The sequence below is a fragment of the Salmonella sp. NW645 genome, assembly GCF_051703725.1.
In the GTDB taxonomy this organism is placed as follows: Bacteria; Pseudomonadota; Gammaproteobacteria; order Enterobacterales; family Enterobacteriaceae; genus Salmonella; species Salmonella enterica.
The window spans coordinates 346,807-402,659 of sequence record NZ_JAMMKR010000001.1 but is presented as its reverse complement, the minus strand read 5'-3'; the positions used below and the strand labels follow the sequence as shown (position 1 = coordinate 402,659).

The 55,853-nt window shown below is 50.2% G+C and carries 60 protein-coding genes, 8 pseudogenes and 1 riboswitch (2 of these 69 only partly in view); of the genes and pseudogenes, 37 read left to right on the top strand and 31 right to left on the bottom strand.

Annotated features, from left to right (window positions below):
* The 5 genes and pseudogenes from NA389_RS02040 to NA389_RS02020 all read left to right on the top strand — a co-directional run.
* Positions 1-186, top strand: the 3' portion of a protein-coding gene (locus NA389_RS02040) for a DUF1441 family protein (protein ID WP_000348550.1). Its footprint begins 306 nt before the window's first position; only the last 186 of its 492 coding nucleotides appear in the window; its start codon lies beyond the left edge, outside the window; it ends in the stop codon at positions 184-186.
* Positions 173-740, top strand: a pseudogene (locus NA389_RS02035) (phage terminase large subunit family protein); the annotation flags it as partial. The gene NA389_RS02040 and the pseudogene NA389_RS02035, both read left to right, overlap by 14 nt.
* Positions 739-1,998 (top strand): annotated as a pseudogene (locus NA389_RS02030) (phage tail protein); the annotation flags it as partial. The pseudogenes NA389_RS02035 and NA389_RS02030, both read left to right, overlap by 2 nt.
* Positions 1,997-2,368, top strand: a pseudogene (locus tag NA389_RS02025) (macro domain-containing protein); the annotation flags it as partial. The pseudogenes NA389_RS02030 and NA389_RS02025, both read left to right, overlap by 2 nt.
* Positions 2,358-2,942 (top strand): tail fiber assembly protein, encoded by a 585-nt coding sequence (locus NA389_RS02020; protein ID WP_000143159.1) that lies wholly within the window; start codon positions 2,358-2,360, stop codon positions 2,940-2,942. The pseudogene NA389_RS02025 and the gene NA389_RS02020, both read left to right, overlap by 11 nt.
* A 96-nt stretch (positions 2,943-3,038) precedes the next feature.
* Here NA389_RS02020 and NA389_RS02015 read toward each other — a convergent pair whose 3' ends face one another.
* Positions 3,039-3,239 carry a PagK family vesicle-borne virulence factor gene (locus NA389_RS02015; RefSeq protein WP_031603924.1) on the bottom strand — a complete coding sequence of 67 codons (201 nt, stop codon included), beginning with the start codon at positions 3,237-3,239 and terminating at the stop codon, positions 3,039-3,041.
* A gap of 377 nt (positions 3,240-3,616) precedes the next feature.
* Positions 3,617-3,818 (bottom strand): annotated as a pseudogene (locus NA389_RS02010) (IS3 family transposase); the annotation flags it as partial.
* Between NA389_RS02010 and NA389_RS02005 the strand changes: the two are divergent.
* Positions 3,809-3,934: a hypothetical protein gene (locus NA389_RS02005; RefSeq protein ID WP_000457876.1), complete on the top strand. Its 126-nt coding sequence runs from the start codon at positions 3,809-3,811 to the stop codon at positions 3,932-3,934. The pseudogene NA389_RS02010 and the gene NA389_RS02005 overlap by 10 nt on opposite strands.
* Positions 3,935-4,447: 513 nt before the next feature.
* Here the strand turns inward: NA389_RS02005 and NA389_RS02000 are convergent.
* Positions 4,448-4,594 carry a hypothetical protein gene (locus NA389_RS02000; RefSeq protein WP_001537204.1) on the bottom strand — a complete coding sequence of 49 codons (147 nt, stop codon included), beginning with the start codon at positions 4,592-4,594 and terminating at the stop codon, positions 4,448-4,450.
* A 14-nt stretch (positions 4,595-4,608) separates the two neighbouring features.
* On the opposite strand from NA389_RS02000, the pseudogene NA389_RS01995 reads away from it, so the two are divergent.
* Positions 4,609-4,755 (top strand): annotated as a pseudogene (locus NA389_RS01995) (helix-turn-helix domain-containing protein); the annotation flags it as partial.
* Positions 4,756-5,081: 326 nt separating this feature from the next.
* Here NA389_RS01995 and NA389_RS01990 read toward each other — a convergent pair.
* The 4 genes and pseudogenes from NA389_RS01990 to NA389_RS01975 form a co-directional block, all read right to left on the bottom strand.
* Entirely contained in the window at positions 5,082-5,696 is a 615-nt protein-coding gene (locus NA389_RS01990; RefSeq protein WP_000848066.1) for a disulfide bond formation protein B, read from the bottom strand.
* A gap of 9 nt (positions 5,697-5,705) precedes the next feature.
* Positions 5,706-5,864, bottom strand: a complete 159-nt coding sequence (locus NA389_RS01985) for a DUF5993 family protein (RefSeq protein WP_000480735.1) — start codon at positions 5,862-5,864, stop codon at positions 5,706-5,708.
* Positions 5,865-5,996: 132 nt separating this feature from the next.
* Positions 5,997-6,911, bottom strand: coding sequence for a DMT family transporter (locus tag NA389_RS01980; RefSeq protein WP_001233453.1), 915 nt, complete (start codon positions 6,909-6,911; stop codon positions 5,997-5,999).
* Positions 6,912-7,703: 792 nt separating this feature from the next.
* Positions 7,704-8,270: pseudogene (locus tag NA389_RS01975) on the bottom strand (fimbrial protein); the annotation flags it as partial.
* Between NA389_RS01975 and NA389_RS01970 the strand changes: the two are divergent.
* Together NA389_RS01970 and NA389_RS01965 are read left to right on the top strand one after the other, a co-directional pair.
* Positions 8,257-8,422 (top strand): annotated as a pseudogene (locus NA389_RS01970) (DUF4113 domain-containing protein); the annotation flags it as partial. The pseudogenes NA389_RS01975 and NA389_RS01970 sit on opposite strands and share 14 nt — an antisense overlap.
* Before the next feature lie 9 nt (positions 8,423-8,431).
* A pseudogene (locus NA389_RS01965) lies at positions 8,432-8,960 on the top strand (transposase); the annotation flags it as partial.
* Positions 8,961-9,105: 145 nt separating this feature from the next.
* Here NA389_RS01965 and NA389_RS01960 read toward each other — a convergent pair.
* Both NA389_RS01960 and NA389_RS01955 read right to left on the bottom strand, forming a co-directional pair.
* Complete coding sequence (locus tag NA389_RS01960) at positions 9,106-9,246, bottom strand: hypothetical protein (protein ID WP_001576018.1); 141 nt, start codon at positions 9,244-9,246, stop codon at positions 9,106-9,108.
* A 168-nt stretch (positions 9,247-9,414) separates the two neighbouring features.
* Entirely contained in the window at positions 9,415-9,681 is a 267-nt protein-coding gene (locus NA389_RS01955) for a hypothetical protein (RefSeq protein WP_077905974.1), read from the bottom strand.
* Between the two features lie 369 nt (positions 9,682-10,050).
* Here NA389_RS01955 and NA389_RS01950 point away from each other — a divergent pair, with 369 nt between their 5' ends.
* A complete protein-coding gene (locus NA389_RS01950) occupies positions 10,051-10,470 on the top strand; it encodes a GNAT family N-acetyltransferase (RefSeq protein WP_000354400.1) in 420 nt (139 codons plus the stop codon).
* Positions 10,471-10,857: 387 nt separating this feature from the next.
* On the opposite strand, the gene NA389_RS01945 is transcribed toward NA389_RS01950, so the two are convergent.
* The gene (locus tag NA389_RS01945; RefSeq protein WP_000102093.1) at positions 10,858-11,334 is read right to left on the bottom strand and encodes a hypothetical protein; all 477 of its coding nucleotides are present in this window, start codon (positions 11,332-11,334) and stop codon (positions 10,858-10,860) included.
* A gap of 327 nt (positions 11,335-11,661) precedes the next feature.
* Positions 11,662-12,057, bottom strand: coding sequence for a DUF1398 domain-containing protein (locus tag NA389_RS01940; RefSeq protein WP_000422888.1), 396 nt, complete (start codon positions 12,055-12,057; stop codon positions 11,662-11,664).
* A 683-nt stretch (positions 12,058-12,740) separates the two neighbouring features.
* On the opposite strand from NA389_RS01940, the gene sopE2 reads away from it, so the two are divergent.
* From sopE2 to pphA, 3 genes are all read left to right on the top strand, one after another.
* Positions 12,741-13,463 carry an SPI-1 type III secretion system guanine nucleotide exchange factor SopE2 gene (sopE2, locus tag NA389_RS01935; RefSeq protein ID WP_000182069.1) on the top strand — a complete coding sequence of 241 codons (723 nt, stop codon included), beginning with the start codon at positions 12,741-12,743 and terminating at the stop codon, positions 13,461-13,463.
* Positions 13,464-13,747: 284 nt separating this feature from the next.
* Positions 13,748-13,912, top strand: coding sequence for a hypothetical protein (locus NA389_RS01930; RefSeq protein WP_001134850.1), 165 nt, complete (start codon positions 13,748-13,750; stop codon positions 13,910-13,912).
* 224 nt (positions 13,913-14,136) lie between these two features.
* A complete protein-coding gene (gene pphA / locus NA389_RS01925; RefSeq protein WP_000986166.1) occupies positions 14,137-14,787 on the top strand; it encodes a protein-serine/threonine phosphatase in 651 nt (216 codons plus the stop codon).
* 18 nt (positions 14,788-14,805) lie between these two features.
* Here the strand turns inward: pphA and NA389_RS01920 are convergent, their stop codons facing one another.
* From NA389_RS01920 to yebS, 5 genes are all read right to left on the bottom strand, one after another.
* Positions 14,806-14,997, bottom strand: a complete 192-nt coding sequence (locus NA389_RS01920; protein ID WP_000457838.1) for a YebW family protein — start codon at positions 14,995-14,997, stop codon at positions 14,806-14,808.
* Positions 14,998-15,107: 110 nt separating this feature from the next.
* Positions 15,108-15,344, bottom strand: a complete 237-nt coding sequence (locus NA389_RS01915) for a YebV family protein (protein ID WP_024131167.1) — start codon at positions 15,342-15,344, stop codon at positions 15,108-15,110.
* Positions 15,345-15,461: 117 nt separating this feature from the next.
* A complete protein-coding gene (rsmF, locus tag NA389_RS01910) occupies positions 15,462-16,901 on the bottom strand; it encodes a 16S rRNA (cytosine(1407)-C(5))-methyltransferase RsmF (RefSeq protein ID WP_024134656.1) in 1,440 nt (479 codons plus the stop codon).
* 77 nt (positions 16,902-16,978) lie between these two features.
* Positions 16,979-19,612 (bottom strand): PqiB family protein, encoded by a 2,634-nt coding sequence (locus NA389_RS01905; protein ID WP_001542507.1) that lies wholly within the window; start codon positions 19,610-19,612, stop codon positions 16,979-16,981.
* Entirely contained in the window at positions 19,581-20,864 is a 1,284-nt protein-coding gene (gene yebS, locus NA389_RS01900; RefSeq protein WP_001207296.1) for a membrane integrity lipid transport subunit YebS, read from the bottom strand. Before yebS ends, NA389_RS01905 begins: the two co-directional genes overlap by 32 nt.
* A 128-nt stretch (positions 20,865-20,992) precedes the next feature.
* Here yebS and NA389_RS01895 point away from each other — a divergent pair, with 128 nt between their 5' ends.
* The 4 genes from NA389_RS01895 (at position 20,993) to htpX (ending at position 25,416) form a co-directional block, all read left to right on the top strand.
* Positions 20,993-21,490 (top strand): GAF domain-containing protein, encoded by a 498-nt coding sequence (locus NA389_RS01895; RefSeq protein ID WP_001518229.1) that lies wholly within the window; start codon positions 20,993-20,995, stop codon positions 21,488-21,490.
* A 97-nt stretch (positions 21,491-21,587) separates the two neighbouring features.
* Positions 21,588-22,274 (top strand): RNA chaperone ProQ, encoded by a 687-nt coding sequence (proQ, locus tag NA389_RS01890; RefSeq protein WP_000431402.1) that lies wholly within the window; start codon positions 21,588-21,590, stop codon positions 22,272-22,274.
* A 19-nt stretch (positions 22,275-22,293) separates the two neighbouring features.
* The gene (gene prc / locus NA389_RS01885; protein WP_001091242.1) at positions 22,294-24,342 is read left to right on the top strand and encodes a carboxy terminal-processing peptidase; all 2,049 of its coding nucleotides are present in this window, start codon (positions 22,294-22,296) and stop codon (positions 24,340-24,342) included.
* 192 nt (positions 24,343-24,534) lie between these two features.
* Positions 24,535-25,416: a protease HtpX gene (gene htpX / locus NA389_RS01880; protein WP_000984498.1), complete on the top strand. Its 882-nt coding sequence runs from the start codon at positions 24,535-24,537 to the stop codon at positions 25,414-25,416.
* 47 nt (positions 25,417-25,463) lie between these two features.
* Here htpX and NA389_RS01875 read toward each other — a convergent pair whose 3' ends face one another.
* Entirely contained in the window at positions 25,464-26,837 is a 1,374-nt protein-coding gene (locus tag NA389_RS01875) for an MFS transporter (RefSeq protein ID WP_000416142.1), read from the bottom strand.
* Between the two features lie 175 nt (positions 26,838-27,012).
* Between NA389_RS01875 and kdgR the strand changes: the two genes are divergently transcribed.
* Complete coding sequence (kdgR, locus tag NA389_RS01870) at positions 27,013-27,804, top strand: DNA-binding transcriptional regulator KdgR (protein WP_001262195.1); 792 nt, start codon at positions 27,013-27,015, stop codon at positions 27,802-27,804.
* Positions 27,805-28,015: 211 nt separating this feature from the next.
* Here the strand turns inward: kdgR and yobH are convergent, their stop codons facing one another.
* Positions 28,016-28,255, bottom strand: coding sequence for an invasion protein YobH (gene yobH / locus NA389_RS01865; protein WP_001236780.1), 240 nt, complete (start codon positions 28,253-28,255; stop codon positions 28,016-28,018).
* Positions 28,256-28,412: 157 nt separating this feature from the next.
* Here yobH and mgrB point away from each other — a divergent pair, with 157 nt between their 5' ends.
* The 6 genes from mgrB (at position 28,413) to rlmA (ending at position 32,768) form a co-directional block, all read left to right on the top strand.
* Positions 28,413-28,556: a PhoP/PhoQ regulator MgrB gene (mgrB, locus tag NA389_RS01860; protein ID WP_000714547.1), complete on the top strand. Its 144-nt coding sequence runs from the start codon at positions 28,413-28,415 to the stop codon at positions 28,554-28,556.
* 70 nt (positions 28,557-28,626) lie between these two features.
* Entirely contained in the window at positions 28,627-28,914 is a 288-nt protein-coding gene (locus NA389_RS01855; RefSeq protein WP_001667129.1) for a YebO family protein, read from the top strand.
* Between the two features lie 648 nt (positions 28,915-29,562).
* Positions 29,563-29,706 carry a DUF2627 domain-containing protein gene (locus NA389_RS01850; protein WP_001537930.1) on the top strand — a complete coding sequence of 48 codons (144 nt, stop codon included), beginning with the start codon at positions 29,563-29,565 and terminating at the stop codon, positions 29,704-29,706.
* Positions 29,707-29,718: 12 nt separating this feature from the next.
* A complete protein-coding gene (cspE, locus tag NA389_RS01845; RefSeq protein WP_001062678.1) occupies positions 29,719-29,928 on the top strand; it encodes a transcription antiterminator/RNA stability regulator CspE in 210 nt (69 codons plus the stop codon).
* A 219-nt stretch (positions 29,929-30,147) separates the two neighbouring features.
* The gene (gene ftsI, locus NA389_RS01840; RefSeq protein ID WP_000730322.1) at positions 30,148-31,893 is read left to right on the top strand and encodes a peptidoglycan glycosyltransferase FtsI; all 1,746 of its coding nucleotides are present in this window, start codon (positions 30,148-30,150) and stop codon (positions 31,891-31,893) included.
* Positions 31,894-31,958: 65 nt separating this feature from the next.
* Entirely contained in the window at positions 31,959-32,768 is an 810-nt protein-coding gene (rlmA, locus tag NA389_RS01835; protein ID WP_000010936.1) for a 23S rRNA (guanine(745)-N(1))-methyltransferase, read from the top strand.
* Here the strand turns inward: rlmA and mntP are convergent.
* From mntP to manX, 5 genes are all read right to left on the bottom strand, one after another.
* On the bottom strand, positions 32,765-33,331 hold the full coding sequence (mntP, locus tag NA389_RS01830) for a manganese efflux pump MntP (protein WP_001518359.1): 567 nt from the start codon (positions 33,329-33,331) through the stop codon (positions 32,765-32,767). The genes rlmA and mntP overlap by 4 nt on opposite strands.
* 111 nt (positions 33,332-33,442) lie before the next feature.
* Positions 33,443-33,544: riboswitch (yybP-ykoY riboswitch) on the bottom strand.
* 196 nt (positions 33,545-33,740) lie between these two features.
* A complete protein-coding gene (locus NA389_RS01825) occupies positions 33,741-34,199 on the bottom strand; it encodes a DUF986 family protein (protein ID WP_000156280.1) in 459 nt (152 codons plus the stop codon).
* Positions 34,200-34,257: 58 nt separating this feature from the next.
* Entirely contained in the window at positions 34,258-35,109 is an 852-nt protein-coding gene (locus NA389_RS01820) for a PTS mannose transporter subunit IID (protein ID WP_001518647.1), read from the bottom strand.
* 12 nt (positions 35,110-35,121) lie between these two features.
* On the bottom strand, positions 35,122-35,922 hold the full coding sequence (gene manY, locus NA389_RS01815; protein ID WP_000406918.1) for a PTS mannose transporter subunit IIC: 801 nt from the start codon (positions 35,920-35,922) through the stop codon (positions 35,122-35,124).
* A gap of 52 nt (positions 35,923-35,974) precedes the next feature.
* Positions 35,975-36,943: a PTS mannose transporter subunit IIAB gene (gene manX / locus NA389_RS01810; RefSeq protein WP_000150523.1), complete on the bottom strand. Its 969-nt coding sequence runs from the start codon at positions 36,941-36,943 to the stop codon at positions 35,975-35,977.
* A gap of 152 nt (positions 36,944-37,095) precedes the next feature.
* Here manX and NA389_RS01805 point away from each other — a divergent pair, with 152 nt between their 5' ends.
* Positions 37,096-37,428 carry a protein YoaL gene (locus NA389_RS01805; RefSeq protein ID WP_011233029.1) on the top strand — a complete coding sequence of 111 codons (333 nt, stop codon included), beginning with the start codon at positions 37,096-37,098 and terminating at the stop codon, positions 37,426-37,428.
* Entirely contained in the window at positions 37,416-38,975 is a 1,560-nt protein-coding gene (yoaE, locus tag NA389_RS01800; RefSeq protein WP_000421820.1) for a CNNM family cation transport protein YoaE, read from the top strand. The genes NA389_RS01805 and yoaE overlap by 13 nt, the downstream gene beginning before the upstream one ends.
* Before the next feature lie 21 nt (positions 38,976-38,996).
* Here the strand turns inward: yoaE and NA389_RS01795 are convergent, their stop codons facing one another.
* The 4 genes from NA389_RS01795 to pabB all read right to left on the bottom strand — a co-directional run bounded on the left by NA389_RS01795 (position 38,997) and on the right by pabB (position 44,310).
* Positions 38,997-40,598, bottom strand: a complete 1,602-nt coding sequence (locus NA389_RS01795; protein ID WP_001192517.1) for an EAL domain-containing protein — start codon at positions 40,596-40,598, stop codon at positions 38,997-38,999.
* 137 nt (positions 40,599-40,735) lie between these two features.
* The gene (gene sdaA, locus NA389_RS01790; protein ID WP_000624273.1) at positions 40,736-42,100 is read right to left on the bottom strand and encodes an L-serine ammonia-lyase; all 1,365 of its coding nucleotides are present in this window, start codon (positions 42,098-42,100) and stop codon (positions 40,736-40,738) included.
* 263 nt (positions 42,101-42,363) lie between these two features.
* Complete coding sequence (locus tag NA389_RS01785) at positions 42,364-42,942, bottom strand: CoA pyrophosphatase (RefSeq protein ID WP_000381544.1); 579 nt, start codon at positions 42,940-42,942, stop codon at positions 42,364-42,366.
* A gap of 3 nt (positions 42,943-42,945) precedes the next feature.
* Positions 42,946-44,310 (bottom strand): aminodeoxychorismate synthase component 1, encoded by a 1,365-nt coding sequence (pabB, locus tag NA389_RS01780; RefSeq protein WP_000978447.1) that lies wholly within the window; start codon positions 44,308-44,310, stop codon positions 42,946-42,948.
* An 80-nt stretch (positions 44,311-44,390) separates the two neighbouring features.
* Between pabB and NA389_RS01775 the strand changes: the two genes are divergently transcribed.
* The gene (locus NA389_RS01775) at positions 44,391-44,570 is read left to right on the top strand and encodes a YoaH family protein (protein ID WP_000457328.1); all 180 of its coding nucleotides are present in this window, start codon (positions 44,391-44,393) and stop codon (positions 44,568-44,570) included.
* 5 nt (positions 44,571-44,575) lie between these two features.
* Here the strand turns inward: NA389_RS01775 and NA389_RS01770 are convergent, their stop codons facing one another.
* On the bottom strand, positions 44,576-44,920 hold the full coding sequence (locus NA389_RS01770; RefSeq protein WP_000029550.1) for a RidA family protein: 345 nt from the start codon (positions 44,918-44,920) through the stop codon (positions 44,576-44,578).
* A 130-nt stretch (positions 44,921-45,050) separates the two neighbouring features.
* Between NA389_RS01770 and NA389_RS01765 the strand changes: the two genes are divergently transcribed.
* From NA389_RS01765 to rnd, 5 genes are all read left to right on the top strand, one after another.
* The gene (locus tag NA389_RS01765; protein ID WP_000128796.1) at positions 45,051-46,961 is read left to right on the top strand and encodes an ATP-dependent DNA helicase; all 1,911 of its coding nucleotides are present in this window, start codon (positions 45,051-45,053) and stop codon (positions 46,959-46,961) included.
* A 57-nt stretch (positions 46,962-47,018) separates the two neighbouring features.
* Positions 47,019-47,714 (top strand): tRNA (adenosine(37)-N6)-threonylcarbamoyltransferase complex dimerization subunit type 1 TsaB, encoded by a 696-nt coding sequence (gene tsaB, locus NA389_RS01760; protein ID WP_001221017.1) that lies wholly within the window; start codon positions 47,019-47,021, stop codon positions 47,712-47,714.
* Between the two features lie 71 nt (positions 47,715-47,785).
* Positions 47,786-48,367 carry a Slp family lipoprotein gene (locus NA389_RS01755; protein WP_000290594.1) on the top strand — a complete coding sequence of 194 codons (582 nt, stop codon included), beginning with the start codon at positions 47,786-47,788 and terminating at the stop codon, positions 48,365-48,367.
* A gap of 204 nt (positions 48,368-48,571) precedes the next feature.
* Positions 48,572-50,257, top strand: coding sequence for a long-chain-fatty-acid--CoA ligase FadD (fadD, locus tag NA389_RS01750; RefSeq protein ID WP_000758418.1), 1,686 nt, complete (start codon positions 48,572-48,574; stop codon positions 50,255-50,257).
* Positions 50,258-50,329: 72 nt separating this feature from the next.
* Entirely contained in the window at positions 50,330-51,457 is a 1,128-nt protein-coding gene (gene rnd / locus NA389_RS01745; RefSeq protein WP_001109124.1) for a ribonuclease D, read from the top strand.
* A gap of 121 nt (positions 51,458-51,578) precedes the next feature.
* Here the strand turns inward: rnd and minE are convergent, their stop codons facing one another.
* From minE to minC, 3 genes are read right to left on the bottom strand one after another with little or no spacing between them, the layout of a single operon-like run.
* Complete coding sequence (gene minE, locus NA389_RS01740) at positions 51,579-51,845, bottom strand: cell division topological specificity factor MinE (RefSeq protein ID WP_001185666.1); 267 nt, start codon at positions 51,843-51,845, stop codon at positions 51,579-51,581.
* 3 nt (positions 51,846-51,848) lie between these two features.
* Positions 51,849-52,661: a septum site-determining protein MinD gene (gene minD / locus NA389_RS01735; RefSeq protein ID WP_000101047.1), complete on the bottom strand. Its 813-nt coding sequence runs from the start codon at positions 52,659-52,661 to the stop codon at positions 51,849-51,851.
* 23 nt (positions 52,662-52,684) lie between these two features.
* The gene (gene minC / locus NA389_RS01730; protein WP_000072527.1) at positions 52,685-53,392 is read right to left on the bottom strand and encodes a septum site-determining protein MinC; all 708 of its coding nucleotides are present in this window, start codon (positions 53,390-53,392) and stop codon (positions 52,685-52,687) included.
* A gap of 125 nt (positions 53,393-53,517) precedes the next feature.
* Here minC and NA389_RS01725 point away from each other — a divergent pair, with 125 nt between their 5' ends.
* The 5 genes from NA389_RS01725 to NA389_RS01705 form a co-directional block, all read left to right on the top strand.
* A complete protein-coding gene (locus NA389_RS01725) occupies positions 53,518-53,811 on the top strand; it encodes a YcgL domain-containing protein (RefSeq protein WP_001667230.1) in 294 nt (97 codons plus the stop codon).
* Positions 53,812-53,860: 49 nt separating this feature from the next.
* On the top strand, positions 53,861-54,520 hold the full coding sequence (locus NA389_RS01720) for a fumarylacetoacetate hydrolase family protein (RefSeq protein WP_001519895.1): 660 nt from the start codon (positions 53,861-53,863) through the stop codon (positions 54,518-54,520).
* A 92-nt stretch (positions 54,521-54,612) separates the two neighbouring features.
* Positions 54,613-55,059: a YcgN family cysteine cluster protein gene (locus NA389_RS01715; RefSeq protein WP_001285703.1), complete on the top strand. Its 447-nt coding sequence runs from the start codon at positions 54,613-54,615 to the stop codon at positions 55,057-55,059.
* Between the two features lie 351 nt (positions 55,060-55,410).
* Entirely contained in the window at positions 55,411-55,548 is a 138-nt protein-coding gene (locus NA389_RS01710) for a hypothetical protein (RefSeq protein ID WP_001519337.1), read from the top strand.
* Positions 55,549-55,740: 192 nt separating this feature from the next.
* Positions 55,741-55,853: the 5' portion of a GnsA/GnsB family addiction module toxin gene (locus tag NA389_RS01705; RefSeq protein WP_001083582.1), read on the top strand. 61 nt of this gene lie beyond the right edge of the window; 113 of the gene's 174 nt are visible here — the first part of the coding sequence; its start codon is at positions 55,741-55,743; its stop codon lies off the right edge, out of view.

Below are 55,853 nucleotides of genomic sequence, written 5' to 3'. Positions count from 1 at the left end.
GTCCGTCAACAAATGGCGGCGATAGTCAAGGCCATTACGCAGGTACTTGAAGTCTGGCCGGATAAACTGGAAAAGGATAAGGGATGGTCTGCGGATCAGCTAAACGAGGCCCAGGATGTGATGGATGAGGTCAGAATACTGTTAGTTAAGGCAATACAGGAGACCGCAGACGATGACGGGGAATAAATATGGCTCTGCAGCGGCAGTACGCCGGGAGGTTGCTGAATATCTCAGGCCTCCACGCAGAATGCCGGTAGCGGAAGGAATAAAACAATTTATGTTTGTTCCCCGCGGTGCCAATACGGCGGTTCCTTGGGATGACACGTTAGCGTCTCAGTCCTTCCCGAAATGACAACAACGTCCACGATAAAATGTTTCGTGATGGTTCATTCCTGAAAATTGGCTGGCCGTCCATAATCGTTTTTTCTTCGTCGGATTACAAGCGGGTGGCGCTGACCGACTATGACCGTTTCCCTGAAGATATCGATGGCGAGGGAGATGGTTTTTCCCTGGCATCCAAACGTACCACCACCTTTATGTCTGCGGGGATGACACTGGCAGAGAGTTCGCCTGGTCGGGAAATCACCGATGTGAAATGGCGGCGTTCTTCGCCGCACGAAGCCCCGCCCACGACAGGCATTCTTTCTCTTTATAACCGGGGCGATCGCCGTCGGTGGTACTGGCCCTGTCCACACTGCGGCGACTGGTTCCAGCCCGCGATGGAAAACATGGTGGGGTATGGGTGAGGTACAGACCAAAGCCTCGCTGGACAGTCCGGCACTGACCGGCACGCCAACGGCACCAACGCCGGAAACCACAGCTGCAGGTATTGAAATTGCCACGGCAGCGTTTGTGGCTGCGAAAGTGGCGCAGTTGGTTGGTTCTGCGCCGGAAGCGCTGGACACCCTGCAGGAACTGGCTGACGCGTTGGGAAACGATCCGAACTTTGCCACCACGGTACTGAATAAACTGGCGGGCAAGCAGCCGCTGGACGAAACCCTGACGGCGCTGTCAGGAAAAAGCGCTGATGGTCTTATCGAATATGTTGGTTTACGGGAAACGATAAATCACGCCGCCGATGCGTTACAAAAATCACAGAATGGTGGCGATATTCCGGAAAAGCCGCTGTTTGTACAAAATATCGGAGCGCTCCCTGCATCAGGTACGGCTGTTGCAGCGAACAGACTGGCATCACGCGGCGCGCTTCCGGCACTGACTGGTACGACAAGAGGCAGTGATAGCGGCCTGATAATGGGCGAGGTTTACAATAACGGTTATCCAACGCAATACGGGAATATTTTGTGTCTGACCGGAATCGGTGATGGAGAAATATTAATCGGATGGCGTGGGGTTAATGGTGCTCCTGCGTCTGCATATATTCGCAGCCATCGAGATACCGCCGACGCTGAGTGGTCAGAATGGGCGATGTTCTACACCTCACTAAATCCGCCACCGGATTCGTATCCAGTAGGTGTGGCGATAGCATGGACGTCTGATGCTACTCCGGCAGGTTACGCTCTGATGCAGGGGCAATTGTTTGATAAATCTGTTTACCCGTTACTGGCTATAGCGTATCCGTCCGGCATTATCCCTGACATGCGAGGCTGGACAATCAAAGGTAAACCCACCAGTGGGCGAGCTGTACTTTCTCAGGAGATGGACGGCAACAAATCGCACTCGCACACCGCGCGGGCGCAGGATACCGACTTAGGGACAAAAACTACCTCATCCTTTGATTGTGGCACGAAATCGACCAATACAATGGGCAACCATACTCACCAGTTCGGAGGCTATATCAACTCATACCGGGGGGATTCAAATCACACTTCATTTCAGCCTGGAGGTGGTGCGTGGACACAGGCCGCTGGCGACCATGCGCATACAGTTTATATCGGAGGACACGAGCACACCATGTATATCGGTCCACACGGACACGTCGTTATTGTGGACGCAGACGGTAATGCGGAAACCACAGTTAAAAACATTGCATTTAACTATAATGGGGGCCGGATGTGGTCAGGTCCCCCCGGACAGCGTCGCCCGGCAAATGAAGCTGGCGTGGGAAAGTTTCAGTAATCCACCCAAAGTAATCAACTGGCAATACGCCAGCGCCCGCCAGAATGCTGTATTCAGCACAACGGCATACTGTCCGTCAAAGACGCTTTGTCCGAACGCCAGAACGGAATATATCGGTTTTGGTGATTATAGAACGTATTGCAAAAAATCAGGTAACACCTGCATCAGTCCCCGTCATCAGGTTGATGATATTTATATTGGTTCGCATAACCATGCTGTTTCCCTTAGCCCCAATTTTCATGGTAAGCACCTGAAACCAGAGTATTTATCCGGAGTAAAAAATGACGTTTAAAATGAGCGATACCCCGCAGACAATTAAAATTTTTAATCTTCGTTCAGATACAAACGAATTTATTGGTGCAGGTGATGCATATATCCCGCCGCACACGGGATTATCGGCAAATTGTACTGATATAGCCCCTCCTGATATTCCCTCCAGTTATATTGCGGTATTTGACTCTGAAATCCAAACGTGGAGTCTGCATGAAGACCACCGCGGTGAGACAGTTTACGACACAACAACCGGCAATCAGGTTTATATCTCCGATCTTGGTCCGCTACCTGAAAACGTCACATCAGTTTCACCAGGTGGTGGATACAAAAAATGGGATAGTAAGGCTCAGGTCTGGGTGAATGATGAAGCTGCGGAGGCCGCAGCCAGACTTCGTGAAGCTGAAGGAACGAAAAACAGACGCCTGCAAATAGCGTCTGAAAAAATCGCGCCGTTACAGGATGCAGTGGATCTGGACGGAGCAACCGATAAAGAAAAAGCTTCTCTTCTGGCATGGAGAAAGTACCGGGTACAGGTAAACCGTGTTGATACTTTAAAGCCTGTCTGGCCGGAGAAACCAGCCAGTAGTTTATAATTTGTCAGGAAAACTCAGGCCTTATTTATAGCAAATATGAAGAAGGCCTGTCTGTCATAACTGATATGGTTACTGGCTAGTATATTAAATTTATACTCAATAACCTCTACACATTTTAAACCAATCTTCAGGGAAGGGTATGTCAGTAGGCCAAAGATTACACCACTTTTTAGGCATTGGCTTAATTGTTTCTTCTTTTTTATGATCTTGAGAGTCTGCCGCTATTGTAAGAGCAGGATATAGTGAAGATGGTAATATTAAAACCATTGCTAAAAATACGCTCTTAACGTGTTTCATAATATGTTACCTGTTAAATTGTGGCACACTATCCTTACGGTTACAGCATCCTTTACTATAGATATTAAACGTTATTCATTACCATCAGGTGAGTAAATAAAAACCATTTATAAAATATTTAACTTAAATAAAAATGATAAGCACTATTATATTTTATTTTCAATGTAAATTAATTCATGTGAAAGTGATTTCATGTGCTTTTCAAATCATGGCTGGCTCGCCCCCCCGGAGGAACAGGCCAGTTAACATTATCAGGAGTGTTTGTTATATCAATCAACTTCACTTCATTCTTGTAAGCCAGCCACACTAACAGTTTTGATCCTGTCCGCGTATTGTGGACACAGCCTTAAGCGAGGTTCTGGTTTTCAAATTGTTCCGGACTGAGATCGCCGCAGACCCTGACGGCGCAGGCTGGACGCTATCGTTTTTACATTGTACCTCAGGCCCCAGGTTCACTTCCTCAGCAAGCCGGGGCGCACCGTAGCGCTGTTTTGCCTGGCTGAAGGCCTCTCTTACGACATTGTCGCAGTCCTGCCGGAACTGCTGGTGGGTATTAACGACTGTGCGCCTTGTTTGCCAATGCTGATTCCGAACTCATTCTGACGCCGATCATCATTGCCGTGTTGCTCGCGCCTGGTTTCAGCAAAAGCACCACGCTGGCTATACTGCATTTCTTTTTCCGCAGGGAGAAGTGAGTAAATGAGTATGGAAATGGAGCTTTCCCTATAATGGCGGCTGAAGCTAATCATGTGTCATGTATTGCAAATGTCAAAGTGATAAATAAAGTTTCAACAGTCTGTGTTTTTTGTGAAAACGACTCGCTATGGTGCTAACCCTATATGAGGGACTGATTGAACATCAGATATATCCCGGCTTATTTAATACTGCTTACTATGAGGGTAATAATATGTTTTCTCTTATTAAATCACGTAAAGTTTTATTCATAACAACTCTTCTGCTGTTGTCGTCTGCTGCCCAGCCAGCGTTCGCCCTGGGGTGCATAGGGGACGGTGGTAGCACTGCAGACTGTGCAAAGGTTTGTTCCCTGGCGGCAGGTGTAGGCCCCCTTGGTTTTCTCATTTGCTTTTAATGTCTGAGAAGTGGTTATCCTGAGCCTTTCCTGTTCATGTAGTGAAGGCCCATTCAGAACATCATATTTAAACTATCGTAATGGAACAAAGAGTTACTTTAAAGAGCTCTTTGTTCCTTTAACCTTGATGAAGATGGTCAACGTCTGGTTTTACAATTCCGATACAGGCAGGATAGCTGCTATGTTTGTTATCCATCTGGAAGGTTATCTGGCTGATAGCATCAAGCGCCAGTTGTGGCCATTGCTTCAGTACCCAGTGTGCCACTACAGTGCCACTACATTGGTGGCCGTAGGCCAAAACTGACGCCGGAGCAATGGGCGCAGGCAGGGTGCCTTATTAGGGCAGGAGTACCGCGACAGCAGGTAGCGATTATTTATGATGCGGGGCTGTCGACGCTGTACAGAAAATTCCCTGTGTTAGGGTAATGCAGTATTTCCACGGTGCGTGCCACCCAAATATGTGCTGTGGATGCTTTATAGGGTGTGCCATTTTTGTGTCAAACATGGTGAAGCATCATTCTATTTCTAACATCATGTGCCATTGAGTTGAGCAATGGGAATGCGGAAATGTGTATTTGAAACAGTTAGTTAAATGTGATTCTACTAATTCGTAATGCGAAGGTTGTAAGTTTGATTCCTGTTATTGCAACATTTCAATGTTACTGTAACTTCCGTGTTAGCCCATAACCATTCCAATTTCTACAAGACAGGTGCTTGCTATATATTTACCAATCAGTCATTTTAAAAGTGCGTCATAACCGGAGAACTGTCCTCGTCAGGAGGCCTGTTTTCAGAAAGGCAATATCCTGTTTCGACAGTAGCTTATATGTGACCGGGTTAGCAGCACATTCCCCTCCGCCACATTCCAGTACAGTTGAAATAAGGTTGGCAGTAATCAGTAACAGAAATACCCAACCGACAATACTGAACAGGTCCGGATTAATATTCAATGAACGAAATGCAACATTCATGCTACTGATTGCCAGAACTACCGCAACAGCAATAATAATGAGAATTGACGTAATCAGAGTCCAGGTATAAAAGTGTAATCCAAAAAATGCAGAACCATATCCTGTGTCACCGGGCATGATATGCAAACATATTTGCCGGGATGCCATAACTCCGGTCAGGATACTGCCAATAATTACCATCCCGTAATGTATACCTCGTAGACCAAAGCAGAGGTTAAATAAAAAGCCAAAACCGGCGATGATGAGGCCAGCCCGCTGTAATAAGCAAATTGGACAAGGCAGCTCATGCCTAACGAGTTGATAATAAAAGGCTACAACCAGAGCAACGCATATCCCAAGGAGTCCCATCTGATTAATCAGATGAACAAATGTTGTTGGATGATGATGCGTTTTCATACACACTCCTTAAAATGACAAAGTCAGCGAATTGGTCATATGATGGATGAATGATAAAATAGTGACGATGAGTAAAACGGCCCACAGAATGTAGCTGACTTTATCCTTTCTGTTTATGGCTCCCATTGCCACGCTCAGTGCAAGCAAGAATGGCAGAAACATGAACATAAAAAACTCCTTTATTACATTGCTTGTTAATATAATCGCTGTGTATTACCGGGTCTGTATTCCAGCTTATCCACCCCGCATTAGCTGGAGCTCAGTAAGGCATCAGGAATTATTTGCGTTATTATAAATCGATTATTTCTGTGATGAATTATCCCGGCATCTGCTGGTTACAGGGATATTTCTGGCGACAAGAGTAAGAAATATCCCGATAGCTAATGGTATAATAAGCAGCATTGAGTGTGTTGAAATAGCATATCCATAAATATAGTCTTCCAGACTTACCGCAATCAGCGGAAAGATAAGAAATACAAGCGAAGCCTGGAAGGCATTAGCCTTTTGCTGAAGCGCAAAGTAGCACAGGATACCAAAAACTCCAGCAAAAGCCCCGAGATACAGGGTAGCTAATATTGAGTGTACTGAGAAGGTTGATACTTGTGGTCTTTCAAAAAACCATCCTGTCGCAGAAAGTATCAACCCAGCTAAAAGGCACGGGAGTGCATTAAATGTGATAACAGAGACAGTACAACTTCTTTTCTTACATTGTGTATATATTATGGCATGGATTAACACAGCAGAAATAAGTGCAGTGATACCCTGCCAGTGACTCTCTGTACTTGTATTCGTTTCTTCAAGAAGTATCCCCGTCAATGCAGTGATTGCGATAGTTAAGCCCGCGATCTGCATTAGTTTCGCTTTTTCATTTAGAAACAAAACCGATGCTATCAAAACGGCCACAGGCATATTCGCAAAGATAATGGCGGCAAGCCCAGAGTTGACATAGGTTTCACCATAAATCATTAGTGAGAAAGGAATAGAAAAATAAAAGATGCAAATCACAAACTGGAATAATCGTTGTCCGGGAGGAAACAACAGTGTTTTTTTTCTTAACCATGCAATGATGATTAAAAAAGGTGCTGCAAACATAAACCTCATTCCGGTTGCAAACACTGGAGGGATCGTTTCAACGGCAATTCGCATAGCCAACCATGTAGTCCCCCAGGTCAGTGAAACTAGCATGAATAATATAGATATCGACACCTTGCGCATAAGATCCTCTCCGTAAAAAAATTAATTTAGCTTTTTAGCTAGAAAAAAGTAGCGTTTTCTTCACTGTGTTTTTTATATGTTTAGATAAAAATTTCTCTATCAGAAGACGCAGTTATGCTGAATGAGAAAAATAAGAAATGACTCAGGCTGTTACCACACGATTGTCCACTGCGCCAGCAAGACCTGGCAGCAGTTGTCGATTTAATGTCTATTCTTGCTGGAAGGCATAAAACGCCTTGAAGATGAAGAGCTCATCATTAGTCGGGTTCCCTTGTTGAGCCAGGACAAGTTTAACTTATCGCTTTCAACCCTTACGATGATAAATGATCTTATCCACCCATAATGGACATACGGCTAAATGAGTAAATTCTCAAGTAAGAGGCAGGATCTGTATCAACCAGTAAGAAGCCCCGGAAACAGCACCGGCGGAATTCCGTCAGGAAGCTCTGAAACTCGCTGAATGCACGTTGCCCGCGAACGATTGTTAATCAGCGTCATAGCAAGAATAATTGTTTGTTTCACAAGGAGATAGAAAAAAACTATAGCTTTGCGCCGGGGCGGAGGCAGGAGGAGATAACTCGTTGTAATAGAATGTTTTTATATGGCGACCTTAATACTGGCGCCATTTGGGATAAAATCTAATCAATTAACAAAATTGTGATCCGCTTCTAAATTACTTCTCCTGGCCGTACGGCTACCTGGAAGAATTTGTTCTGAGTCAGATTCATCACGAGAGCTTGTAAAACCCATTACGTAGCCGCAGAACATAATGGGTTACCAGAGCAAAACAGTTTATAACGTAACATAGATGCCAGACACACTACGACGCGATGCCTGTAATTGCGCATTAACGCTTCCTGCTGTTACTGTTTGTCCGCCGATCGCCTCAAGTGAGGCAGTAAAATCACCGCTGTAGGTTTCTACTGAACCGGATGATACCCGTGTGGTTAAATCTTTATAGCCATACCAGCCTCGGGCGTTGCCGATGCCCGTCCTGATACGATCGGGCAACAGATTAATCGGCGTACCGGCATCGTTATAGATGCGAATTCCTACTCCGGAAGCTACGCCGGGTTCGCCATAATGGGTGTCCAGTAGCCACGACAGACCGCCTGCGGATGCGGTTATCCCCAGGCGACGAGCCACCGCCACGGCGGTGGGTTGATTAACGACAAACCCCATCGCGACATTGGCGGCACTAATGGTTGGACGGGGGCTGGATACGGCGCCGGACTCACATTCCAGGCTGACGTGGAAAGGTACCTGACTACTCCCCCCGGCGGCTAATACGCCGACGGCGACAGGGGGAATTTTCACGATCGCAGGATAATCTGTGATTTTACATAACGCGCCGCGCGCCGGTAGTGCGAAGCTGATGGAAGTACTGGACCATCTTAACGCAAAAGACGGGAAGGGGACGCTGTACTTCGCCGGGGGGGATGCCGCAACAGTGGGCTATGAAGCGAGAAATGCTTTCGCCTCGGTATACCACCCGCTATGAAGACCTGCTTCTTCCTGATGTTCAGGACATCCTGATTGCCTGTGTGGATGGTCTGAAGGGCTTCCCGGATGCGATAAACAGCGTCTTCCCGCAAACCTATATCCAGCTATGCATTATCTATATGGTGCGTAACTGCCTGAAATACGTGTCCTGGAAAGACTACAAAGCCGCCACCAGCGGCCTCAGGCCCGACCGAAGAGGCGGCACTGATGGCGATGGATGCGTTCGCGAAAGTCCGGGACGATAAATATCCGCAAATCAGCAAAAGCTGGCATGCGCACCGGGAAAACCTCAATACGCTCTTCAGTTATCCGCCGGATATCCGCAAGGCCATCTATACGACAAACGCAATCGAATCCCTGAACTGCGTGATCCGTGCCGCGATTAAGAAACGCAAGGTGTTCCCAACGGATGACTCAGTACGAAAAGTTATTTATCTGGCAATCAAGGACGCGTCAAAAAAATGGAGTATGCCGATCCAGGACTGGTGGCTGGCGATGAGCCATTTTATTATCGAGTTCGGTGACCGCCTGAGCGATCACCTTTAATAACTGGGCAGTTACACAGAATTACTGACAGGCTCATTCTTTTGTGTTGCGCATCTCTGTTTCTATTGTTTTAGATAGCCATAAGAGCTCCGTTGCTGAGAGTTTTAGTCGTGGGGTTCTTTCTTCTGTACCGGGTGGTCGCATTTCAAAACTGCAGGAACATCTGCTGAATACTGTATACTCCTGTATTTTGCATGTTGTTGAGATCAGTGTGCAATTCCTCGGTACTGGCTTGTTCTGTATAGGTCTGGAGATTTCTGGGTAGTGTCCTTGTGGACCTGAACATATGTTTTTGATTGAAAATGGCATCGTGTTTTATCCTTTACGCTGTGAAATGTTGTTTTGTGCTCTTCTGTTGTGATTGGTGATGTGACGGGATCGTCCATGCACCCTTCCTTTTATTGACGGCGTATCAGTCCATTGATGCCATGCTCGCTTAATTTGTCCAGCATCATCAAGCCGTCGTTTTCTTTCTGCTGCAATTCAAGCAACTTAAACCGTATTTCGTTAAGTAAAGGTTTAATAACTCCGCGCTTGCGAACCACCTTTTTGATAACGTCTTTTTCGAAGTATAAACGGCAGAAGTGATTTTCATAATTCGCCTACACTTTTCACCCAGCGCTGGCAAATTTTCAACGCTGAAAGGCTGGGGAGAAGGGCGTCCAGTTGCTGAACGGAGAGCGTACCAAACGCCCTGATTCCACGCGTTATCAAACTTCATACCGTGGTTATCATCCAGACAAGGCGCTTGAGGTTGCTCATGTCTTTTGGGGAAAAAGGTTCGGTGGTGGGTACTGGATATCCTGGTTCGGGAAGTGGGTTCCACTGGTGCCAAATACAGGGTGCTGGTAAACCGGGTGGATACCTCAAATCCTGACAGGCCAGAGCATCAGCCTGATAAAATCGTATTACTGATTTCTAACCAGTGGCACATTAATTGTACCAGCTCAGACTCCAACTGACAGTTTGCTTTAAGCGAGTAGAGGACGTGACCTGCTCCCAGGAGTAAAAATAAACTTTCTATTGATACATTTAATTAACTTATTTATAACGTTATATTCCAAATGCAAACTTGTTCAATTGGATATGTATGGACATTCAAATCACACATCAAGTTACTGAATTTGATAAAGAAGAACTGTTAGCCGGATTAAGAAGCTACAATGCTCAGTTCGTCGATTTTAGTAAAAATGGGCAGCTTGGGGTCTACTGCAGAAACGAAAGCGGCGAAATGGTAGGCGGATTAATTGCTGACAGAAAAGGTCCGTGGCTCTGCATCGACTATCTTTGGGTAAGTGAATCTGCAAGGAGCTGCGGTCTGGGGAGCAAACTTATGGATATGGCCGAAAAAGAAGGTTTGCGGAAAGGCTGTGTTCATGGACTTGTAGATACCTTTAGCTTCCAGGCTCTCCCTTTTTATGAAAAACAGGGTTATATACTTCAAATGTCGCTACCGGACTTTCCTAAAGTAGGTTCGCAAAGGCATTATTTAATTAAGCCTGGTTTATAGCTTTGCTGCATTTGAATACCCATAGTTTTATGAAAGCTGCAATCAGGTGACTTTAAAATATATCGTATTGTTGGCCTTAACACACCATGATCAGCGTCCGCTTCTGGCACAGGGCGGACAGTCAGATTAGGTTTGGCGCTGTGCCATAGATATGTCAGCTCACATTTGAGCTAATACCCCATGGCACGGCTAGAGGTACTCAGACAGTCGCTTGTAGGCGGCATGGTCCGGATACAAAAACATATTGCGCTGTTATATAAACTGTAAACTGGGCTGTGCGTATAATACGAATCTTTCACTCAGAGAAACCTGCTGACAGCGTTAGTACTCCATTAATTAATTTTATACTAAATCTCTGTGGTATGGCACAGGCGTTTAGAAGACAGTTCAATTGCGATCTGCTGGCTGGGATTTCGTCGCGCCGCTCAAAAATGCACAGAGTTTTTCACCCGCCGTCAATGGCTCAATGGGCGTTTTTCCGAGGGCGGTCTCAGTCATGACGATGGCAGGACCAATAAGCATGGACCATACTTCGCTCGTGTCTTGCTCAAGCGATGTGAAGGCAAGGAACAGTGTCTTATCTGAAGGAAAGCGGTGCTGAGTATTAAAAAGTTTCAGCCAGGCGCGGGACTGCCGGTCGGCCTGTGCTGATCGCGTACCGAAGCGGAGTACTCTTTTTAGTATGGTGATACCCACAATGCCTGGCCCCAGAATAAAGGGACTCCCGACGTTTATGGTGACGCCGACCCCGAGAAAAACGAGGGCAAATGACAGCACGTTATCTACTCTTCTGGTAAGGGTACTGTATAGCTTTTCCAGATAGTACCGGTAAAGAATTTGATAACTGATTTCATCCGTGCTCATACATCTCCAGATGGTTTTTCGATTACGCTCCGGTATGCTCCCGGAATCCTGACAGATTCTGCAATTATGCCACACTTCCTGAAGGGTATTAATTAGATAGAATATAAATAGCAGGCAAATATTTTGAGCTTTTAGTCGATATCGCTTTGAAAATCATTTCTCCTGCACCAGGAGATGCTGTTGTCGGGAATCGTGTCAAACGTTGCTGCGCCGGTCGGACTGCACAGGGTAACTCTCGTAGTCAGACTCTCATTATGGTCTCAAATGGATAATCCGCAGTCGTAACACGCCGAATGTCACGACTGACGCTATTATTACCCTGGCTTGTTAAAGCGGCATGACCACATTTTCTATATATAATAATTGGTTGTCTTTCGACCAGTATTGTCGAGTTTTTTGGTTTAATTCAACAATCCATTTAAAAACGCCTGCTGTTGCCAGCTCGGTACAGTATTTTTCATAGGAATGTTCCCCCGAAAAGTGTTTGGCTGAAGTCAATTTTATTAATTGCGTATTTGGTGTTGAATTGACTTTAATCAGCTTTCTATTGCTTTTAATAGAAATGAAGTGGCCTGCATGAGTGATAATTTTAACATTACCGGTAGCAACAAAATAGATGTAATAAGCGATATTATTATATTCCAGATCGATTAGAAATGCGTTGAAATTTGCATCCTTTCTGACGCGCTCGAAAAAGTGGTTAAGCATAAGCTGTAATTCCATTTGTTAACCTATTGTAAGTTCTAATGTTATATGTTGTGTTAGAGTATTGTTGCTTAAAAGCAGCCATACAAAGATGTTACCTAAAAGCAATAATAATCGTCTGGTATCATATAGTTTACGTTATGATTGGAATAGTGTTGCAATTGTTACTGATTATTTCTCGTAGCGCGTTTTTTTGACCACTAATAGATGAGTCAATCCATTTCATTTGTAGTTTTTCTGAACGCCATGAAAAGTCATAATATATAAAAATCAGTTAATTAATTGATATTTAGATAAAGGTTACAGTGGCGGAGAGGTTTGGCATGGCGACTTTATAGGTTTTGAAAAAGCGGCTAACTCGCTGGCAGGATAATTGGTCGCCAGCCTGTGAATGGGGGCAAAATCGTAACAACATCAGCATAAATAATAATATTCATGAATGTTTTGTGTGACGCAGCAGTTGAATTGAAGTGATGTTTTACCTGTTCAGGATTGTCCCGATAAAAATGTTCCTCGATAAAAGTCGAACACCTTGCGCCGAAAAAAAACAGGCTAAGTGACAGAAGAACAAAATCCATCAGGAAAATAAAATTTATAAATATCAATGAGTAAAAATGGTTGTGGAGAAGGTGGCTATTTTTTGAAAGCAAGAAATATAAACAAAGTGTAGCTATGCATAGTTATCTAAAAGGAGAACTACCGTGACTAACATAACACTATCCACCCAGCACTACAGAATCCATAGAAGTGACGTTGAACCAGTAAAAGAAAAAACAACGGAGAAGGACATTTTTGCAAAAAGTATTACTGCCGTTAGAAATAGCTTTATCAGCCTGTCGACGAGTTTGTCAGATCGCTTTAGCCTGCATCTGCAAACAGACATACCGACTACCCATTTTCATCGTGGGAGCGCCTCTGAGGGGAGGGCAGTATTAACCAGTAAAACTGTTAAAGATTTTATGCTGCAAAAGCTCAATAGCCTGGATATCAAAGGTAATGCGAGTAAAGATCCGGCCTATGCTCGTCAGACATGCGAAGCCATATTAGCAGCCGTGTACAGTAATAATAAAGATCAATGTTGTAAATTACTCATCAGTAAAGGGATCAGTATTACCCCATTTCTGAAAGAGATAGGAGAGGCTGCGCAGAATGCGGGGCTACCTGGAGAGATGAAAAACGGCGTATTTACTCCAGGTGGGGCAGGGGCGAATCCTTTTGTCGTCCCCCTCATTGCTGCAGCGAGCATTAAATATCCGCATATGTTTATAAATCATAATCAGCAGGTGTCTTTTAAAGCGCATGCTGAGAAAATCGTTATGAAAGAAGTTACGCCGCTGTTTAATAAGGGGACGATGCCAACGCCACAACAATTTCAGTTAACTATAGAAAATATTGCGAATAAGTATCTTCAGAATGCCTCCTGAAGATAGCAAACACAATACCGCTATTAACCGTATGAATTAATAGCAGATTTTCTGAAACTATATATTCATTTTTATGGCGACGCTTTTAACAAAACGTCGTCATCTTTATTTTAATATAAAAATCAAATGGATAACCTTAAAACTTAAAATAATTGTTATTACTCTAAATACCTGCACAACCAGACAGCTTTTTTTGTAACGCTGCGTGTTGTTAAGTCTATGATACCCGCGCACGGATGATGTCTCGATAAGGATTAATGGTCTGTTAACTGTCAGGAGAGGTTATGCCGCCTTTAAAAAAAATTATGCTGCTTCTGTTTGTGGGGGCGATGGTCGCCACGGTAACGACACCTGCATTGGCGCTGGTTTGCCTTGCAACTCACTCAGCTGAAGAGTGTGCTGAAGCCTGTGGTGTCGATATGTGGTTTATGTTTCCGATATGTTTTTAAGGAGGAAGAATATTGAAGGTGAACAGGCGATAGTGAGTAGCTCGCTGCGCCAGGGGATAACACTCCCCTGGCGCAGCCAGTTATATTTTATTGCGATGATAACAAAGCATTTACTCGCTACTGATGAAATTCGCTATTTACAACAGAGCACGTTTACTAAGCAAAAAAAATCTGCACACGCTATCTTTTTATATCTGTCCTGGGTAATGAACGACAGGAAAAACATGATGCGGCCTGAAGAGATTTATCAGCGAATAGAGGCAAAGAATTGGCGGCATGTCTGGGTGGTCGGCGATATCCACGGCTGTTTTTCAATGTTAATGAAAAAGTTACGTGAGTGTCGATTTGATCCGCAACAAGACTTGTTAGTTTCTGTGGGCGATCTCATTGATAGAGGCCCGGACAGCCTGGGTTGCCTGGCTTTACTGCGTGAGTCCTGGATGATGGCGGTTCGCGGCAATCATGAACAAATGGCGCTGGATGCGCGGGCCTCATCGCAGTCGACGCTGTGGTTGATGAATGGTGGCGACTGGTTTACCCGCCTGACGGCTGAACACGCTGCGCAAGCTGAAGCGCTTTTTATCCTTTGTCAGCGGCTGCCTTGGATACTGGAAGTTCGCTGCCGCCATAGCACGCATGTGATCGCTCATGCAGATTATCCAGCGTCAACCTATCAATGGCAAAAAAAGGTCGACTTACATCAGGTTCTCTGGAGCCGCGAACGGCTCATAAATAAGCGTGGCGGGATTAGCGGAGCCGATCATTTTTGGTTTGGCCATACGCCGTTGCGCCGGCGCATGGATTTTGCCAACGTACACTATATTGATACAGGCGCGGTATTTGGCGGGCAATTGACGTTAGCGCGGATACAATAGCGGTATCAGCGACCAGGGTTAAAAATCGCTATATTGCTGCGCAGGTCGCCAGAAGCCGTCGATAAAATCCTCTACCGGAAAACAGCCGCCATGGCGAATCCGTTGATCGTCCATCGAATAAAGACATTGCTGCTCGGTATCGTAGATGTCCACGACAATATCCTCGCATCCTCCATCCAGGTAACATACAAAAAGTACCAGCGCGAACATTACATCCTCAATGTTAACTACTTTACACGATAGTGTAGGAGAGGTTAGCGCAGGGGGGAAATGAGAAAAGGAAGAATAAATAACCCGCCTGGCGACGGGTTCTTTTTGAGTCAGGCAAGACGCATGACCCAGGCATCAGATTTAGGATCGTAATGATTACGGAACAAAACGGAATGTTCCCCGTTGAGAATGGCGGGAACGCTGGTTTCGGCATCCCAGGCGTCCAGTTGCATACATAAATCCGGATCGGATTTACAGGGGATAGTTAACGTTCGCTCCCCCGGTGATTCGCCATGTAATTCGGCATCGTCGATTTCAAAAGCGCCAATGCGCACACTGGTTTTCATCATCGTGCTCTCCGTTAATACGCTAATTGTGGTACGACCAGTTTAGCCGTCCATTTTTCAGCGTAGTCAACGTACGCAAAAGCGCCAGTCAAAAAGTGCGGTTTTTTTGTGCGCCTTTTAACTGTTACCAGTAAAGAGTTTGCCATCACGTACCAGTTCACGCGGGTAACTGTTCTTTATTCTTGAGCCGATACGTTTTGCCAGACCAAGCGGCTGATGCTGGAACGTCACCAGGACATCATCAGCGGCGGGGGGTGTTTGCGGATAAATATCCCGACCGCGATACCACTCCTCCGCCTCTTGCGCAGAAAGTTCGAACGCGTGAGCATGAGTCGGGCAGGCAAGGGCTATCGTCGCCTCATGTTGCCAGCGATAGCCTTTATTATGACTTTCGGCCAGCTTAATGCCGAGCCGGGAAAAACGGATTTTTCCGATCAGTGATTCAATCTCTGCCGGGAACAGCCAGACCTCTTTATCACGCTGCCAAAGATGGAGATTTTCATCCCATAGCAGTCCGACGGCGTTGGCCGCCTGGGTAACGTGTAATGCTTCGCGGCCTTTGAGGGGGGTAAAAGGAAATGCCCCCACTTTATACCCCGGCGCGGGCATGGCTGGAAGGGATGACATTTTACGCAGACGTGCGACAAAGAATCCTTCGCAGTCGTAAATTTGCGGGAAGACGTGCAGGAAGCCTTCCGGGGTGAGGGCGCGGTCAGCGTCAGGAAACAGATCACCCAGCGGAAAAAATTCAACGGCGTCGGCGTAGGTCTCTTTCAGCCAGAGGCAGACCTCTTCGTTTTCCTGGCGATTTAACGTGCAGGTGGAGTAGACCAGCGTGCCGCCGGGTCGTAAAGCATGAAAAGCGCTGTCGAGCAGTTCCCGCTGTGTCGCCGCGATATCCAGATTGCTTTCTGGCGACCAGTTTTTTAGCGCATCAGGATCTTTACGTACTACGCCTTCGCCAGAGCAGGGCGCATCCAGCAGGATAGCGTCAAACATCTCCGGTAACGCAGCGCCAAATACGCGGCCATCGAAATGCGTCAGTGCGGTATTGGCGATTCCACATCGGCTGATATTAGCGTGCAGAACTTTGACGCGGCTGGCCGAAAATTCGTTGGCCAGAATGGCGCCGCGGTTCCCCATGCGGGCTGCGATCTGCGTGGTTTTGGAACCAGGCGCCGCTGCCATATCCATGACCCGCTGCGGATGATTACCATCGGCGAACAGGGCCGCGACCGGCAGCATCGAACTGGCCTCCTGAATGTAAAACAGGCCGCTTAAATGCTCAGCGGTACTGCCAAGCGGCAATGCCTCTTCATCATCGCGCTCGATCCAGAATCCTTCATGACACCACGGAATTGGCGTGAGCGACCAGCCGTAGGGCGCGATTAGGGCAAGGAAATCAGCCACGGATATTTTAAGCGTATTGATGCGTATACTGCGGCGCAACGGGCGTTGGCAGGCCGAAATAAATTCATCAAAAGAGAGCGTGGAAGGCATTGCTTCACGCATTTGCGTCAGAAAAGCGTCAGGAAAATAGACAGCGTGTTGAGCCACAGGTGTATCGCCGGCAAAAAAACAGGCGCGCAGTGTAGCATAAAACGCTCCGGCGCGAGTACGCCGGAGCCTGGTGTTTAACGTGGCAGAGCGGTACCCCATTCACGCCACTCTTTCGGTTCGCTCTCTTGTAACAGGAAATGCTTACCGGCTTGCGCTTTTGGTGCCAGCGGCGTACCAGGTGGAGTAGCGAAGGCGATACCGCCACGGATGAACTGATTAAATGTTCCCGTTTTCACCACGCCGCCTGTTAGACCAAAGTCGAGACTATAGCCGGAGGCGAGCCAGAATACGGAGTTATTACGCACCAGATATTGGTAACGCTTACTGATGCGCAAGGTGATCATCACGCGATCGGAGAGCGACCCCAGGGACATTCCGGTGACGGTTCCCACTTCGATACCGCGGAACAGGACGGGGGTGCCAATATTAAGCGAGCCTGCTTCTGGCGCCTCCACGACGATGCTTAACCCATCCAGATAGCGTGAGTCGGTAATCGTGGCTTCCTGCAGTTCAAAGTCGCGCCGCGCCGCGCCGCGTCCTGGCTCAACGTTAATATAGGGCTGGAGAATCGTATCCAGATGCTCGACGCCCGCCGCGGAAATTTGTGGCGTAATAACGGAAAAACGTGTTCCGGCGCGGGCAAATGTCTGTACATACTCCGGATAAAGTACGGCTTTTGCCTGCACTTCATTACGTGCGGTGATCAATTCCAGCGTCTGGATCTGGCCGATATCAATACCGAGGTAACGAATTGGCATCCCTTCCGCCAGTTTTCCGGCGTCGAACGCGTGCAGCGTAATTTGTCCGCCTACCGCGCGGGCGGAAGTTTCTGAAGCATAAAGAATGCGTTTATCGCCTTTGTGCCGGCTGGCGCTGGCGCCGCTCAGGTTATCAAAACTAATGGCCCCTTTCAGCGCGCGGGAGAGTGGCGAGGCCTGTACCGTTAGGCCGCTGCCGTTAAGTTGCACCTTCGCGCCGCCTTCCGCCCAGAACACGCTATTGCTGGTTAACAGGTGGCGATATTCCGGCTTAATATGTAGGTCGATGTCAAAGGTATTGGCGCGTGGGCGAACGGTGATGACTTCGCCTACTTCAAATTTTCGATACAGCACGACGGAACCTGCCTGGACATCCGGCAACGTTTCGGCCGTCAGCGTTAAGGTGGTAGTCGGTAAGTCACTGAGGCTATTTTCCAGCGCTTTTTCCAGGTTAGCATAGAGCGGGTAGGTGGATTTCATCTTCCCGCTCGTACCGGGTAAAATACGAATTCCGCCGTCAATCCACTCGCTGGCGCTGGCACCGAGGAACTCTACGCCGTCAAGGCCGACTTTGACATCCACCCGGCTGTTGACCACGAATTTACTGTCGCCCTGTACCAAATCCCGGTGCTGCGGTTCAATCGCGACGGTGAATGACACGCCTTTACTGGATAAGTTGCGCTCAATGACCTGGCCAATTTTTACGCCATGTAAAATTAACGGCTGGCCCGGTTCGATGCCGTAACTTTCCGGGGCCGTCAGCGTCAGGGTTAAGGCATTCGCCTCATGCAGCAAAGCTTTTTCACCCGGCACCACCACAAATTCACTGCGCGGTTCGCCGTCGCCCGGCACCAGCTCGAAGGTTTTTCCGGTTAACAACGAACTGATATTCGCGTCGCTTAACGACAGTTTGGGATTGCGTAACTCAATACGCGTATTTTCCCGCATCAGCGGAACAACGCTGGGATCGACGGTCATCTCTCCGGTGACTTTACCGCCAGGGTTGAGCGTCAGTTTAGAAAGCTCACCCACCTCCAGTCCCTGGTACATGAGCGGCGTAGATTCCGCCTTCAGACCGTCTCCGCTGGGCAGCTCAAGTTTAACGATTACCCCTCGTTGGCTGTGGGCTAAATCTTTATATAAGCCGAACGTGTCATCCTGGGCGGCGGGTTTGGAATTGTCCGGCGAGTCAAACGCAATCGCGCCATTGACCAGGGCCGCGAGGCTCTCCAGTTTCACCTTCGCGCCGCTCAGGCTTAGATCGGCGTCAATGCCGGAGACATTCCAGAAACGGCTGCCTTTTTTCACCAGATCGGTAAACCGTCGCTCAATCAGAACGTCAATCGTAACGCCCTGTTTGTTAGGATTAATCGAATAGTCATACACCCGTCCGACAGGGATTTTACGGAAATAGACCAGTGAACCGCTATTAAGCGAACCGAGATCCGGCGCATTGAGATGAATCATCAGATCGCCGTTGCTAAGCCGGTATTTAGGCTGTGTATCCAGGGCGACGAAATGATCTCTGGGCTTGCCTTTACCTGGCATCATACCGATGTAATTCCCGCCGACCAACGCATCCAGGCCGGAAACGCCCGCCAGCGAGGCTTTGGGCGTCACCAGCCAGAATTGCGTCTCTTCGCGCAACGCATCTTCCATATCTGATTTGATACTGACGCGAACTTCAATTTTGCGCAGATCTTTGCTCAGGCTGACATCTTCCACGGTGCCGACTTCTACTCCCTGATAGCGAACGGGAGTACGGCCCGGTACGATACCGTCCGCCGACATAAAATCGATAGTCACGCTATTGCCGCGATCCTGGTAGCTATCCCATACTAGCCACCCTGCGATCATTAGCGCGATAAGCGGTAGCAGCCAGAAAGGTGAAATACGGCGTTTGGTTTTAATTTGCGCTTCAGTCTTCGAAGCGGGCGTTTCCTGACTCATGTGCATCCCAAAGTAAGCGGCTATCCAGCCATTCCACTGCAAGAATAGTCAAAATTACCGCTGCGCCGAAATAAAACGCAGCCGGTCCCATAGTAAAAGCCAGAATCTGATCGCGATTAATCAGAGACATGGTTAACGAGATAACGAAAAGATCCAGCATCGACCAGCGGCCTATCCATGTCACCAGACGCAGCAACAGAATTCGCGTCCGCAGTCCCTGTTCGCATTTAAAATGGATACTCAACAGTAGCGTAAACATCACGATGACTTTGGTAAACGGCACCAAAATACTGGCGATAAAAACGACGGCGGCGACGGCGATATTGCTGCTGGCAAGCGACATAATGCCCGACAGGATAGTGTCTTCCTGACGCCCGCCATTAATGTAGATTACCGAGATAGGCAGCAGGTTTGCCGGCAGCAAAAAGACAATAGACGCCAGCAAGGCCGCCCAACACTTCTGTATGCTCTGTTTTCTGCGTAACCGCAGCGGAATATGACAACGCGGGCAGCGTCCTTTCGCATCCGGATAGCCGCTAAAGTGGCAGCCAAGACAGACGCGCAATCTTTCGTCCGCACGTTGAGCAGGGCGCTGCGGATAAAATCGTTCCCATAGTTGCTCCACATTCAGATGAATCATAGTCAGAATGCTAAGAACCACCAACGAGACGAATGCTAAAAGCCCGATGCCCGGCTGCAGAAAGGCATAGTCCTGCACTTTGATAGAGGCAACGCCAATACCGACCAGATAGATGTCCAGCATCACCCACTCTTTCAGTTTTTCCAGCATCAGCAGGACTGGACGCAGATTCATGCCGAGGAGGCTGCCAAACCACAGATAAGTAATTGAAAAAACCAGAATAAGCGGCGCGCCCACCACGCAAAAGAGCACCATTGCGGCGGTTAACGGATCGCCCTGCTGCGTCATTTGCCAGATGCCGTGCATCACATTGGCATCAATGCGTACGCCCAACAGGTAGATATGGAGTAGCGGTTCACTCCAGGCAAACGGCATCAATAGCAGCATGGTTACTGCCATCGCGGTCAGCCGCGTCAGCGACCAGTCGCGCCCATCGCGAATTTTGGCCTGGCAACGAGGACAATAAGCGCTTTGATGAGCGCTCATCTCCGGCAAGCTGAACAGCATGTCGCATTCAGGGCAGCGCTGGTAGTGGCTGCGCGGCAGCGCTTCGCTAATTGACCTGATCGTTAGCTTTTTTGTTGGCGTGACGTGTGAGGTGTTCAGAGCCATGTATCGTGAATCAAAGTGTTAGAATAATGTAATCTTAACTCATGACAGGAATAATCTTGAGCAAGAACGCATTTAATGCTTATTTTAATAGCCTGTGTTTAGGAGTAAGACCACGAAGTGATTATATAATGAGCAAAACAGAACTATACGCGGCATTAAACCGCGATTTTCAGTCGTTAATGGCAGGTGAAACCAGCTTTCTGGCTACGCTGGCGAATACCAGCGCGCTACTGTTCGAACGTCTTACCGAGGTGAACTGGGCAGGGTTTTATCTCCTCGAAGGCGATACGCTGGTGTTGGGGCCGTTTCAGGGGCGAATCGCCTGTGTGCGGATTCCGGTTGGTCGCGGCGTGTGTGGCGCAGCGGTAGCGCAGAATAAGGTTCAACGTATTGATGATGTTCATGCGTTTGACGGCCATATTGCCTGTGATGCCGCCAGCAACGCCGAAATTGTGCTGCCTGTCACGGTTGGCGAACGGATTATCGGCGTGCTGGATATAGATAGCACGGCGTTTGGCCGTTTTACCGAAGAAGATGAACACGGCCTGCGTACGCTGGTCGCACAGCTTGAAACCGTGCTTGCAACGACGGATTACAAAAAATTCTTTGCGAGCGTCGCAGGATAATCAACGGATAACGTAGCAATTACTGATGGCGTCATTATAATGACGCCTGTTCATGCCTGCTGCTTGTTGGCTACGTCCGTTGTAATCAGGAAATTTCATGGAAAATCAACCTAAGTTGAATAGCAGTAAAGAAGTTATCGCGTTTCTGGCCGAGCGTTTTCCTCACTGTTTTAGTGCGGAAGGCGAAGCTCGCCCGCTGAAAATTGGTATTTTTCAGGATCTGGTAGAGCGAGTTGGGGGCGAAATGAACCTCAGCAAAACGCAACTTCGTTCCGCTTTACGTCTTTATACTTCAAGCTGGCGTTACCTGTACGGCGTTAAGCCGGGCGCAACGCGCGTCGACCTTGATGGCAATCCGTGCGGCGAGCTGGAAGAACAGCATGTCGAACATGCGCGTAAGCAGCTTGAAGAAGCCAAAGCCCGTGTTCAGGCGCAGCGCGCAGAGCAGCAAGCGAAAAAACGCGAAGCTGCCGCGGCGGCTGGCGAAAAAGAAGACGCGCCGCGACGCGAGCGTAAACCTCGCCCGGTAGCGCGTCGTAAAGAAGGCGCTGAACGTAAACCTCGCGCTGATAAACAGACGACGAAAGCGCCGCGTGCGCCTCGCGAAGAGAAGCACACGCCGGTTTCTGATATTTCAGTATTGACCGTAGGGCAGTCCCTCAAGGTGAAAGCGGGTAATAATGCGATGGATGCCACCGTATTAGAAATCACCAAAGATGGTGTCCGTGTACAGCTGAATTCGGGTATGTCTTTGATTGTACGCGCAGAACACCTGGTGTTCTGAAACGGAGGCCAGGCCTGGCATGAACACTTTTTTTAGGCTTACCGCGTTAGCTGGCCTGCTTGCATTAGCAGGCCAGTCCTTCGCCGTGGAAGATATTACGCGTGCCGATCAAATTCCCGTATTAAAGGAAGAGACGCAACATGCGACGGTGAGCGAGCGCGTAACGTCGCGTTTTACCCGCTCCCATTATCGCCAGTTCGATCTGGATGAGGCATTTTCGGCAAAGATTTTTGATCGCTATCTGAATCTTCTCGACTATAGCCACAACGTTTTGTTGGCGAGCGATGTCGAGCAGTTTGCGAAAAAGAAAACCGTGTTGGGCGATGAGCTGCGCACGGGTAAGCTGGATGTTTTTTACGATCTTTATAACCTGGCGCAAAAGCGCCGGTTTGAACGTTACCAGTACGCGCTAAAAGTGCTGGAGCGGCCAATGGATTTCACCGGAAACGATACGTTTAACCTGGACCGCAGTAAAGCGCCCTGGCCGAAAGATGAGGCTGAGCTAAATGCGCTGTGGGATAGTAAAGTGAAATTCGATGAGCTCAGTCTGAAACTCACCGGCAAGAGCGACAAAGAAATTCGCGAAACGCTGACGCGTCGCTACAAATTCGCTATTCGTCGCCTGGCGCAGACCAACAGTGAAGATGTGTTCTCGCTGGCGATGACCGCTTTTGCGCGTGAAATCGACCCGCATACGAATTATCTTTCTCCTCGCAATACCGAGCAGTTTAATACCGAAATGAGCCTGTCTCTGGAAGGTATCGGCGCGGTGCTGCAAATGGATGACGATTATACTGTCATTAACTCATTGGTCGCCGGCGGCCCGGCAGCGAAGAGCAAGTCGATTAGCGTCGGCGATCGTATCGTCGGCGTAGGGCAGGCCGGAAAACCGATGGTCGACGTGATTGGCTGGCGTCTTGACGATGTGGTGGCGCTGATTAAAGGGCCAAAAGGCAGCAAGGTCCGACTGGAAATACTGCCGGCTGGTAAAGGGACGAAAACGCGTATCATCACGCTGACGCGTGAACGGATTCGTCTTGAAGATCGTGCGGTTAAAATGTCGGTGAAAACCGTCGGCAAGGAAAAAGTTGGCGTACTGGATATTCCAGGCTTCTATGTCGGCTTGACCGATGATGTCAAAGTTCAGCTTCAGAAGCTGGAAAAACAGAACGTTAACAGCATCGTTATCGATCTGCGTTCAAACGGCGGTGGGGCGCTGACGGAAGCCGTTTCGCTTTCCGGTCTGTTTATCCCTTCTGGTCCGATAGTTCAGGTGCGCGACAATAACGGCAAAGTGCGTGAGGATAGCGACACCGACGGCGTGGTCTACTACAAAGGCCCGCTGGTGGTGCTGGTCGATCGTTTCAGTGCCTCGGCATCGGAAATCTTTGCTGCCGCGATGCAGGATTATGGGCGCGCGCTGATTGTCGGTGAGCCGACCTTCGGTAAAGGGACGGTACAACAATATCGTTCGCTAAACCGAATTTACGATCAGATGCTTCGCCCGGAATGGCCTGCGCTGGGTTCGGTGCAGTACACCATTCAGAAGTTTTACCGTGTCAACGGCGGTAGTACGCAGCGTAAAGGGGTCACGCCGGACATCATCATGCCGACCGGCAATGAAGAGACGGAAACCGGAGAAAAATTTGAAGATAACGCCTTGCCGTGGGATAGCATTGATGCGGCGAAATACGTGAAATCGGATGATTTGGCCCCGTTTGGCCCGGAATTATTGAAAGAACACAACGCGCGTATCGCCAAAGATCCTGAGTTCCAGTACATCATGAAGGATATCGCACGTTTCAATGCCATGAAGGATAAGCGCAACATCGTCTCTCTGAATTATGCGCAGCGTGAGAAAGAGAACAATGAAGAAGACGCTCTGCGTCTGGCGCGTATTAACGATCGGTTTAAACGTGAGGGTAAACCGTTGCTGAAGAAACTGGACGATCTGCCAAAGGATTACCAGGAGCCGGACCCATACCTTGATGAAACGGTGAAGATTGCTCTGGACCTGGCGCATCTTGAAAAAGAAAAACCAGCGGAGCAGGCGGCAGCCAATAAGTAACGCTAAACAGGCACAAAAAATTGTGCCTGTTTTTTTTAACAAGCGCAGAAGTCGTCAGGATAATGCTACAAAATGTAAAGTTGTGTTTTTCTCGTGACTTACCGCCTGGTGATGCTTGAAAATAGCCATAAGACCCATACGATGTGGGTAATCGCATAGTGCGCTTTGTTAAATTGAGGTTAAAAGAAAATTATGATGCGAATCGCGCTCTTCCTGCTGACGAACCTGGCCGTGATGGTCGTTTTCGGGCTGGTTCTGAGCCTGACAGGGATACAGTCGAGCAGCGTGCAAGGCTTGCTGATCATGGCGCTGCTGTTTGGTTTTGGCGGTTCTTTTATTTCATTGCTGATGTCCAAATGGATGGCGTTAAAATCCGTAGGAGGGGAAGTTATTGAACAGCCTCGCAATGAAAGAGAACGCTGGTTGATGAACACCGTAGCAACGCAAGCGCGCCAGGCCGGTATCGCCATGCCGCAGGTTGCTATCTACCATGCGCCGGACATTAACGCGTTTGCGACGGGCGCACGCCGTGACGCCTCATTGGTCGCTGTGAGCACCGGTTTGTTGCAAAACATGAGCCCTGACGAAGCGGAAGCCGTCATTGCGCATGAAATCAGCCATATTGCCAATGGCGATATGGTGACGATGACGTTGATTCAGGGGGTGGTTAACACCTTCGTTATCTTTATTTCGCGCATTATCGCGCAAATTGCCGCTGGTTTTCTGGGCGGCAACCGTGATGAAGGCGAAGGAAGTAACGGTAATCCGCTAATCTATTTCGCCGTTGCGACGGTGCTGGAACTGGTCTTCGGTATTCTGGCGAGCATCATCACCATGTGGTTCTCCCGTTACCGTGAGTTTCATGCCGATGCGGGATCGGCGAAGCTGGTTGGCCGTGAAAAAATGATTGCCGCGTTGCAGCGCCTGAAAACCAGCTACGAGCCGCAAGAAGCGACCAGCATGATGGCGTTTTGTATTAACGGTAAATCGAAATCGTTAAGCGAGCTGTTTATGACGCACCCACCGCTTGATAAACGCATTGAAGCGCTACGTAGCGGTGAGTACCTGAAATAATAAGCCTACTGGCAAGTATGAAAAGCGCGTCGAATGACGCGCTTTTTTTACGCCTGAACGCGTGGTTGCGTAATACGTAAACCGCTCACTACCGCCGCGAGAGTCGCCAGGATCGCCGCCGCGAGCAACGAAAGATGCGTACCGCTATCGCCAAACTGGTTCAACATTAGCGCTACCAGCGCGGCGCCAGTACTTTGGCCTAACAGTCGCGCCGTGCCCAGCATCCCGCTGGCGCCACCGCTGCGCTCACGCGGCGCGGAAGTGATAATGGTGTGATTATTCGGCGACTGGAACAGGCCAAACCCTGCGCCGCAAAGGATCATCGGCCAGATAATATTCAGATCGGAGGGGGAGCCTGGCAACATGACCAGCGCAAACAACCCGGCTGCCATTATCACCATTCCCAGCGCCCCCAGCAAACCGGCATGAAGACGTTCTATCAGGTATCCCGCCAGCGGTGCCATCACCATCGTTGCCAGTGGCCAGGGCGTCAATAACAGGCCGGTTTCTACTTCGCTACGGCCCAGCACGGTTTGCAGATAAAAAGGTAGCGAGACCATGGCTAACATTTGCGCGCAGAACGAGCAAATTGACGTGCCGATCGAGAGTGAAAAAAGCGGAATGCGTAACAAGTCGATGGGTAACAAGGGGACGGGCAAAGAAAGCTGGCGGCGCACGAAGAAAAAACCGACCACGACCAGAACGAGCAGCTCTGCGCCAATCAACGTTAGCGACTGTCCTTGGGCAAATCCGCTCAATGCGGTAATCAGCAGGCCAAATGTGAGCGCATTCATTACCGCGCTCGGTAAGTCAAAGCGCGGCTTAGTGTCATGGGCGATGTTTGCTGGTAAAAAGCGTATGGCCAGAATTAACGCGATGATACCTAACGGGACATTAATCAGAAACAGCCATTTCCATGATGAGATGGACAGGATCGCCGCGGCGATCGTCGGACCCGCGGCGGAAGAGACTGCGACGATAAAAGAGTTAATTCCCATGCCTCGTCCCAGATGACGCTGGGGGTAGATAAGACGAATCAGCGCCGTGTTTACGCTCATTAGCGCCGCGCCGCCAAATCCCTGCGCGATGCGCGCCAGCGTCAGCATCTGCAGCGAGTCTGAAAGCGCGCAAAACAATGATGAAAGCAGAAATACCACTAAACCACATTTATAGATCCGGCGATAACCAAACATGTCGCCTAAAAAAGACAGGGAAAGTAGTGAGACGACAATGGCGATTTGGTACGCATTGACAATCCAGATAGAGCTGGCAGGGGAGGCATGTAAATCAGTCGCAATGGTTGGCAGCGCGACATTAGCGATTGCGCCATCCAGAACCGCCATCGAAATACCGATAATAATCGTCAGGATAGCGCCGTATCTCTGCGGGAGGGGCAGGCCATCGGCCCGTGTTTTTTCCATAAGTATTTTGTAATAAGGGGAATTATGAGCTGAATAATAATGTTAGCATTAATATTGAGTTGTTATGTCGCAGATTTGTAACGAAGTAAGCAAAGATGGATTGCGGGCGACCTGGCGTGAAATTATAATAAAAACTCGTTCTGAATTTTATAAAACGCTCGTAATGAGGTGATAAATGGCAAACGCAGATCTGGATAAGCAGCCTGATTCTGTATCTTCTGTGCTGAAAGTTTTCGGCATTCTGCAGGCGCTGGGTGAAGAGCGTGAAATAGGGATTACCGAGCTATCGCAGCGCGTCATGATGTCGAAAAGCACCGTTTATCGCTTTTTGCAAACCATGAAAACGCTGGGCTACGTGGCTCAGGAAGGGGAGTCTGAAAAATACTCTCTGACGCTAAAGCTGTTTGAGCTGGGCGCACGAGCTTTGCAAAATGTTGATCTCATCCGCAGTGCGGACATTCAGATGCGTGAACTGTCTCGTCTGACAAAAGAAACTATCCATCTTGGCGCGCTGGATGAAGACAGCATTGTCTATATCCATAAAATTGACTCTATGTACAATCTGCGGATGTACTCACGTATTGGGCGTCGTAATCCGCTGTACAGTACGGCCATCGGTAAAGTGCTTCTGGCCTGGCGCGACCGTGATGAGGTTAAGCAGATTCTCGACGGCGTAGAGTATAAGCAAAGCACTGGACGCACGATTACCAGCACTGAAGCGTTGTTGCCGCTGTTGGATGAAGTGCGTGCGCAAGGCTACGGTGAAGATAACGAAGAACAGGAAGAAGGGTTACGTTGTATCGGCGTACCGGTATTTGACCGTTTTGGCGTAGTCATCGCAGGGTTAAGCATTTCGTTCCCGACGCTGCGTTTTTCAGAAGAACGCCTACAGGAATATGTGGCTATGTTACACGCCGCCGCGCGTAAAATTTCTGAACAAATGGGTTACAACGATTATCCCTTCTAAGCAACGTTATTAGCATGACGTTAAAAAAAAGCAGCTACGAAAAATGTAGCTGCTTTTTTTATAACATCGGGTGGGATGAAATCGTAAAAGTAGATAATATCTGTCGGCTTATTTAACGGTTATTAAAATATTATTTAACAGTACTTATGAACAACAGCCAATATAGGGGAATTATTGGCGATAGTTTCACTGTGAAATTATTTATTGCCGCTTAGCCATTATCCACCACGGTGGCGATTTTTCTGAAAATGGGACAGTCGGAAAAGCCAATAATGCCGCTGTTGGTATGGAGATATTGCGCCGTGCTGGTGCCGCGTGCGGTCAGGTAATGGCACTGTAAACCCAGCCCCGCAGCGTTCACTTTACTTCCCACCAGGACGCCATAGCCGCTCATCAGCAGGCCTATCCACACCAGGGCAAACAATACAATTGCGCGAATGATCAAACGCATTACTACCTCTTTTCTTTTTTAGTTAGAATAAGAGTAGCGTGTACATTGATTGAAACAAGTGAATCATTCCTAAAAACATATAATGCCGCTACAGTTACTCCTGGTTTAAGTAACTCATGATAATTTAGCGACATAAGATGTAAGATCGGAGAGTGGAGTGAAAAAATTTCGATGGGTCGTTCTCGGCATCGTGGTGGTAGTATGCCTGTTGCTGTGGGCGCAGGTGTTTAATATCATGTGCGATCAGGATGTACAATTTTTCAGCGGTATTTGCGCCATCAATAAATTTATTCCCTGGTAAACGTTTTACACCAGAGATTTCCTTCCCGTGTAGCAGTGGTAGAATGACGTCTCTACATTGAGGTGGTGAAATGAACGACGTTTTAAACTCTGGTGCGTTTTCTCTTGCATCTTTAATAGTATCAATGGTGGTTCTGGTGGTGGGGCTGGTGCTCTGGTTCTTTGTCAACCGGGCAAGTTCCCGTGCCAACGAGCAGATAGAACTGCTCGAAGCGTTATTGGATCAACAGAAGCGGCAAAACGCGTTGTTACGTCGCCTTTGCGAAGCAAACGAACCAGAAAAAGAAGCGGAACCCGCAACAGCGGCAAGCGAACCAAAAGAGGATGAGGACATCATTCGTCTGGTTGCAGAACGATAATGCTTACCGGGGCGCAAATGGCGCCAGTGCCATACGCCCCATTTCCCCGTCGGATCTCTCCGCGTTGCCGTTTGCAACTGATACTACGGCATCAACGCCTTACATAATATATGGCTTTATATGCAACATAGTTTTATATGTATAACAAAAGGACATATGGCATTTTTGTGATACCGCTCATTCTCTATTAAAAGCGAAACGTTTCTCTCTCTTTATGGATTGTCATTGTTTGTTCATTATTTTAAGGCATTCTGTAAAGACGCAGAACATCACAAAAAGCGGTGTCGAAAATCGCTTTTTTTTTCTATTATTTTGATTAAAAGGTGTTTTTTATCATTGTGACAATTTATGCATAACTCAGCATAGAAAGTGATATGAAAAATACAGCTTTTAAATGTGATTTGATGCACTGGAAGAAGCGAAGTTATTGAGCTATGGTAGAAAAATGGCTTTTCAGCAGTGACGTTGTCAGGAGTCCGTCAGCGCGTGAGGATATATCTTTCGCAACTTTGTTGCATAAACGTGCTGTCAATTTGTGAAGGTTCTCGTAATTTGTGCGACGGATCGAGACACGTTTAAAAATGGCTTGCCATAATTAACGTTGTATGTGATAACAGGCTTTGGGTTAAACGAGGTACAGTTCTGTTTATGTGTGGCATTTTCAGTAAAGAAGTCCTGAGTAAACACGTTGACGTTGAATACCGCTTCTCTGCCGAACCTTATATTAGTGCCTCAAGCAGTAATGTCTCAGTTTTATCTATGTTATGCCTACGGGCAAAGAAAACACTCTAAGGAATTTTGCAAATGGCAAAGATTAAAGGTCAAGTTAAGTGGTTCAACGAATCCAAAGGTTTTGGCTTCATTACTCCGGCTGACGGCAGCAAAGATGTGTTCGTACACTTCTCCGCTATCCAGGGCAATGGTTTCAAAACTCTGGCTGAAGGCCAGAACGTTGAGTTCGAAATTCAGGACGGCCAGAAAGGTCCGGCTGCTGTTAACGTAACAGCTATCTGATTGACACCACTGATTTGATGCGTTTGTCGCGTCAGCCTCAGATATAAAGCCTCGCTAAAAGCGGGGCTTTTTAATTCAATATCCTTCAAAATGTGTCTGGATGCGCTCTCGTTAGCGATTTGTTGCAAAGGCGCGATGTTATTAGCATTGTTTTTTCTGGTTTTTCCGTCCGTTTCCCGTTAAATCAATCACCTGAAAAATGATTCGGCTGGAGATCAGGTGAAAAAGAAAAGCGACGGCGATACCCGTAATTTTACGCCCATACGTTTTGCACTACTTTGCACTGCCATTCTGCTCAGTATGGCATTGTTGTTAGGGCGGGTGGCATGGCTGCAAATTGTTACGCCGTCGAAACTGGTGAAACAAGAAGATATGCGCTCGCTTCGTGAAGTGACCACAGCCTCTCCACGCGGCATGATCACCGACAGAGAAGGGCGACCCTTAGCGGTGAGCGTTCCGGTTAATGCTGTCTGGGCCGATCCGAAGACTATCATAAGCAAAGGCGGCGTTGGCTACAATGAGCGCTGGCAGGCGCTGGCCAGCGCCTTACATCTGTCGCTCAGTACGCTTGCGGAACGGGTAAACAGTAACCCGGCAGGCCGTTTTATCTACCTTGCGCGCCAGGTTTCACCCCAGCAAGCCGAATGGATAGATAAACTGAATCTACCGGGTATTAACCTGCGGGAAGAGTCGCGCCGTTTTTACCCTGCCGGACACGTAGCGGCCAATTTGATCGGCTTTACCAATATCGACGGGCAGGGAATAGAAGGTATTGAAAAAAGCTTTAACGCGCAACTGACGGGAAAACCGGGCTCCCGACTGGTGCGTAAAGATAAATTTGGTCACGTTATTGAGAACATTACGGAAGTGAATCCGGTTCCTGCTCATGAACTTCAGCTTAGCATTGATGAACGTCTGCAAACGGTTACCGAAGATGCGCTGGATAACGCCGTCATCTGGAACAAAGCGGAATCCGGCGCTGCCGTATTGATTAACATCCCAACGGGTGAAATTCTCTCGATGGCGAGCTACCCGGATTTCAACCCGAACAATCGTGAAGGCGCGCAGTTGGACGATTTTCGTAACCGCGCGATTAGCGACACTTTCGAACCCGGTTCTACTGTGAAGCCATTGGTCATTATGACTGCGTTACAGCAGGGCATCGTGCAGCCGGACAGCGTTATCGATACCCATCCTTTTACTCTCGATGGACACCGTATCCGCGACGTCGGTTACTATCCGGAACTGACATTAACCGGCATTTTGCAAAAATCCAGCGATACCGGCGTTTCTCACCTTTCTCTGGCGATGCCGGTGCAGAAATTAATGGATACTTATAAAAGCTTTGGTTTCGGCGTGCCTACCGGACTGGGTCTCACCGGAGAGAGCAGCGGGTTATTACCGAAACGCCGTTACTGGAGTGATTTAGATCGCGCTACCTTCGCTTTTGGCTATGGATTAATGGTGACGCCGCTGCAACTGGCGCATGTTTATGCCACGATTGGCAGCTTTGGTATCTACCGTCCGTTATCGATCACCAAAGTTGATCCGCCCGTGATCGGCACGCGGGTAATGCCGGAAGAACTGGTGCACGAGGTGGAACATATGATGGAGAGCGTCGCGTTGCCTGGCGGCGGCGGAACAAAAGCCGCAGTAAGAGACTACCGTATTGCGGTCAAAACCGGGACGGCGAAAAAAATTGGCGATGATGGTAAATACGTCGATAAGTATGTGGCATATACCGCAGGCGTCGCGCCGGCAAGTAACCCCAGGTTTGCGCTGGTGGTGGTGATTAATAATCCACAAAATGGGGCTTATTATGGCGGCGCGGTATCTGCGCCCGTATTCAGCCAGATCATGGGCGATGTGCTGCGGCTGGAAAATGTTGAGCCAGACGGTATGCCAGCCGATTCAGATCACCTTCTGGTGATGCATGGCAGCCACGTTGCGGTTCCGGGCTCGTAAAGGATTTTCCCGGGGCGCAATTCGCGTTACACTTGCGCCCTTTAGCGCCCCAGTCCGGAGTTGTCATGTCGTTTACCTGTCCGCTTTGCCATCAGCCGCTTACGCAGATGAATAACAGCGTTATATGTCCACAGCGCCATCAGTTTGATGTGGCGAAAGAGGGCTACATCAATCTGCTGCCGGTACAGCATAAACGTTCGCGCGATCCGGGCGACAGCGCCGAAATGATGCAGGCGAGGAGAGCGTTTCTTGATGCGGGCCATTATCAGCCGCTGCGCGATGCCGTGATTAACCTGTTGCGCGAGCGGCTGGATCAGTCGGCCACGGCGATTCTGGATATCGGCTGCGGCGAGGGGTATTACACTCATGCTTTTGCCGAGGCGTTGCCGGGAGTCACCACGTTTGGACTGGACGTTGCTAAAACGGCGATCAAAGCGGCGGCGAAACGCTATTCGCAGGTGAAGTTTTGTGTGGCGTCAAGCCATCGACTGCCCTTTGCCGATGCGTCAATGGATGCGGTGATCAGAATCTACGCCCCGTGTAAGGCGCAGGAATTGGCGCGCGTGGTGAAACCTGGTGGTTGGGTCGTTACCGCCACGCCGGGGCCGCATCATCTGATGGAACTAAAAGGGCTCATTTATGATGAGGTGCGTTTACATGCGCAGTATACCGAGCAGCTCGACGGATTCACATTGCAGCAGAGTACCCGCCTTGCTTATCACATGCAGCTCACCGCCGAAGCGGCTGTAGCACTGTTGCAAATGACGCCATTTGCCTGGCGCGCCAGGCCAGAAGTGTGGGAACAACTGGCCGCCAGCGCCGGACTTAGCTGCCAGACGGATTTCAACCTTCATCTCTGGCAGCGTAACCGTTAACCGTGAAAATGCGTCCAGAGGATCTGGACGCCAATTCCTATCAGTACGACCCCGCCGAGAATTTCAGCACGCTTACCCAGCATTGGGCCGATAAAGCGACCGATCATCATTCCGAGGGTGGACATGATAAGCGTGGCGCAACCGATAGCTAATGCGGTTGCGATGATGTTTACCTGCAAAAACGCCAGACCGACGCCAACCGCCATCGCATCAAGGCTGGTCGCGATAGCCGTCGTGACTAATAGCCAAAAGCTGTGGCGACGTAACGGTGTTTCATCTTCATCACTACCGCCGCGGATACCTTCGATGATCATGCGTCCGCCCAGAAAGATCAGCAGAACAAAGGCTATCCAGTGGTTCCATTCCAGAACGAATTTACTCGCCAATATCCCCAGCCCCCAGCCGATTAACGGGGTCAGCGTTTCAACCGCGCCAAAGATAAGGCCGGTACGCAACGCTTCTGAGAATTTGGGTTTATGTAGGGTGGCGCCTTTGCCAATTGATGCCGCGAAAGCATCCATCGACATGCCGAAAGCGAGAAGAACAGTAGCAGTAAAGTGCATGACAACGTCCTGACCGGGGTATCCATTAAACACATCACTGCCCCCAGCAAACATGCATGTCGCCATTCTGTGACGAAATACACAGCAGTTGATGCGCCTATGGTCTCGCCTGACCAGCGGCGGCTGGTCCGTACGCGCCACGTTTTGCAACGAGTATGTTGACGCGTACATTTCCGGAGTCTGGAAATCGGCTACTCCCCAATTGACGGCGCAACATTAACATATTTTTAGAATATAAAACAACAGCGATAAAATATTATTTGTCTTCTAATTGAAAACGATTTTCATTTAGATTTATTCATCAATAAAACGTTAAATTAAATAACAATTGGTCAATAGAAAATATAGCCTTAGCTATATTATGATTCGAAATAAAATTCGAAAAATATAGTTGAGGCTATATCTTAGATTATTGATTTTCAATAAGAAGTTTATATATTTTTTCCAGATCGTCGATATTGCGTACACGGATAAGCAAGCGTCGTTGTTCTAATTGCATCACCAGTACGCCGTCTTCCGATAAATTCATCTCTTTAATACGGTTATATTCTATCCAGACATTGGCGAAGAAAAAGCCACGTTGTTTAAAGATGATCCGTGGCGTGCGGATCCAGAATATATAAAACCCCATTAACGCCAGCGCGCTTAATAACCATGTGGTCATCTGCGCTCCGTGGCTGGTTACGTTGTTATAAATAAGGATGGCGACCAGCCCAACGAAGATAACGCTGTCTACGCGACCACGGCGGAGCAGGGCTATAGAAAGCAGAGTGGGGCCATTGCGACGGGGCATGATGAACTGATCGTAGAGAGCGTAAGCCAATAATGCGGCAATAAAGAGAATCAGCACCAGGTCCGTGATAGTCATTTATCCTCCAGAGAAATAAAAAAACGGGGCCGTTTGGCCCCGGTAGTGTACAACAGCCTTACTGGCCCAGCAGTCCTACGGAGTAGCCGGCGATACCAATGACGAAGAAGCCCACGATAATCCACAGCGGGTTAACTTTCTTACGCAGCAGCCACATACAGGCAAAGGTCAACAGTAGCGGAACCAGCCCCGGCATCAGCTGGTCGAGAATGGTTTGCACGGTGGTAACGCGTGTCTGACCATCCTGACCGGTGATGGTGGAGACCACCAGCGGGATATTCACATGCGTCCACTTGTTAACCAATGCCCCCATGACAAACAGGCCGAGGATTGACGCCCCCTCAGTCAGTTTTTGCAGGAAGCCGCCGCCCATATCTTTAACGATATCGACGCCTTTGCGGTAGCCATAAGCCACGCCATAATAACGGGTCGCCAGACGCACCAGGTTAAACAGGATGAAAAACAGCAGCGGACCAAGCAGGCTGCCGCTCATCGCAATACCTGCGCCCAGCGCCGCGAATACCGGACGGACGGTACCCCAGAAGATAGGGTCGCCGACGCCTGCCAGCGGTCCCATCAGACCGACTTTGATACCGTTGATAGCGCCATCGTCAATCTCTGCGCCGTTCGCACGCTTTTCTTCCATTGCCAGGGTCACGCCCAGTACCGGCGCCGCAACGTAAGGATGAGTGTTAAAGAACTCCAGGTGACGTTTAATCGCCTGTTTACGCGCGTCATTATTCTCCGGATACAGGCGACGAATCGCCGGCACCATAGAGAAGCAGAAGCCCAGCGCTTGCATACGTTCGAAGTTCCATGACCCCTGGAACAGGTTAGAACGAAGAAATACGCCGCGAATATCGCTCGGAGTGAGTTTTTTCTCGGTGGTAGTTTTAGTCATATCAACCATTTCGCTCACCTGTTAGTCCAGTTCGTTATCGAGATCGTTATTGCCAGCAGCCGCTGCAGGCGCGCCCGCTACACGGTTGTATTTCGGGCTCAGCTGGATGTAAAGAATAGCCATCACTGCGCCGATGACACCCAGTGCGACCAGGTTGAAGTTTGTGAAAGCCGCGGTGACGAAACCGAGGTAGAAGAACGGCATCAGGTAGCCTGCGCGCATCATGTTGATAACCATCGCATAACCAACCACGACGATCATGCCGCCGGCGATGTTCAGACCGCCTGTGACGACTTCAGGAATCGCATTCAGCATTCCCTGTACTTCGCTGGTGCCTACGGAGATGGCAACGATAACCGCCGGGATAGCGATACGCATTGCCTGCAGGAACAGAGAAGAAACGTGCAGCCAGGAGAGCGCCGTCAGGTTGCCGTTTTCAGCCGCCTTGTCCGCCGCGTGCTGGAATGCCACGGTGATGGTACGAACGATAATGGTCAGTACCTGGCCTGCCGCCGCCAGCGGAATCGCCAGCGCGATACCGGCGCCAATGCTTTGATGCCCGGCGATGACCAGAACGGTAGAGATGATGGACGCCAGTGCGGCATCAGGCGCAACGGCAGCACCGATGTTCATCCAGCCCAGAGCGATCATTTCCAGAGTACCGCCGATGATAATACCGGTTTTCATGTCCCCCAGAACGGCGCCGATTAAGGTACAGGCGATCAGCGGACGGTGGAACTGAAATTCATCAAGTACCGACTCCATACCTGCGATACATGCGACGATGAACACCAGCACAATCTGAAGAGTGGTAATCTCCATTGTACTTCTCCTATTGCTATCTTAAGTGTGAAAGCTAATTAAATGCCGGCGGTTATTTCGCCACTTTGGCAATTAAATCCATCATTTTCAGTTTCGGATCGGTGGAAACTTTACGCACCTCAAGCTCGATGCCGCGCTCGTTGAGCTTTTTAAAGGCTTCGATATCCTTTTCATCGACGGAAACGGCGTTGTTCACCTGCGTTTTACCTTGACGGTAGGCCATACCGCCAATGTTCACGGAGGTGACTTTCACGCCGCCCTCAACGATGCGCTCGACGTCGGTAGGATTGGTAAACAGAAGCATCACGCGTTCGCCGGCGTATTTCGGGTTATTGTAGACGCGAATCATCTTCGCGACGTCAACCACATGCGCCGTAACGCCCGGCGGCGCAACTTGCGTCAGCAGCGTTTTACGTACGGTATCCGCCGCGACTTCATCGCTCACAACAATAATACGGCTGACATTGGTCTCTTTGGTCCAACGGGTAGCGACCTGACCGTGAATGAGGCGGTCATCAATACGGGCAAGCCCGATAACCATATAATCATTCGGGCCCATCGGTTTTGCCGGCGTGGCCGCTTTTGGCGCGGCGGCGACTGGCGCTGGCGCGGCTTTTTCTACCGGTTTCGCTTTCAGCGCTTTTACGCCTTCACGACCGGTTTCTACCGCCAGTGCGACCAGCTCGTCAAAGCTCGGATCGTCGTCACGAGCCATAAACGTTTCGACCAGCATCGGGATGTTGACGCCGGCAATAACTTCATAGCGCTCTTTATCGACGACAATGCGGCTGGCAGCATTAAACGGACTGCCTCCCCATGTATCAACGAGAAATAGCACGCCTTTACTGGTATCGAGTTTAGCCAACTGAGCGTTGTACTTTTCGATCAGCGTTTCGGCATTTTCGCCTGGAACGAAATCGATCCAGCCGACGTTTTCCTGCTCGCCTAACAGCATTTCGGCTGTTTTAAGTAACTGCTCTGCAGCCCAACCATGTGTGCCTATAACAATAGCAATGGTCACTTGCTACCTCCTTTATTATTGTCAACACATCAACTTGACAGATGTATTTTTTGAATCGCCGTCCGCAAGCGAATCGATTCAGATGAGGGTTACAACGAAAAACGCATGATTTTCGTGAATTATTTTAGATATCGAAAAAAATATTTTGTGTGATGGAGATCCGTAATTTTGTTTTCGATAATGAGAAATTTCGAAGTGTAAAATATCCTGGTTACATCTCTTTGCAAAGGAAGGTAAATCTTTGCCAAAAACCAGTTGTCTCTGTTATGTTTAGCTTCCGTTTAATTAGAATGGGGTATAGGGCAGCAGCCCGTTGTATGGATCGTCACCGACGTCATTTCACTCTTTGGCCGTTTTGCGCCTGTCAATCTGGCATATCTTGCCATAGCCTTACTTTGTTTATTGCGTTACCGCCTGCATCCTTTGAGATGTTGTGGGCGCCGTTTAGTCATTCCTTAAGCAGGAGCTTGTCATGGAATTATTAATGGATCCCTCAATTTGGGTGGGTTTACTCACGCTCGTCGTCCTGGAAATTGTCCTGGGTATCGATAACCTGGTCTTTATCGCGATCCTCGCCGATAAATTACCGCCAAAGCAGCGTGACAAAGCGCGTCTTATCGGGCTCTCGCTGGCGCTGATTATGCGACTGGCGCTGCTGTCCATTATTTCGTGGCTGGTGACCTTAACAAAGCCGCTCTTTACCGTCTGGGATTTTACCTTCTCCGGCCGCGATTTAATTATGCTGCTGGGCGGTATATTCCTGCTGTTTAAAGCGACCACCGAGCTGCATGAACGTCTGGAAAACCGCGAGCATGACACCGGACACGGTAAAGGCTATGCGAGCTTCTGGGTGGTAGTCACGCAGATTGTCATCCTGGATGCGGTCTTCTCGCTGGACGCCGTGATTACGGCGGTAGGTATGGTAAACCATCTGCCGGTTATGATGGCGGCGGTGGTGATTGCGATGGCGGTGATGCTACTGGCGTCAAAACCGCTGACCCGTTTTGTCAACCAGCATCCGACGGTGGTGGTGCTCTGTCTGAGCTTCCTGCTGATGATCGGCCTGAGCCTGGTGGCGGAAGGGTTTGGTTTCCATATTCCGAAAGGCTACCTGTACGCGGCAATTGGTTTCTCGATCGTTATCGAGGTGTTTAACCAGATTGCGCGCCGCAACTTTATTCGTCATCAGTCCACGTTGCCGCTGCGCGCGCGTACTGCGGACGCTATCCTGCGTCTGATGGGCGGTAAACGCCAGACGAGTACGCAACATGAGACGGATAGCCCGGCCGCGATATCGGTATCGGAAGGCGCCTTCGCCGAAGAAGAACGCTACATGATTAACGGCGTACTGACTCTGGCGTCGCGCTCCCTGCGCGGCATTATGACGCCGCGAGGCGAAATTAGTTGGGTGGATGCGAATCTCAGCGTAGCTGAAATCCGTCAGCAGTTACTCTCTTCTCCGCATAGCCTGTTCCCGGTATGTCGGGGCGAGCTGGATGAAATTATCGGTATCGTTCGGGCGAAAGAGTTGCTGGTGGCGCTGGAAGAGGGCGCGGACGTTGCGGCTATCGCCGCGTCTTCTCCGGCGATAGTGGTGCCGGAAACGCTTGATCCTATCAATCTGTTAGGCGTTTTGCGTCGCGCGCGCGGCAGTTTCGTTATCGTCACTAACGAGTTCGGCGTGGTGCAGGGGCTGGTTACGCCGCTGGATGTGCTGGAAGCGATTGCCGGTGAGTTCCCGGATGCCGATGAAACGCCGGAAATCGTTGCCGATGCCGAGGGCTGGATAGTGAAGGGCGGCACCGATCTCCATGCGCTACAGCAGGCGCTGGAAGTTGACCATCTGGTGAACGAAGAGGGCGATATTGCGACGGTCGCGGGGTTAGTGATCGCCGCTAATGGCCATATTCCTCGTGTTGGCGATGTCATTGATGTTCCGCCCCTGCGGATCACCATTGTCGAGGCCAACGACTATCGTGTCGATCTGGTTCGGATTGTTAAAGAACAGCCTGCCCACGACGAAGAGGAATAACGTCACACGCAGGAATCAAGTCTATAGATGCGGCATAACGGACATAATCTGTCCGTTATGCCGGGCGGGCGGCGGCGCGCTGCCCGCCCGCCACTGTGGAAATTCGCTAATGGGCATCGGCTTCGCATAGAGATAGCCCTGTAACATTTGCACGCCATGCTGGCGCAAATGCTGTGCCTGCGTCTGGTTTTCGACCCCTTCCGCCACCAGTTCAATATTCAGTCTCTGCCCTAGCGCGATAATAATATCGGTCACCGTTGAATTGACCGCATCGGTACCGATGGCGGCGGTGAAGGATTTATCGATTTTCAAAATATCCGGCCGCAGTTTTTCCAGCCAGGAGAGCGAGCTGTTTCCTGTGCCAAAATCATCGATGGCTAACTTCACGCCTTTACGATGCAGCTCGCGCATCAGGCGGTAATCAACGTCAAGCAACGCGTCGCGTTCCGTGAGCTCCAGCACCAGTTGCTGAACAGGTTCCGCACTAAACCAGTACTGATTAAGATCTTTGAGAAGCACGCCGTGTCGGAAATGGCTTGCCGCCACATTGATGCCGATATGAAACTGATGGTTGATGGGGAAGTAGTGCCGCTGCCGAATGGTTTCCGCAATCACATAGCGGGTCAGCGGCGCTATCAGGTTATGCTCCTCGGCGATAGGAATAAAAACATCCGGTGAGATCCAGCCCTGGCGCGGGTTATTCCAGCGTAACAGGATCTCAACGCCGGTACACTGCTGCGTGCGGGCATTAAGCAACGGCTGACAAAATAGCTCAAACTCCCGTTCGGCAAGGGCCAGATTAATCTCCCAGGAAAAGCTCATTCTGCTGGCCGTCGCCAGCCAGGCGATATAACCGATCAACAGGCTAAGCAATACGGCCAGGGGTAACTGTGTCGGGAGATGTTTGAACGCCAGTACGCCTGCCGACGGCCCGCTGACGCTGATAGTAAAAGGGAAATGCCGCGATGAAAGCTGGTAACGCTCTTCATCTTTTTTTAATTCCGGAAGAGTATCGACCACGCCCCGACCATATAACAGGTGCCGTTTGCCGACCGTCAGGCTGGCGCTGGTAATTTGCGGCTGCTGTGGCTCAAGTAGCATGGTCGTCAGCAAGCCAATATTCACAATTTCCATCACGCCATCCTGACCATCGGCAGAGGCGGGATACCACTGAATGAGGATCGGGCTTCCCTTGAGTAACGAGTGATCCGTGGAAAGTAGCAGCAGATCGCCGGCTGCGGGAAGATCAGGCTGAAGCTGGCGTATGGGAGTATTGCGGGCGCCAAAAATGCTTGAGCAGTAGAGAATTCCCTCTTTTACCAGCCCGATAGAACGAATGGTTTGCAGGCGGGCGGCTTGCTTACGCAACGGCAAATGTGCGGTCGCGCACGGAAGCTCAAGTAAGGGTAGCAGTATGTTTCGTCCGACCAGGAGAGGATGCAGCACATTATCCAGCGCATCAACGGCATGATTCGCAAATGCAACCGTGCGATGGTGATTTAAGTTCCGCTCCGAAATAAATCGGATGCTCAGCGTAAGAATGAGCGTGACCAGTGCACAAATCGTGCAAACAATGAAACGATTACGGCGATAATGATTGATGATCCGTTGTGCTGTTTGCATGCGGGCCGCCCAATAAGCGTTGGCGACAAAAGCCAACCGCGACACAGCAAGTGTAGTGGGGAAACGTGGAGTCGACGAGGAAGAGATAAAAATTTCGCCCATCCGTAGCAGATGGGCGAAGGGAGGGGAAACGGCGTTTAATCACACTGGACTTTAATGGCCAACCCGCCGCGCGATGTTTCGCGGTATTTTGCGTTCATGTCTTTTCCGGTCTCGTACATCGTTTCGATGACTTTATCCAACGAGACGCGCGGCGCGCTGGTTCGACGCATAGCCATACGCGCAGCATTGATCGCTTTAACTGAAGCAATGGCGTTACGCTCGATACACGGTACCTGCACCTGACCGGCAACCGGGTCGCAGGTCAGCCCCAGGTTATGCTCCATGCCGATTTCAGCGGCAACGCAAACCTGTTCCGGGCTGGCGCCCAACAGTTCAGCAAGGCCTGCCGCCGCCATCGAACAGGCGACCCCGACTTCGCCCTGACAGCCGACTTCCGCGCCGGAAATAGACGCGTTCATCTTATACAGCGCGCCAATAGCGCCAGCCGCCAGGAAGTAGCGGGTGTAAATATCCGGGCTGACAGACTCAATAAAATGGTCGTAGTAAGCCAGTACCGCAGGAACGATACCGCACGCGCCGTTGGTTGGCGCCGTCACGACGCGGCCGCCTGCGGCGTTCTCTTCGTTCACCGCCAGAGCAAACATGTTCACCCAGTCAATGACGTTCATCGGATCGTTGGAAAGCTTATCGCTGGAAACCAGCATACGACGTAGCGCAGAGGCGCGACGCGGTACGCGCAGCGGCCCCGGCAGCACGCCTTCGGTATTCATACCGCGATCAATACAGGCCTGCATGGTCTGCCAGACGTGACCGAAATACTCTTCAATCTCTTTCTTGCTATGCAGCGCCAGTTCGTTTTGCATCACCATGCCGGAGAGTGAAAGGCCGGTACTGTTGCAATACTCCAGCATTTCTTTCGCCGATTTAAACGGATAAGGTACAGTAACCTCATTCGTCGCTTCCTGGCCGAAATGCGCTTCATCAACGATAAAGCCGCCGCCGATGGAATAGTACGTCTTGCTATAAATGACCGTGTCGTCATGCCAGGCGTGGATCTGCATCCCGTTTTCATGCAGCGGCAAATTGCCGTTGTGAAAACGCATTCCGTCATCTTTCGGGAAGTCGACTTCGTGACGTCCCTGGGCCAGTAACAGACGCTCGCGCGTTTCGACGTCGCGAATAAAACCGGGGATACTATCAATATCCACGGTAGCGGGTTCATTACCCGCCAGACCCATAATAATGGCGATATCGGTATGGTGACCTTTCCCCGTCAGCGACAGCGAGCCGTAGACATCGACAGCGACGCGGGTAACGTTATCCAGTAATCCTTTTTCGACCAGGTCATCGACGAACTGTTTACCGGCCTTCATCGGGCCAACAGTGTGGGAAGAGGAGGGACCAATCCCTACCTTAAACATGTCGAATAGGCTAATCACGATAATACTCCTGACAGGGCAACCGGGGCTTCCGGTTACGATGTTATAACTGCGCATAGTGTAAGAGGGAACGCTGGCATCAGCTTAACTATTCACATGAATTAAACTAATGAATAACCGCGTTTTTACTAATATTGCGACAGTAATCTCAAGTCGTGTCTTGCGCACGTAAAGTTAAGTATATACACGTTGCCCTTCAGGCTGCCTCTTTGGGGGAGGCGATTGTTACCGCCTTGAGGTAACGTGAATGGCGTTGTGTACAGTCAGGGCTTCACGCCGATTTGCAGCGCCAGCTCACGAAGAATGTTTGCGGTCATGCCCCAGACGAAATAATGCTCATACCAGGAGAGCCATACGCGGTGCGAATTGCCGCGACGGTAAACATCAAGCGGATGATATCGACCCAGTTGCAACGCTTGCGCCAGCGGCATTTCAAACACCGCAGACACTTCGTCTTCACTGGCGCGCCAGGGGAGATTTGGCGGAATAATGCCGACCACCGGGGTGACCTGAAAACCGGTCACGCTGTCTACCGGCGGTAAAACGCCAATCACTTCCACGGCTTGCGGCGGGATGGCGACTTCCTCCTGCGCTTCGCGAAGCGCTGCGGCGATAAGCGAAGCATCGGTACTGTCCACGGCCCCGCCGGGAAAGGCGACCTGTCCGGCGTGTTTGCGCAAATGAATAGCCCGCTGGGTCAACAGCAGCCCCGGCTGGGGGCGGCGAACCACAGGGATCAGTACGGCGGCCTGACGTTGATTCAACGTTTCATGAGTCATCTGCGGGCGCAAAAGCTGAAAGCGCGATAAGAAATGATCGAGCGTCAGACGGCTGGTATCCACGTATTAGTTCTCCAGTGGGTGCAGGATACGATTAACTTTATCAAAAGTTTCCTGATATTCCGCTTCTTCGTTGCTATCGGCCACGATACCGCCGCCGGCTGAGCAATAGAGTTGGCCCTGCGTTGCCGTGACGGTGCGGATAGTAATACTGGTATCCATCTTGCCGCAGAAACTCAGATAACCGATGCTACCGCACCAGGCGTTGCGTCGCTGCGGCTCCAGTTCGTCGATAATTTCCATTGCCCGCACTTTAGGCGCGCCGGTAATGGAGCCGCCGGGGAAAGCCGCGCGCAGCAGGTCGGTAGCATGAAGCGAGTCCGGTAAACGGGCGGTAATAGTGCTAACCAGATGGTGAACGGCAGGAAATGGTTCGACGACGAACAGTTCCGGCACTTTCACCGAACCCGGCACGGCGACCCGGCCAATGTCGTTACGCATCAAATCGACGATCATCAAATTTTCAGCGCGATCTTTCATTGAGTTGGCCAGTTTCTGCGCCTGCTGACGATCCGCCTGCGGATCGTTAAGCCGTGGGAGCGTACCTTTGATCGGGCGCGTCTGAATATGACCATTCTCCAGTTGGATAAAACGCTCGGGAGAAAGGCTCAATATGGCGCCGTCATGTAAACGAAGAAAGGCGCTGAACGGGGCGCGATTGGCGCGGTTAAGGTGTTCGAAAGCCTGCCACTCATCACCCTCGTAGCTCGCCTGAAAACGCTGGGAAAGATTGACCTGATAGCAGTCCCCGCTGTGCAGCCAGGCCTGCACCTGACGAAACTTTTCGCCATACTCGCAACGCGTCATATTGGATTGCCAGGCCGAGGTAAGCTTGAAGGGCGTTCGGGTCGGCGCGCGCTGGCCGGTGAGCCAGCGATATCGGGCGTCTGCATCGTGATAGCTTATCAGCGACACTACCTGTTTATGGTGATCGACAATCAGCGCCCAGTCGTAAAGGCCAATCGCCATATCGGGTAAAGCGATATCGCGCGCGGCAGTATCGGGCAGAATTTCGAAACGCCGCCCTAAATCATAACCAAACAGACCCAACGCGCCGCCCTGAAAGGGTAAGTCAGGGTCAGGCTGAGGATGAAAAGGCAGCGCCTCCAGTTGAGTCTGCAAAACGTGTAACGGATCGTCGAGAGTGACGGTGGACGTGCGCGCAGTACATACCGTGGTTTCCTGCGCGCGCGTGGTCAGTGTGGTGACAGGATCGGCGACCAGAATATCAAAACGGTTATAGGGATGAATAGCATCACCTGAATGCAGCAGCATCGCCCAGGGCAAATGGTTTACGGGCGCAAAATAGTGTTCAGCGGCGTCCGGACGCCAGGGTAAGGTGATAACAGTGGGAGATAACGTCTTCATCATTCCTGACTCGTTACAACACTACTGGCTTACCGCCGGGTAGCGTGAAATAATTAGCGCTAACAATTTAGCAGGAGTTAATCATGTTTGCAGGTTTACCTTCACTCAGTCATGAACAACAGCAAAAAGCCGTAGAACGTATCCAGGAATTGATGTCGCAAGGTATGAGCAGCGGAGAAGCGATTGCCCAGGTGGCGGGCGAACTTCGCGCCAACCATACCGGCGAACGGATAGTGGCGCGTTTTGAGGATGAAGACGAATAATCGGCTTATACCGCCGCGACAATCTTAATCTCAACTTTATATTTCGGGTTCATCAACCCGGCCTGTACGGTACAGCGTACCGGCGCATGGCCTGCGACGACCCACGCATCCCACGCCTTATTCATGGCGGCAAAATCCGCTTTATCGCTCAGGAAAATAGTGGCATCCAGAATACGTGACTTACTGGAGCCCTGTTTTTCCAGCACCGCATCAATTTGCGCCAGAGTATTCGCCGTTTGCTCAAAAGCATCGGCGTCCAGGTTTTCCGGCACGCCGGTATACCACAGCGTATTATTGTAGATCACCACATCAGACCAACGATCTTCGGCATCAATACGCACGATAGACATTACTTATTCCTCATTTGCTTTTCATTTGAATGGTTCAAGACTGCCACAATGTGGCGCCGCCGTCACCTCTGTAACTGGCGTAAGCCTTTCTACCCTGACATAATCCCTGTGCAAATTAACAGGGGGCAGTGTGACGGACGATTTTGCAGCAGATGGCCAACTGGCCAAAGCGATAACTGGCTTTAAACCGCGCGAACCACAGCGGCAAATGGCGGTTGCCGTAACACAAGCGATTGAAAATGCGCAGCCTTTGGTTGTTGAAGCCGGCACCGGAACCGGGAAGACCTATGCTTACCTCGCTCCGGCGTTGCGCGCCGGGAAAAAAGTCATTATTTCGACCGGGTCGAAAGCGTTGCAGGATCAACTCTACAGCCGCGATCTGCCGACGGTAGCAAAAGCGTTGGCGTTTACCGGTAAGACGGCCCTGTTGAAAGGACGTTCAAACTACCTCTGCCTGGAGCGTCTGGAACAACAAGCGCTGGCGGGCGGCGATTTACCGGTACAAACGTTAAGCGACGTGATATTGCTGCGCTCCTGGTCAAATCAGACGCAGGATGGCGATATCAGCACCTGCGTCAGCGTGGCGGAGGATTCCCAGGCCTGGCCGCTGGTCACCAGTACCAACGACAACTGCCTTGGCAGCGATTGCCCGCTCTACAAAGAGTGCTTTGTGGTGAAAGCGCGTAAAAAGGCGATGGACGCGGATGTGGTGATTGTAAACCACCACCTTTTTCTTGCGGATATGGTGGTTAAAGAGAGCGGGTTTGGCGAACTTATCCCTCAGGCTGAAGTAATGATCTTCGATGAAGCCCACCAACTGCCTGACATCGCCAGCCAGTATTTCGGACAATCGCTCTCCAGCCGTCAGTTGCTGGATTTAGCAAAAGACATCACCATCGCCTACCGGACGGAACTGAAAGACACTCAACAGTTGCAAAAATGCGCCGATCGCCTTGCCCAGAGCGCCCAGGATTTTCGTCTGCAACTGGGGGAGCCCGGCTACCGGGGAAATTTGCGTGAACTGTTAGCCGACCCACGTATCCAACGGGCATTTTTACTGCTGGATGATACGCTGGAGCTTTGTTACGACGTGGCGAAGCTGTCGCTGGGCCGTTCGGCGCTGCTGGATGCGGCTTTTGAACGCGCCACGCTATACCGCTCACGGCTGAAACGCTTAAAAGAGATCAATCAGCCGGGATACAGCTACTGGTATGAGTGCACCTCGCGCCATTTCACCCTGGCGCTGACGCCGCTCACCGTGGCGGACAAATTCAAAGAGGTGATGGAACAGAAGCCCGGTAGCTGGATTTTTACCTCGGCCACGTTGTCGGTAAATGATGATCTTCACCACTTTACCGCCCGTCTGGGAATTGAACAGGCAGAATCCATGCTGCTGCCCAGCCCATTCGACTATACGCGCCAGGCGTTACTCTGCGTACCGCGTAACCTACCGCAAACCAACCAGCCCGGCGCGGCGCGACAGTTGGCGGCTATGCTCAGGCCGATTATCGAAGCCAATAACGGGCGATGTTTTATGCTGTGCACCTCACACGCCATGATGCGCGATCTGGCGGAGCAGTTTCGCGCCACCATGACGCTGCCGGTATTGTTGCAAGGGGAAACCAGTAAAGGCCAACTGTTACAGCAATTTGTTAGCGCCGGCAACGCGCTGCTCGTCGCCACCAGCAGCTTCTGGGAAGGGGTGGACGTGCGCGGTGATACGTTATCTTTGGTGATTATCGACAAATTGCCGTTTACCTCCCCGGACGACCCGCTGTTAAAAGCGCGAATGGAAGACTGTCGTTTGCGCGGCGGCGATCCGTTTGATGAGGTTCAACTGCCCGACGCGGTGATTACGCTGAAGCAGGGCGTAGGGCGGCTGATTCGCGATGCGGACGATCGCGGGGTGTTAGTGATTTGTGATAACCGGCTGGTGATGCGGCCCTATGGCGCCACGTTTCTCGCCAGCCTGCCTCCTGCGCCGCGCACGCGTGATATCGCCCGTGCCGTTCGCTTTCTTGCGATTCCATCCGCCGAGTAATTTGTTACGGAGTATGGTAAGATGCGCGCTATTTTATTGATCTAAGCACGAAACCTCATGCGAATTCTGGCTATCGATACCGCCACAGAGGCCTGTTCTGTCGCCCTGTGGAACAACGGTACTATCAATGCTCACTTTGAGCTTTGTCCACGAGAACACACTCAACGTATCCTGCCCATGGTGCAGGAGATTCTGGCCGCCAGCGGCGTCTCGCTCAATGAGATAGATGCGCTGGCGTTTGGGCGCGGTCCGGGCAGCTTTACCGGCGTGCGTATCGGCATTGGTATTGCGCAAGGGCTGGCGTTAGGGGCAAATCTGCCGATGATCGGTGTTTCGACGCTTGCCACGATGGCGCAGGGCGCATGGCGTAAAACCGGCGCAACCCGCGTACTCGCCGCGATTGACGCGCGGATGGGCGAAGTGTACTGGGCGGAATACCAGCGTGATGCGCAGGGCGTCTGGCAGGGCGAAGAGACGGAAGCGGTGCTGAAACCGGAACGGGTCGGCGAGCGGTTGAAACAGCTTTCCGGCGAGTGGGCGACCGTAGGAACGGGTTGGTCCGCCTGGCCCGATCTGGCGAAGGAGTGCGGCCTGACGCTTCATGATGGGGAGGTGTCGCTCCCGGCAGCGGAAGATATGTTGCCCATCGCCAGTCAAAAGCTGGCGGCAGGAGAGACCGTTGCCGTGGAACATGCCGAGCCGGTTTATTTGCGTAACGAAGTGGCGTGGAAGAAACTTCCCGGCAAAGAATGACTCTCACTACTATTACCCCCCATACTTTATGCTGTGGGGTGGAATAGAGGTCGAGAAAAAGGAGTCGCATCATGGCGGTTCAAAAACGGTTAATAAAAGGGGCGCTGGCGTGCGCTTTTGCGCTTATGCTGAGCGGTTGCGTGACTATCCCGGATGCCATTAAAGGTTCGAGTCCGACGCCGCAGCAGGATTTGGTGCGGGTGATGAATGCGCCGCAGCTCTATATCGGGCAAGAGGCGCGTTTTGGCGGCAAAGTTGTGGCGGTACAAAATCAGCAGGGAAAAACCCGGCTTGAAATCGCGACCGTACCGCTCGACAGCGGCGCGCGTCCTGTTCTGGGCGAAGCCTCGCGCGGCAGAATTTTTGCCGATGTGAACGGTTTTCTGGACCCGGTGGACTTCCGTGGCCAGTTAGTTACCGTTGTCGGCCCGATAACTGGCACGGTTGACGGTAAAATCGGCAATACGCCGTATAAATTTATGCTGATGCAGGCTACCGGCTATAAACGCTGGCATCTTGTTCAGCAGGTCGTCATGCCTCCACAGCCGATCGATCCGTGGTTTTACGGCGGACGCGCCTGGCCTTATGGCTATGGCGGTTGGGGGTGGTATAACCCTGGACCCGCAGAGGTTCAGACGATAGTAACAGAGTAACTCTTTGTTTTATCAATAAAAGAAACAGCGGCTGGTCCGCTGTTTCTGCATTCATAGAGACATAATAAAAATAAATAGTGACGCGCTTCGCAACCTTTCAGTTGCGTAATTAATAAACTGGTACGCTGAGTTAATATAATGTTAACGACTTGTTTATTAACTGGGGTTGTGATGACGACGAACACTCATTTTAGAGGTGATGCATTGAAGAAGGTTTGGCTTAACCGTTATCCTGCTGATGTTCCGGCGGAGATCAACCCTGACCGTTATCAATCCCTGGTTGAACTGTTTGAACATGCGGCGACGCGCTATGCCGATCAGCCTGCGTTCGTCAATATGGGGGAGGTAATGACCTTCCGTAAATTAGAAGAACGTAGTCGGGCATTTGCGGCTTATTTACAACAAGGGCTGGGACTCAAAAAAGGCGACCGTGTGGCGCTGATGATGCCAAACCTGTTGCAGTATCCTGTCGCGCTATTTGGTATTTTACGCGCCGGCATGATTGTGGTGAACGTTAACCCGCTGTACACGCCGCGCGAACTTGAGCATCAGCTTAACGATAGCGGCGCGGCGGCAATCATTATTGTTTCTAACTTTGCCCATACGCTGGAAAAAGTGGTCGAGAAAACGTCGGTACAGCACGTTATTCTGACGCGGATGGGCGACCAGCTTTCTACCGCCAAAGGTACGGTCGTTAACTTTGTCGTGAAATACATCAAGCGTCTGGTGCCAAAATACCACTTGCCAGATGCGATCTCGTTTCGCAGCGCGCTACAGCATGGCTACCGTATGCAGTATGTCAAACCCGAGGTTGTCGCTGAAGATCTGGCTTTCCTGCAATATACCGGCGGTACGACGGGCGTAGCGAAAGGCGCGATGTTGACCCACCGCAATATGCTGGCGAATCTGGAGCAGGTGAAAGCGACCTATGGGCCGCTGCTGCACCCGGGGAAAGAGCTGGTAGTGACCGCGCTGCCGCTGTATCACATTTTTGCCTTAACCATGAACTGTCTGCTTTTTATCGAGTTGGGTGGGCAAAACCTGCTGATTACCAATCCGCGTGATATCCCCGGCCTGGTCAAGGAGCTGGCGAAATATCCATTTACGGCGATGACTGGCGTTAATACGCTATTCAACGCTCTGCTCAATAATAAAGAGTTTCAACAGCTGGATTTTTCTTCGCTGCATCTGTCAGCCGGCGGCGGGATGCCGGTACAAAATGTCGTTGCGGAACGTTGGGTAAAGCTGACCGGGCAATACCTGCTGGAAGGCTACGGGCTGACCGAGTGCGCCCCGCTGGTGAGCGTCAACCCGCATGATATTGATTATCACAGCGGCAGTATCGGCCTGCCAGTACCTTCAACAGAAGCCAAACTGGTGGATGACGATGACAACGAAGTCGCGCCGGGTGAGGCCGGAGAGCTTTGCGTGAAAGGCCCGCAGGTTATGCTGGGATACTGGCAGCGTCCTGACGCGACGGATGAAATCATTAAAGATGGCTGGCTGCATACGGGCGATATTGCGGTTATGGATGAAGACGGCTTTCTGCGGATTGTCGATCGTAAGAAAGATATGATTCTGGTTTCTGGTTTCAACGTTTATCCAAACGAAATTGAAGATGTGGTGATGCAGCATTCTGGCGTGCAGGAAGTCGCGGCGGTTGGCGTGCCTTCCGGTAGTAGCGGCGAAGCGGTGAAGCTTTTTGTGGTTAAGAAAGATCCGGCATTGACTGACGATGCGTTGATCACCTTCTGCCGTCGCCATCTGACCGGATATAAGGTGCCCAAACAGGTCGAGTTTCGCGAGGAATTACCAAAATCTAACGTTGGGAAAATTTTACGACGAGAACTGCGTGACGAAGCCCGTGGCAAAGTAGACAATAAAGCCTGAGCGTTAAGTCAGCTAACGAGAGACGCCGGTTAAGCCGGCGTTTTTTTTGGCGCGAACCAAAGAGAACACGATTTGAATTACCAAATGATTGAAACGGACGATGCGCTGGCGAGCCTGTGTGAAGCTGTCCGCGCATGTCCGGCTATTGCTTTAGATACGGAATTTGTCCGTACCCGCACCTATTACCCGCAGTTAGGATTGATCCAGTTATTTGACGGGGCAAATGTCGCCCTGATCGATCCGCTCGGCATCAGCGACTGGTCGCCGTTAAAAGCGGTGTTGCGCGATACGGGAATCACCAAATTTCTGCACGCGGGTAGCGAAGATCTGGAAGTATTTCTGAATGCGTTTGGCGAACTGCCGGAACCCCTGATTGATACGCAAATTCTGGCGGCGTTTTGCGGGCGTCCGCTGTCGTGGGGGTTTGCGGCGATGGTAGAAGAGTATACGGGCGTGGCGCTGGATAAAAGCGAATCTCGTACCGACTGGTTAGCCCGGCCTTTAAGCGAGCGTCAGTGTGAATACGCGGCGGCGGATGTCTGGTATCTGTTACCGATCGCTAAAAAGCTGATGATTGAAACTGAAGCCGCAGGATGGCTGCCTGCCGCGCTTGATGAATGCCGATTGATGCAGCAGCGTCGTCAGGAGATTCAGGCACCGGAAGAAGCATGGCGGGATATCACTAATGCCTGGCAACTGCGTACCCGCCAGTTAGCCTGTCTGCAACTTTTAGCTGACTGGCGGCTACGTAAGGCGCGTGAGCGCGATATGGCGGTGAACTTTGTTGTGCGTGAAGAAAACCTGTGGGCGGTCGCGCGTTATATGCCGGGCAGTCTCGGTGAGCTGGATAGCCTGGGGCTTTCCGGCAGCGAGATTCGTTTTCACGGCAAGACGTTGATATCGCTGGTGGCGAAAGCACAGGCGTTACCGGAAGAGGCATTGCCGGAGCCCCTGTTGAATCTGATGGACATGCCGGGCTATCGCAAAGCGTTTAAGGCCATCAAAGCGCTGGTGGCGGAGGTGAGCGCGTCGCATCACGTCAGCGGCGAGCTACTGGCATCGCGTCGGCAGATTAATCAGTTACTTAACTGGCACTGGAAATTAAAACCGCAAAATGGGCAACCGGAATTGATTTCCGGCTGGCGCGCCGAACTGATGGCGGAGAAGTTAACTCTTCTGTTGCAGGAGTATCCGCGTTAACGACGGTAATTGCCGGGAAAACGGCCAGTGAAATAAATGTCCGTATTCGGAATAATGTAAAAAAATAAAAAAGGCAGATTCTTCTGCCTTTTTTAATCCAGGAATTTTCCCATAAAAGAGCTTATTTTGACTCTTCGGCTTCCGGCAGCGTTACGTTAAGTTCAAGGATGGAGATATCACCATCTTTTTGCTCAAGCTGGACGGTAACCATTTCCGGATCGATTTGTACGTATTTACAAATGACCTCAAGAATATCTTTACGTAACTGCGGTAAATAATGCGGTTCGGCATCGCTACGGCGACGTTCCGCGACAATGATTTGCAACCGCTCTTTTGCAATATTAGCGGTACTCTTTTTCCGCGAGAGAAAAAAATCCAGTAATGCCATAATTTATCCTCCGAACAGGCGTTTGAGGAAACCTTTCTTCTCTTCTTCAATGAAGCGGAAAGGACGTTCTTCTCCCAACAGACGATCTACGGTATCTGCATAGGCTTTACCCGCATCCGCAGTGGCGTCAAGAATCACCGGTTCGCCCTGGTTAGATGCGCGCAGTACGGATTGATCTTCCGGGATCACCCCGACGAGTTTAATACGCAGAATCTCCAGTACATCTTCCATGCTGAGCATGTCGCCTTTATTTACGCGGCCTGGATTGTAGCGCGTCAACAGAAGATGTTCTTTAATCGGTTCTTCGCCATTTTCTGCGCGACGAGATTTCGATGCCAGAATACCCAGAATACGGTCCGAGTCACGGACAGAAGAGACTTCCGGGTTAGTCGTGATGATCGCTTCATCGGCAAAATAGAGCGCCATCAGCGCCCCGGTTTCGATACCCGCCGGCGAGTCGCAAACGATGAACTCAAAGTCCATCGCTTTCAGTGAGTCCAGTACCTTAGCGACGCCTTCGCGCGTTAGCGCGTCTTTATCCCGGGTCTGCGACGCCGGAAGAATGAAGAGATTTTCAGTACGCTTATCTTTGATCAGCGCCTGATTCAGTGTCGCATCGCCCTGAATGACGTTTACAAAATCGTAAACGACACGACGTTCGCACCCCATAATCAGATCGAGGTTACGCAGTCCGATATCAAAATCAATGACGACAGTTTTCTTTCCCTTCTGGGCCAAACCTGTAGCGATGGCCGCGCTGGAGGTGGTCTTGCCAACGCCCCCTTTACCCGAAGTAACAACAATAATGCGTGCCATAAAAATTCCTTGTTAAAAAGGGATCAATTCAACGGTTGAACTGTCAAAGCGTTGTCTGCTAAACGCAGGCGCGCCGCTTTGCCATAAAATTCTGCCGGGATTTTATCACTCAGCCAGTAAACACCTGCGATAGAGACCAGTTCTGCCGTCAGATGGGTACAAAAAATTTGCGCTTCCCGATCGCCGCTCGCTCCTGCCAGCGCGCGACCTCTCATCATGCCATAGACATGGATATTGCCGTCAGCGATAAGCTCTGCGCCAGCGCTGACGTGACTTGTAACAATCAGATCACATTGTGGAGCATAAATGCGCTGACCGGAACGAACCGGAACATCAATTAATCGCGTTTTTGTGATGGGATTAGCGTTTTGCGGCGGTTCGCTGGGCGTTGCCGGCTCAACGGGCGCAGGCCGAACCGCTTTCTCTTTACCTTCAGTCAGTAAAGGAAGACCCATCCGATCGATTTCTACTTTCAGGCTGGCGTCTTTACAGCCGCTCACGCCGATAATGCGTAAGCCGGTTGAGGTCACGATCTTATGCAGTTCCGGCCAGTTTACCGGGCTTTCAAGACCGCTAACGTTAATAACGACAGGGGCGTGTTTTAAAAACGCAGGAGCCTGCGCTATTTTGTCTTCTAACGCCTGACGAATAACCTCTGGTTCCGCTTCATGCAAATGAACCACTGATAAGGTGAAGCTACTGCCTTTAAGCTCGATTGGCGTGTTTGACATCCTGGCCTTACTCAATTTGCTATTTATCATCTCCGATACGGAGTGATATTCCGAAGTCCAGAAGGCATGTTATAGTCAGTATTATATTGAGGCAAGTCACCATCCCGTTAATTCAGAGTAAAAGTATGTTTTGTGTGATCTATAGAAGTAGCAAGCGCGATCAAACCTATTTGTATGTCGAAAAAAAAGACGATTTTTCGCGGGTGCCTGAAGCGTTGATGAAAGGATTCGGTCAGCCGCAGTTAGCGATGATGCTGCCGCTTGATGGACGTAAAAAATTAGTCAATGCCGAGCTCGAAAAAGTAAAACAGGCGTTAAGCGAGCAGGGCTATTATTTACAATTGCCGCCGCCGCCGGAAGATTTGCTGAAACAACATCTTTCTTTGGTGGGACAAAATACGTCGCACGCTGACCGTTAAACGGTATTCGGCGCCGCGCCTGAATTCCATCATGATCTTAGGGGAAAATATGTATCAACATCGTAACTGGCAAGGTGCCTTGCTTGATTACCCGGTAAGTAAAGTGGTCTGCGTGGGCAGTAATTACGCAAATCACATCAAGGAGATGGGCAGCGCGACGCCGGAAGAACCCGTGCTTTTTATCAAGCCGGAAACCGCATTGTGTGATATTCGCCAGCCGCTGGCGATTCCGGCGGATATGGGCGCTGTTCATCATGAAGTTGAGCTTGCTGTGCTGATTGGCGCAACGCTCCGCCAGGCGACCGAAGATCATGTACGTAAAGCGATAGCTGGTTATGGCGTGGCGCTTGATTTAACCCTGCGCGATATTCAAGGGAAAATGAAAAAGGCCGGACAGCCCTGGGAAAAAGCCAAAGGTTTTGATAACGCATGTCCGATTTCAGGCTTCATCCCTGTCGCGGCCTTCTGCGGCGATCCGCAAAATACGGTTATCGGACTTAACGTTAATGGCGAGGTTCGCCAGCAAGGGTCGACCGCGGATATGATTCATCCTATTGTGCCCCTTATCGCCTATATGAGCCGCTATTTTACGCTCAAAGCCGGGGACGTGGTGCTAACCGGCACGCCGGCAGGCGTGGGGCCATTATTAAGCGGCGATGAGCTGGACATTCGTTTTAATGGCGAAACGTTGTCTACCCGCGTTCTGTAAAATCTGCTTGCCGCCTTCAGCGGCGGTAAAACTTGCATCTGCAGGCCAGACTGGTTATAAGGTGCAGCTTTAGTGCAATGGCGGATACTTTAATGAGCGATACACCTTTCTGGCAACGTAAAACCCTGGATGAAATGACCGATGCCGAGTGGGAGTCGCTGTGCGATGGCTGCGGTCAATGCTGCCTGCATAAGCTGATGGATGAAGATACAGATGAAATCTACTTCACCAACGTGGCGTGCAGGCAATTAAATATCAAAACGTGCCAGTGCCGTCATTATGAACGCCGTTTTGAATTTGAACCCGACTGTATCAAACTCACTCGCGAAAACTTGCCAGACTTTGAATGGTTGCCGATGACCTGCGCCTACCGTTTGTTAGCGGAAGGTAAGCCCTTGCCGACGTGGCATCCGCTACTTACTGGATCGAAAGCCGCTATGCATGGCGAGCGAATTTCTGTCCGTCATATCGCGGTTAAAGAATCTGAAGTACGGGACTGGCAGGATCATATTTTAAATAAACCGTCGTGGGCAGAATAAGTCTTCGGCAAAACGGCTGATTGTTTACAATTCTTTAATTTACGCCGGGCGACCCCTGAAACCAGGAATTGCGTGCAAATTCCGTCACCTGGCGTTATCACCGCCTTCTGTTCCTCCCTGACGCGCCTTGTCGCTGCGCTCGCGCACGTATGGCGGCGACTCTATACTTTCAAAGCAGTATATCGCTGCCTATCCTGAGGAGTTACCCCATGAATAACCAACCGTTGCGCGTTTCAAAGGATCAGCCCAGGAAGCCTGATAAGACACCCGAAGACGAAGGAAAAAATCCAAAGAAAAACCAAAAGTAGTGCTGTAGGGTATCTTTAATAACTATGGTTCGTTGGAGGCTTTATGTCTGAACGTCCTGATTTAGTCGATCCATTACCAGAGGATGAGCCGCTTCCTGGTGAAAATATTCCGGATACACCAGAGGGAGACGATCCTCTCGACCCGGATACCCAGAATGAGGTTGAAGATCCTCGTAGATAGCGTCTTGTGCTATTAACCAACCGCCTGATGCACCGTCTGTGCCAGGCGGTTTTTTGCATCTTCTAAAGCGAAACATCCTGATAATCCTCAGAAAGATAGCCTATAATTTTTTGTACGTTAAAATAGTAGCGCGTCCATGACGACACTGTCTTATTTGCGCTTAGCCGTTTGCGAGTTCAAAGGAGGAAATCAATGAACAGCGAAGAGTTGACACATAAAGCAGAAGAGGAAATCGCGGCACTCATTAGCAAAAAGGTTGCCGAACTACGGAAGAAAACCGGGCAAGAGGTTTCCGAAATAGAGTT

What these genes read in the sequence shown, in the direction of transcription:
- mntP (WP_001518359.1), bottom strand. Translation starts at nt 33,331, where the DNA reads ATGCACTTTACTGCTACTGTTCTTCTCGCTTTCGGCATGTCGATGGAT.
- NA389_RS01905 (WP_001542507.1), bottom strand. Translation starts at nt 19,612, where the DNA reads ATGAGTCAGGAAACGCCCGCTTCGAAGACTGAAGCGCAAATTAAAACC.
- NA389_RS01850 (WP_001537930.1), top strand. Translation starts at nt 29,563, where the DNA reads ATGTGTGGCATTTTCAGTAAAGAAGTCCTGAGTAAACACGTTGACGTT.
- NA389_RS01985 (WP_000480735.1), bottom strand. Translation starts at nt 5,864, where the DNA reads ATGTTCATGTTTCTGCCATTCTTGCTTGCACTGAGCGTGGCAATGGGA.
- NA389_RS01950 (WP_000354400.1), top strand. Translation starts at nt 10,051, where the DNA reads ATGGACATTCAAATCACACATCAAGTTACTGAATTTGATAAAGAAGAA.
- NA389_RS01875 (WP_000416142.1), bottom strand. Translation starts at nt 26,837, where the DNA reads ATGGAAAAAACACGGGCCGATGGCCTGCCCCTCCCGCAGAGATACGGC.
- pabB (WP_000978447.1), bottom strand. Translation starts at nt 44,310, where the DNA reads ATGATGAAGACGTTATCTCCCACTGTTATCACCTTACCCTGGCGTCCG.
- NA389_RS02020 (WP_000143159.1), top strand. Translation starts at nt 2,358, where the DNA reads ATGACGTTTAAAATGAGCGATACCCCGCAGACAATTAAAATTTTTAAT.
- pphA (WP_000986166.1), top strand. Translation starts at nt 14,137, where the DNA reads ATGATGCGGCCTGAAGAGATTTATCAGCGAATAGAGGCAAAGAATTGG.
- NA389_RS01755 (WP_000290594.1), top strand. Translation starts at nt 47,786, where the DNA reads ATGGCGGTTCAAAAACGGTTAATAAAAGGGGCGCTGGCGTGCGCTTTT.
- cspE (WP_001062678.1), top strand. Translation starts at nt 29,719, where the DNA reads ATGGCAAAGATTAAAGGTCAAGTTAAGTGGTTCAACGAATCCAAAGGT.
- NA389_RS01945 (WP_000102093.1), bottom strand. Translation starts at nt 11,334, where the DNA reads ATGAGCACGGATGAAATCAGTTATCAAATTCTTTACCGGTACTATCTG.
- NA389_RS02015 (WP_031603924.1), bottom strand. Translation starts at nt 3,239, where the DNA reads ATGAAACACGTTAAGAGCGTATTTTTAGCAATGGTTTTAATATTACCA.
- proQ (WP_000431402.1), top strand. Translation starts at nt 21,588, where the DNA reads ATGGAAAATCAACCTAAGTTGAATAGCAGTAAAGAAGTTATCGCGTTT.
- NA389_RS01960 (WP_001576018.1), bottom strand. Translation starts at nt 9,246, where the DNA reads ATGTTCAGGTCCACAAGGACACTACCCAGAAATCTCCAGACCTATACA.
- NA389_RS01825 (WP_000156280.1), bottom strand. Translation starts at nt 34,199, where the DNA reads ATGACTATCACGGACCTGGTGCTGATTCTCTTTATTGCCGCATTATTG.
- minD (WP_000101047.1), bottom strand. Translation starts at nt 52,661, where the DNA reads ATGGCACGCATTATTGTTGTTACTTCGGGTAAAGGGGGCGTTGGCAAG.
- NA389_RS01720 (WP_001519895.1), top strand. Translation starts at nt 53,861, where the DNA reads ATGTATCAACATCGTAACTGGCAAGGTGCCTTGCTTGATTACCCGGTA.
- NA389_RS01930 (WP_001134850.1), top strand. Translation starts at nt 13,748, where the DNA reads ATGCCGCCTTTAAAAAAAATTATGCTGCTTCTGTTTGTGGGGGCGATG.
- NA389_RS01895 (WP_001518229.1), top strand. Translation starts at nt 20,993, where the DNA reads ATGAGCAAAACAGAACTATACGCGGCATTAAACCGCGATTTTCAGTCG.
- NA389_RS01715 (WP_001285703.1), top strand. Translation starts at nt 54,613, where the DNA reads ATGAGCGATACACCTTTCTGGCAACGTAAAACCCTGGATGAAATGACC.
- NA389_RS01775 (WP_000457328.1), top strand. Translation starts at nt 44,391, where the DNA reads ATGTTTGCAGGTTTACCTTCACTCAGTCATGAACAACAGCAAAAAGCC.
- NA389_RS01980 (WP_001233453.1), bottom strand. Translation starts at nt 6,911, where the DNA reads ATGCGCAAGGTGTCGATATCTATATTATTCATGCTAGTTTCACTGACC.
- NA389_RS01770 (WP_000029550.1), bottom strand. Translation starts at nt 44,920, where the DNA reads ATGTCTATCGTGCGTATTGATGCCGAAGATCGTTGGTCTGATGTGGTG.
- NA389_RS01920 (WP_000457838.1), bottom strand. Translation starts at nt 14,997, where the DNA reads ATGTTCGCGCTGGTACTTTTTGTATGTTACCTGGATGGAGGATGCGAG.
- kdgR (WP_001262195.1), top strand. Translation starts at nt 27,013, where the DNA reads ATGGCAAACGCAGATCTGGATAAGCAGCCTGATTCTGTATCTTCTGTG.
- NA389_RS01795 (WP_001192517.1), bottom strand. Translation starts at nt 40,598, where the DNA reads ATGCAAACAGCACAACGGATCATCAATCATTATCGCCGTAATCGTTTC.
- NA389_RS01940 (WP_000422888.1), bottom strand. Translation starts at nt 12,057, where the DNA reads ATGGAATTACAGCTTATGCTTAACCACTTTTTCGAGCGCGTCAGAAAG.
- tsaB (WP_001221017.1), top strand. Translation starts at nt 47,019, where the DNA reads ATGCGAATTCTGGCTATCGATACCGCCACAGAGGCCTGTTCTGTCGCC.
- minE (WP_001185666.1), bottom strand. Translation starts at nt 51,845, where the DNA reads ATGGCATTACTGGATTTTTTTCTCTCGCGGAAAAAGAGTACCGCTAAT.
- NA389_RS01915 (WP_024131167.1), bottom strand. Translation starts at nt 15,344, where the DNA reads ATGAAAACCAGTGTGCGCATTGGCGCTTTTGAAATCGACGATGCCGAA.
- yebS (WP_001207296.1), bottom strand. Translation starts at nt 20,864, where the DNA reads ATGGCTCTGAACACCTCACACGTCACGCCAACAAAAAAGCTAACGATC.
- rlmA (WP_000010936.1), top strand. Translation starts at nt 31,959, where the DNA reads ATGTCGTTTACCTGTCCGCTTTGCCATCAGCCGCTTACGCAGATGAAT.
- htpX (WP_000984498.1), top strand. Translation starts at nt 24,535, where the DNA reads ATGATGCGAATCGCGCTCTTCCTGCTGACGAACCTGGCCGTGATGGTC.
- yoaE (WP_000421820.1), top strand. Translation starts at nt 37,416, where the DNA reads ATGGAATTATTAATGGATCCCTCAATTTGGGTGGGTTTACTCACGCTC.
- prc (WP_001091242.1), top strand. Translation starts at nt 22,294, where the DNA reads ATGAACACTTTTTTTAGGCTTACCGCGTTAGCTGGCCTGCTTGCATTA.
- NA389_RS01725 (WP_001667230.1), top strand. Translation starts at nt 53,518, where the DNA reads ATGTTTTGTGTGATCTATAGAAGTAGCAAGCGCGATCAAACCTATTTG.
- yobH (WP_001236780.1), bottom strand. Translation starts at nt 28,255, where the DNA reads ATGCGTTTGATCATTCGCGCAATTGTATTGTTTGCCCTGGTGTGGATA.
- NA389_RS01820 (WP_001518647.1), bottom strand. Translation starts at nt 35,109, where the DNA reads ATGGTTGATATGACTAAAACTACCACCGAGAAAAAACTCACTCCGAGC.
- NA389_RS01990 (WP_000848066.1), bottom strand. Translation starts at nt 5,696, where the DNA reads ATGAAAACGCATCATCATCCAACAACATTTGTTCATCTGATTAATCAG.
- manY (WP_000406918.1), bottom strand. Translation starts at nt 35,922, where the DNA reads ATGGAGATTACCACTCTTCAGATTGTGCTGGTGTTCATCGTCGCATGT.
- NA389_RS01805 (WP_011233029.1), top strand. Translation starts at nt 37,096, where the DNA reads ATGGAGATCCGTAATTTTGTTTTCGATAATGAGAAATTTCGAAGTGTA.
- minC (WP_000072527.1), bottom strand. Translation starts at nt 53,392, where the DNA reads ATGTCAAACACGCCAATCGAGCTTAAAGGCAGTAGCTTCACCTTATCA.
- NA389_RS01855 (WP_001667129.1), top strand. Translation starts at nt 28,627, where the DNA reads ATGAACGACGTTTTAAACTCTGGTGCGTTTTCTCTTGCATCTTTAATA.
- NA389_RS01955 (WP_077905974.1), bottom strand. Translation starts at nt 9,681, where the DNA reads ATGAAGTTTGATAACGCGTGGAATCAGGGCGTTTGGTACGCTCTCCGT.
- NA389_RS01710 (WP_001519337.1), top strand. Translation starts at nt 55,411, where the DNA reads ATGTCTGAACGTCCTGATTTAGTCGATCCATTACCAGAGGATGAGCCG.